This is a genomic window from Borrelia persica No12 (assembly GCF_000500045.1).
GTDB classification, from domain to species: Bacteria; Spirochaetota; Spirochaetia; order Borreliales; family Borreliaceae; genus Borrelia; species Borrelia persica.
This window is the reverse complement of sequence record NZ_AYOT01000187.1, coordinates 115,343-158,399: the sequence shown is the minus strand read 5'-3', so window position 1 is coordinate 158,399 and position 43,057 is coordinate 115,343. Positions and strand designations below refer to the sequence as shown.

General features: G+C 27.1%; 39 protein-coding genes and 1 pseudogene (1 of these 40 only partly in view). 21 read left to right on the top strand and 19 right to left on the bottom strand.

Annotated elements, in window-relative coordinates:
• Window positions 1-88 precede the first annotated feature (88 nt).
• The 6 genes from U881_RS0106990 (at window position 89) to U881_RS0106965 (ending at window position 8,075) form a co-directional block, all read left to right on the top strand.
• The gene (locus tag U881_RS0106990; RefSeq protein ID WP_024653765.1) at window positions 89-1,147 is read left to right on the top strand and encodes a hypothetical protein; all 1,059 of its coding nucleotides are present in this window, start codon (window positions 89-91) and stop codon (window positions 1,145-1,147) included.
• Between the two features lie 360 nt (window positions 1,148-1,507).
• Window positions 1,508-2,494 (top strand): hypothetical protein, encoded by a 987-nt coding sequence (locus U881_RS0106985; protein WP_024653766.1) that lies wholly within the window; start codon window positions 1,508-1,510, stop codon window positions 2,492-2,494.
• A gap of 317 nt (window positions 2,495-2,811) precedes the next feature.
• Complete coding sequence (locus U881_RS0106980; RefSeq protein ID WP_235048151.1) at window positions 2,812-3,606, top strand: hypothetical protein; 795 nt, start codon at window positions 2,812-2,814, stop codon at window positions 3,604-3,606.
• Window positions 3,607-3,925: 319 nt separating this feature from the next.
• Window positions 3,926-4,750, top strand: coding sequence for an FAD-dependent thymidylate synthase (gene thyX, locus U881_RS0106975; protein ID WP_024653768.1), 825 nt, complete (start codon window positions 3,926-3,928; stop codon window positions 4,748-4,750).
• Window positions 4,751-5,757: 1,007 nt separating this feature from the next.
• Window positions 5,758-6,723, top strand: coding sequence for a hypothetical protein (locus U881_RS0106970; protein WP_024653769.1), 966 nt, complete (start codon window positions 5,758-5,760; stop codon window positions 6,721-6,723).
• A gap of 365 nt (window positions 6,724-7,088) precedes the next feature.
• On the top strand, window positions 7,089-8,075 hold the full coding sequence (locus U881_RS0106965) for a hypothetical protein (protein WP_024653770.1): 987 nt from the start codon (window positions 7,089-7,091) through the stop codon (window positions 8,073-8,075).
• Window positions 8,076-8,866: 791 nt separating this feature from the next.
• On the opposite strand, the gene U881_RS0106955 is transcribed toward U881_RS0106965, so the two are convergent.
• The 15 genes from U881_RS0106955 to U881_RS13350 all read right to left on the bottom strand — a co-directional run bounded on the left by U881_RS0106955 (window position 8,867) and on the right by U881_RS13350 (window position 23,143).
• Window positions 8,867-9,730, bottom strand: coding sequence for a complement regulator-acquiring protein (locus tag U881_RS0106955; RefSeq protein ID WP_024653772.1), 864 nt, complete (start codon window positions 9,728-9,730; stop codon window positions 8,867-8,869).
• A gap of 223 nt (window positions 9,731-9,953) precedes the next feature.
• On the bottom strand, window positions 9,954-10,802 hold the full coding sequence (locus tag U881_RS0106950; protein WP_024653773.1) for a complement regulator-acquiring protein: 849 nt from the start codon (window positions 10,800-10,802) through the stop codon (window positions 9,954-9,956).
• Between the two features lie 334 nt (window positions 10,803-11,136).
• The gene (locus U881_RS0106945; RefSeq protein WP_024653774.1) at window positions 11,137-11,874 is read right to left on the bottom strand and encodes a complement regulator-acquiring protein; all 738 of its coding nucleotides are present in this window, start codon (window positions 11,872-11,874) and stop codon (window positions 11,137-11,139) included.
• Window positions 11,875-12,097: 223 nt separating this feature from the next.
• Window positions 12,098-12,946 carry a complement regulator-acquiring protein gene (locus U881_RS0106940; RefSeq protein ID WP_024653775.1) on the bottom strand — a complete coding sequence of 283 codons (849 nt, stop codon included), beginning with the start codon at window positions 12,944-12,946 and terminating at the stop codon, window positions 12,098-12,100.
• A gap of 129 nt (window positions 12,947-13,075) precedes the next feature.
• Window positions 13,076-13,936 carry a virulence associated lipoprotein gene (locus U881_RS0106935; RefSeq protein WP_024653776.1) on the bottom strand — a complete coding sequence of 287 codons (861 nt, stop codon included), beginning with the start codon at window positions 13,934-13,936 and terminating at the stop codon, window positions 13,076-13,078.
• 114 nt (window positions 13,937-14,050) lie between these two features.
• Window positions 14,051-15,106, bottom strand: a complete 1,056-nt coding sequence (locus tag U881_RS0106930; protein WP_024653777.1) for a CRASP family complement regulator-acquiring lipoprotein — start codon at window positions 15,104-15,106, stop codon at window positions 14,051-14,053.
• 115 nt (window positions 15,107-15,221) lie between these two features.
• Window positions 15,222-16,277 carry a CRASP family complement regulator-acquiring lipoprotein gene (locus U881_RS0106925; RefSeq protein ID WP_024653778.1) on the bottom strand — a complete coding sequence of 352 codons (1,056 nt, stop codon included), beginning with the start codon at window positions 16,275-16,277 and terminating at the stop codon, window positions 15,222-15,224.
• Window positions 16,278-16,483: 206 nt separating this feature from the next.
• Entirely contained in the window at window positions 16,484-16,768 is a 285-nt protein-coding gene (locus U881_RS11020) for a hypothetical protein (protein ID WP_024653779.1), read from the bottom strand.
• A gap of 295 nt (window positions 16,769-17,063) precedes the next feature.
• Window positions 17,064-17,876: a CRASP family complement regulator-acquiring lipoprotein gene (locus tag U881_RS11615; RefSeq protein ID WP_024653780.1), complete on the bottom strand. Its 813-nt coding sequence runs from the start codon at window positions 17,874-17,876 to the stop codon at window positions 17,064-17,066.
• Window positions 17,877-18,124: 248 nt separating this feature from the next.
• A complete protein-coding gene (locus U881_RS0106905) occupies window positions 18,125-18,916 on the bottom strand; it encodes a CRASP family complement regulator-acquiring lipoprotein (RefSeq protein WP_024653781.1) in 792 nt (263 codons plus the stop codon).
• Window positions 18,917-19,309: 393 nt separating this feature from the next.
• Window positions 19,310-20,173, bottom strand: a complete 864-nt coding sequence (locus U881_RS11010) for a virulence associated lipoprotein (RefSeq protein WP_051374056.1) — start codon at window positions 20,171-20,173, stop codon at window positions 19,310-19,312.
• Between the two features lie 152 nt (window positions 20,174-20,325).
• Window positions 20,326-21,105: a complement regulator-acquiring protein gene (locus U881_RS0106895; protein WP_024653783.1), complete on the bottom strand. Its 780-nt coding sequence runs from the start codon at window positions 21,103-21,105 to the stop codon at window positions 20,326-20,328.
• 219 nt (window positions 21,106-21,324) lie between these two features.
• Window positions 21,325-22,128: a complement regulator-acquiring protein gene (locus U881_RS0106890; RefSeq protein ID WP_024653784.1), complete on the bottom strand. Its 804-nt coding sequence runs from the start codon at window positions 22,126-22,128 to the stop codon at window positions 21,325-21,327.
• A 230-nt stretch (window positions 22,129-22,358) separates the two neighbouring features.
• Window positions 22,359-22,871: a hypothetical protein gene (locus U881_RS11005; RefSeq protein ID WP_235048152.1), complete on the bottom strand. Its 513-nt coding sequence runs from the start codon at window positions 22,869-22,871 to the stop codon at window positions 22,359-22,361.
• 38 nt (window positions 22,872-22,909) lie between these two features.
• Window positions 22,910-23,143, bottom strand: a complete 234-nt coding sequence (locus U881_RS13350) for a hypothetical protein (protein ID WP_235048153.1) — start codon at window positions 23,141-23,143, stop codon at window positions 22,910-22,912.
• 664 nt (window positions 23,144-23,807) lie between these two features.
• On the opposite strand from U881_RS13350, the gene U881_RS0106880 reads away from it, so the two are divergent.
• The 4 genes and pseudogenes from U881_RS0106880 to U881_RS0106865 all read left to right on the top strand — a co-directional run bounded on the left by U881_RS0106880 (window position 23,808) and on the right by U881_RS0106865 (window position 28,167).
• Window positions 23,808-24,758: a P12 family lipoprotein gene (locus U881_RS0106880; protein ID WP_024653785.1), complete on the top strand. Its 951-nt coding sequence runs from the start codon at window positions 23,808-23,810 to the stop codon at window positions 24,756-24,758.
• 183 nt (window positions 24,759-24,941) lie between these two features.
• Window positions 24,942-25,485: pseudogene (locus tag U881_RS11610) on the top strand (variable large family protein); the annotation flags it as partial.
• Window positions 25,486-26,014: 529 nt separating this feature from the next.
• Complete coding sequence (locus U881_RS0106870) at window positions 26,015-26,671, top strand: hypothetical protein (protein ID WP_152520701.1); 657 nt, start codon at window positions 26,015-26,017, stop codon at window positions 26,669-26,671.
• 482 nt (window positions 26,672-27,153) lie between these two features.
• Window positions 27,154-28,167: a variable large family protein gene (locus U881_RS0106865; protein ID WP_024653787.1), complete on the top strand. Its 1,014-nt coding sequence runs from the start codon at window positions 27,154-27,156 to the stop codon at window positions 28,165-28,167.
• A gap of 264 nt (window positions 28,168-28,431) precedes the next feature.
• On the opposite strand, the gene U881_RS0106860 is transcribed toward U881_RS0106865, so the two are convergent.
• The 4 genes from U881_RS0106860 to U881_RS0106845 form a co-directional block, all read right to left on the bottom strand.
• Window positions 28,432-29,445, bottom strand: coding sequence for a variable large family protein (locus U881_RS0106860; RefSeq protein ID WP_024653787.1), 1,014 nt, complete (start codon window positions 29,443-29,445; stop codon window positions 28,432-28,434).
• 482 nt (window positions 29,446-29,927) lie between these two features.
• Entirely contained in the window at window positions 29,928-30,584 is a 657-nt protein-coding gene (locus U881_RS0106855) for a hypothetical protein (protein WP_152520701.1), read from the bottom strand.
• 529 nt (window positions 30,585-31,113) lie between these two features.
• Entirely contained in the window at window positions 31,114-31,443 is a 330-nt protein-coding gene (locus U881_RS13865) for a variable large family protein (protein WP_051374057.1), read from the bottom strand.
• Window positions 31,444-31,840: 397 nt separating this feature from the next.
• A complete protein-coding gene (locus U881_RS0106845; protein ID WP_024653785.1) occupies window positions 31,841-32,791 on the bottom strand; it encodes a P12 family lipoprotein in 951 nt (316 codons plus the stop codon).
• A 664-nt stretch (window positions 32,792-33,455) separates the two neighbouring features.
• On the opposite strand from U881_RS0106845, the gene U881_RS13345 reads away from it, so the two are divergent.
• The 11 genes from U881_RS13345 to U881_RS0106790 form a co-directional block, all read left to right on the top strand.
• Window positions 33,456-33,689, top strand: a complete 234-nt coding sequence (locus U881_RS13345) for a hypothetical protein (RefSeq protein WP_235048153.1) — start codon at window positions 33,456-33,458, stop codon at window positions 33,687-33,689.
• Between the two features lie 38 nt (window positions 33,690-33,727).
• A complete protein-coding gene (locus U881_RS10990; protein ID WP_235048152.1) occupies window positions 33,728-34,240 on the top strand; it encodes a hypothetical protein in 513 nt (170 codons plus the stop codon).
• Window positions 34,241-34,470: 230 nt separating this feature from the next.
• Window positions 34,471-35,274, top strand: a complete 804-nt coding sequence (locus U881_RS0106835; RefSeq protein WP_024653784.1) for a complement regulator-acquiring protein — start codon at window positions 34,471-34,473, stop codon at window positions 35,272-35,274.
• A 219-nt stretch (window positions 35,275-35,493) separates the two neighbouring features.
• Window positions 35,494-36,273, top strand: coding sequence for a complement regulator-acquiring protein (locus tag U881_RS0106830; protein WP_024653783.1), 780 nt, complete (start codon window positions 35,494-35,496; stop codon window positions 36,271-36,273).
• Window positions 36,274-36,425: 152 nt separating this feature from the next.
• Window positions 36,426-37,289 (top strand): virulence associated lipoprotein, encoded by an 864-nt coding sequence (locus tag U881_RS10985; RefSeq protein ID WP_051374056.1) that lies wholly within the window; start codon window positions 36,426-36,428, stop codon window positions 37,287-37,289.
• 393 nt (window positions 37,290-37,682) lie between these two features.
• On the top strand, window positions 37,683-38,474 hold the full coding sequence (locus U881_RS0106820) for a CRASP family complement regulator-acquiring lipoprotein (protein WP_024653781.1): 792 nt from the start codon (window positions 37,683-37,685) through the stop codon (window positions 38,472-38,474).
• A 248-nt stretch (window positions 38,475-38,722) separates the two neighbouring features.
• Window positions 38,723-39,535: a CRASP family complement regulator-acquiring lipoprotein gene (locus U881_RS11600; RefSeq protein ID WP_024653780.1), complete on the top strand. Its 813-nt coding sequence runs from the start codon at window positions 38,723-38,725 to the stop codon at window positions 39,533-39,535.
• A gap of 295 nt (window positions 39,536-39,830) precedes the next feature.
• The gene (locus U881_RS10975; protein WP_024653779.1) at window positions 39,831-40,115 is read left to right on the top strand and encodes a hypothetical protein; all 285 of its coding nucleotides are present in this window, start codon (window positions 39,831-39,833) and stop codon (window positions 40,113-40,115) included.
• 206 nt (window positions 40,116-40,321) lie between these two features.
• Window positions 40,322-41,377, top strand: a complete 1,056-nt coding sequence (locus U881_RS0106800) for a CRASP family complement regulator-acquiring lipoprotein (RefSeq protein ID WP_024653778.1) — start codon at window positions 40,322-40,324, stop codon at window positions 41,375-41,377.
• Window positions 41,378-41,492: 115 nt separating this feature from the next.
• The gene (locus U881_RS0106795; RefSeq protein ID WP_024653777.1) at window positions 41,493-42,548 is read left to right on the top strand and encodes a CRASP family complement regulator-acquiring lipoprotein; all 1,056 of its coding nucleotides are present in this window, start codon (window positions 41,493-41,495) and stop codon (window positions 42,546-42,548) included.
• 114 nt (window positions 42,549-42,662) lie between these two features.
• Window positions 42,663-43,057, top strand: the 5' portion of a protein-coding gene (locus U881_RS0106790) for a virulence associated lipoprotein (RefSeq protein ID WP_024653776.1). The gene runs 466 nt beyond the window's last position; the window shows 395 of its 861 coding nt (coding positions 1-395); its start codon is at window positions 42,663-42,665; its stop codon lies beyond the right edge, outside the window.

The window sequence follows — 43,057 nt, the reverse complement described above, 5'->3', positions numbered from 1 at the left end:
GGTGTAGAATGTATTTTGTTTTAAGTATCATAAATATATTTTGTGTTGCTTATGTAAAAATTATGATTTGAAAAAAAGGAGGATATTAATGCCGCGAATATTTAGGGTATTATTTATATTTAGTATATTTATATTATGTTGTAAACATGGGGATAGTGATAGAAGTGGTACTAGAGGTTTAAAAAGAATGGCTTGGGAAAGAGATAATCCTAAGTCTGTGTCGTCGGCTGTCAAAAATACCACATCAAGTAAAACAGTTAAGGCAAATTTGGATAATGTAGGAAGGGAAAGGGTGGATTTAGAGATAGAAGTTGGTTTCATGCCAACGGGTAATTTGGGAATAAGTCGATTGAGAAGAATCGATCTAAATGGTCCTGGTGTGGGGGTTGGGTCAGTTGATGGTAATAGAGCTGAAGATGTTGGGGATGCTCAGAGTCATGTACCGGATGAGAGCGTTGGCATAGAAGAGGATTTGCTTGTAGGTGAGAACGGAGAGAGGGTATTTGGAAACATTTATGCCGTATTGCAGGAAAAAATTGAAAAGCTTATAGAGGCCTATTATTATAGGCCTCAAGGATTTGGTCAATATATATTAAATAATATTGAGCATGGGTTACGTGTTAGTTATAGTAAGTTATATAAGGATAATATTTATGCTGTGTTTAAAGGAGATATGGGAATATTAAGTAGATTTGAATCAGTGATAAGGCATTTGATTGAAAAGTGGAGTGATTCTTATGATTATCCTCGTAGTTTACTTAATACTTTGCAATATCTTTCAATGTCTATTATTTTTAGAATTATAGATCCAAATGGTGATGTTTTGGGTGAAGAAAACTTGTTTGTACTTAAGTCCGGTAAAGATATAGAGGGACTTAGTGAACTTGTACATAATGTGCATGTCATATGTGAAAAATGGAATGAGTTGACAAATCTTATTCAAGATAGGATTTTGAAAGCTTCAATGCTTGATGGAAAAGATCAAATTACGGAATGCTTGTCACCGATTGCCAATTTATTTTCTAATTCTGATGCTTATAGACATGATGAGATACATTTACTTAAAAATGAACTTGTAGATTTAAGAGAACAAGTTAAGGATAAAGTTTATAAATTAAAGCTGGAGGAGGGCAATTCATTATCATAATATAGTTATGATTATCATTTATTTAATGAAAATACAAAAGATACTCCATCTAGAGTTTAATTGCAAGTCTTTTTAACTTGGGTGGAGATAAATTTTTATATATGATTAGCCTAATAAATCCAATGTAATAATAAAGAGATATTGAGTACTGTGTAATTGCTTGTTTTGGTGATATATGAAAAAAATTAGTAGGAGTAGCAAGAAGTTAATTATCTTAATTAATAAATATTAATTAAGATAATTAATATTTGTGTGTTATTTTGGGATATGGGTGTAGAATGTATTTTGTTAAAAATATAAAAATATTTTGTAATTTATTGAAAATAATAGTTTAAGTATATAAAAGGAGGATATTGATTTATGCAGCGAATGTATATTATGATATTTTCACTTTGTGTGTTGATATCGTGTTGTAAGCAATATGAAGGTAAAGTTAGTGATGCTGGTAAAAATTCAAAAGATGTAGCTAGAGATATCTCTAGACGGTCGATTTCATCAGTTGTACCGGATATTCCAATAAAGAAAGCAAAAAGTCCATTAGTAGTTGGTGCATTGGATAATCATATACAAAATAATCAAGATGATGTAGTTAACTTAAGAGAAGATGTGCCAGGCATTCAAGAGAATGTACCAGGTGCTTCTCAGCAAAGTGTAATTGTGGAGACTGATAAAAAGAAAACAAAGACACTAGAAGAGGAATCTTATGATGAATTTAAGGCAAGCTTAAGTAAGCTTAAAGCTTTGTATTATTATAGGCCTGAGGGATTTAATGATTATATGCTTAGTGGCATTGAAAGTGAATTTAATTTTGAATATGATCCAGTCTTTAAAGAAAAATTTTATGCTATTTTAAAGGGAGATGTTAAAACTTTGCGTAATTTGCAGAAAATAGTAGTTATTAGCCATCCAGATAGGGAATTGAAGGAGTATTTATCTGGAGATGAATTTAGGGTTTTATTTTCAAAATTAAAAGATATTGCAGAGAGTACTATTTGTAGAGTTATCAATGAACATTGGGGTGTCTTTAGTACTTCTAATTTAACTAAACTTGCAATGAGTAAAGATGTCGCAGGTTTTGATTCTCTTAAAGCTGGTCTAGATGAGTTTTGTACAAAATGGAAAGAGATGACAATATTAGTACAAAATGTGATTGATGATGTGGCAAAATCACGAGATAGAAATAATATTTTACAAAGAGTGCAGACAGTTACTAATTTAATACCTTTAAATTCTAATCAACAATGTAATACTCAAATTTGTGAGGTTAAAAATGGCTTGAATTTATTGCGAGTCAAACTTGCTCATAAGGTTGATCAATTGATACGGGAGATATATTTATGGTTGTAATTTGATATTTTTTAATCAGATTGCATTTGAATCATAAATGCAGTAATTAGTAATAGTTGGTTTATTAATTAATATAAGCTTATAACATATGTTGTAAGCTTAATCTTGTTTTAATAATTGTTTAGTGTTAAATCTGTAGAATATAAACCTATCAACATTATAATTTTTACTTTAAAATAAAACTTATATTTTATTAATATTATATTAAAATGATATTATATTATTATAAGTATAAAGATATATTAAATTAAATAATGTAATTATGCTTAGTGTGTATGGTGTTAATTGTAATTCAAAAGTTTAAAGGGGGAATGTTAATGAAGTTGAAATATTGTATATTGATTATAGTCTTGGTGATTAGTATTTTGATTGTGAAGTGTCCATTGGGAAGGGGAGGTTCATCTAATGCTGATGATTCTTCACAATATGTTGATTTAAAAGTATTGAGCGAGCTTGATAAAAAAAGCAGTTCTACTGCTTTAGAGGCTTATTCTGCATTACGTAAAAGTTTGACTGATCTTAAGGATTCTTATGGTTATACACCTCAAGGATTTGATGAGACTCAGTTTGATAGCATATTTCCATGGGAGTCAACTACTGAGAAGGTTAAATATGGAATTTATTCTATTTTAAATCGGGATATTAAGACTTTAAATAATTTAAAGGTGATCGTAGCAAATTTATTGAAATCTCCCGATCAAAATATACAGTCAGTTGCTTCAAATTTGTTTGTAGCATTGTGGGATATTTCAGGTAGTATTTATAGTGTTGTAGATAGAAGAGGTCGTATTTTAAATGATGCTAATTTGGTGAAAATTAAGAATAGTGATGATATAAAAGGTCTTGATGGTATTAGATTTGCATTGGAGGATATGCTTAAGTATAAAGAAGAGCTTGTAATATTGCTTAAAGATATAATAAACTCAGCGGCAAATTTTGGTATTGATTCTTTAGAGCATATTGCAAATAGATTGATACCAATTACCATCTTAACTTTGGATTTTGAACAGCATAAATGTAATGCCGGTCGAATTTGTGTGATTAATAATGAGCTTAAAAATTTAGTGATTCAAATTGATAATAGTGTGAGTGAATTAAAGAAAGTTAAGTAATTTATTGTTATGCTTTTCATAAATGAGCTACTTTGTCGTGCATAAAATGTAAAAATTGTAATGATATTAAGATTTGATTAGTGCATCATTGTCTGATTTGCGTGGTAAAATTGCAGATAAAGTTAGTAATTTAATGAAAAATATTTAATAATATGATTCTTGTATTGATCTTATTCTTAAAGGCAGTTTAATTATTTAAATTTTAGATTATATTTTAAAGTAAGCCTACAATATTTTGTAGGCTTTAAGTATGTTAATACATTAATATAGATAATTAGTTGATTAGATGGTAAATACTTAAAATTTATGGAGTTGTATTTTGAACTTTAAAATTGAAAAAGAAAATTTATTAAACATAGAACATAAGATTTTGGATAAAGGTTTTGTAAAGCTTGTCGATTTTATGGGTAGTGATGAGAGAATAATTCAAGCTGCAAGAATTTCATATAGAGGTGAGAGTATTAAGAGAGAAGATAATGAGCTTATTGATTATTTGATAAGAAATGAACATACAAGTCCACTTGAACAAGTGGTTTTTACATTTTATGTTAAAGCTCCAATATTTATTGCAAGACAGTGGATGAGACATAGAACGGCAAGAATTAATGAAGTTTCAGGTTCTTATAGCTCAATTAGAGAAGAGTTTTATGTGCCTTTAGAAGAGAATATGCAAGGTATTGCAGATATTGAAGACAATGGGAGAGCTTTTTGTACTTTTGAGGATATTTTAAATGATTTAAAAGAAAATCAGAGATCTTCTTTTAAGTTATATCAAAATATGATAAGTTGTAATGTTTCAAAGGAAGTCTCTAGAATTGTCTTGCCTTTAAGTTTGTATACCGAATGGTATTGGCAGATTGATTTGAACAATCTCTTTCACTTTATAAAATTAAGGTTGGCTTTAAATAATTCAAGAGAGGTTGCTGAGCGTTCATCTAAGGAGATGCGTAAATATGCCAAAGTATTGCTTGATATTGTTGCAGAAATTGTTCCTATTGCTACTGCAAGTTTTAAAAATCATATCTTAAGAGGTTGTAGGTTGTCTTATGAAGAGATAGTTGCAATTTCTGCTGCTTTAGACATAAGTAAGCTTAAATTGGATGATAATGCATTAAAGAGATTGCAAGACAAACTTAATATTTAAAAGTAAATTATTTTATTTTAAAAAAATGTAAACTCCTTGAATGAATACAATATAATAAGGTTGGTATACATTAATATTGAGTTGTTGTGTATTAATGTATATTGGCTTGTAATTTACAATTATTTGAGTTTAATTTTTATATTTTTAATTGAATATTATTTGAGATCAAGTTGCATATTTTATATTATTTAAGTATAATAAATATCACAGGTTGAGCCACCACCTGATCCAGCTTGCGTATTTTAAATCTTGATTTAAAGGCGTAGGCTGGCTTTTTTTATTAGCCTATTTTTAAAACTTATTTTAATTATATTGAGTTAATTGCGGTATTAGATATTTATTTAAATCGAAATATTAATTTATGTATAAATAAATTTATAAATTATAAGTGTTTTATATTGTTTTTTTTAAATAATGGTATATGTTTTAACTTGATTGATAGTTAAATTTATTCTAAGAAAAGGATTTTGAAGTTTTGTCAATCAGTTTTATTATTGATTAAAGTGATGGCTTAACAGTAATTTGTATATAATAATAATTATCAATATGTATTGTGTCTTATATGGTATAAATATAGCGTATTAAGTGTTATAATATATTATATTTTGTTGAGTTTAATTAGAATATACAAGATAAATACCGGTCTATATCTCTCAAAAGGATAGAGCTGGGTCAGGTGGTGGCTTGACTGTTATAGATTAATTTATAATTTGTTTATTAAAAATTTGTAAAATGTATACTTAATGAGTTTTATAAAAATATCTTGAAATAAGTTGAATTTTATTGTTTTATTTTTGTTATTTTTTTATTATATTTAGTTATAAATATAAAATATCGATATTAATATTTCTCATATAGGTATAATTATATTTAGAAAATTAAATAACGATATACCATATATAGGTAAGTCATTTCATTATTTTTTCATCATAGTAATTCAGCGTTTGTAATTCATCATTGTATATTTGTGTATATTTGTTATCTAAAAAAGGAGGTTATTTAATAATATGCAAGTGTTTAGATTGTTGTTTGTTTTAGGTGTTTTAAATTTATTTATTGGGTGCTCAACAGAACCAGGGTCAGGGGGAAGAGTGCAAAAAGATTCTGCAACTTCAACAGAAGGCTACTTGGGGGATGTGTTTCCAGATTTATCGGGTTATGATTCGTATTTACCAACAACATCATTTAATTTTGATGAATCAGATTTTGTGAGATATGAGGTATATAGTGGACATATTGATTTGCATTCTCTTTTGGAAAAAAATTCAAAAAGTTTGGTTATAGTACGTATAGATACTGCGAATCATATTCATAATAAATTGTTAGGAATGATAAAAGATTTTGTTTCAAATTTGGATGAAGAGCGTTATGAATTTTTAGGCAGTAGAAGTAAATATTTTAACTATGGTAATAATTTGTTAAATAAGCTTTACTTGGCTTCTGGAGTTATGGTAAAGCATATTCATGTTGATGGTATAGAACGTGATATTATTGATAGTTCATTGGATTTGCTCTATTTGGCATTGGGTTATAATAAGGTTCCTGTTTCTAATTTTCATAGGATACTAATTAACTTATTCGGTGATGTTTCCGATGCAGATTTGGTGCTTAATGAGAGTACTGCTGTAATTCGGGATTTAATTGTGAAGTTGTTAGAGGGTGGTGATACTATTTCTAAATTATTAAATGGTTCTTTTAGTGCAGAAGCCATAAATAAATTTAGTAAGGAAAGTGAGTTTCTTAAGCTTGATATTGCTAAAGGTGAATTGACTAAGTTTAATGACTTCAAGGAAAATTATGTTAAGCAATTAGAAGTTCTGGATTCGGATTTGCGTGAAATACTTATATTATTGATTGCTTCAAAGCGTGAGCCAGTATATTATTATGATAGTAAAGTTAAAGCACTATCAATGTTGAAAAATTTAATCAGGAAAGAGCAAATGTTTATAAATGCAATTAAGTTATGGATGTAAAATGATCATTCATAAATGTAAATGATATAAATTTGAGTATGGCATACTAGAGTTTATGACGATTGATTTGATAATGTAACAATATAAGCTTATAATTTTTATTATTGGTAATTTATTAAACGGTTTATTTATTTGTATTTTTGATTGTTTGATATTGATATATTAATCCAATTAATATATTATTATTTGTAATAAATGGTTAGTTAATATATAATTCATTACTTATAATTAATTATTGCCAATATAAATATATAAATATATAAATATATAAATTTTAAGTGATAAGTGTATAACAGTGATAAGATGTTTATTCTTATATTCATCATTATATATTTGTCATCTAAAAAAGGAGGTTATTTAATAATATGCAAGTGTTTAAATTGTTGTTTGTTTTAGGTGTTTTAAATTTATTTATTGGATGTTCAACAGAACCAGGGTCAGGGGGAAGAGGGCAAAAAGATTCTGCAATTCCAGCAGGAGATGAGGCACGAGATGATAAATTTGATTGGTTAAAGACACCATTTGGGTTTAAAGAGTCAGATTTTGTGAAATATGATGTATATAGTGGACATACTGATTTGCATTCTCTTTTGGAAGAAAATGCAAAAAATTTAACTTTAGCAGGAAGAGATACGTATGATGTTTTTTACTATAAATTGGTACATGAGTTATTGGATTTTTGTCATGAGAGACATAGGAATCGTGATGATTTGAAGAATTCTTTTGATGATAATACAATGAAAGTTCATGAGATTTATGATGCTTTAATAGCTAAATTTAATAATTTAGGTTCTTCTCTTCCTCATGAATCGGACCTTTCTGTTTTTGCTCTTAATAGTAAATTTGATCGATTTTATTTTATGTTAGATTATGATAAAGATGCTTTGCATAATTTGTATTATGTGGTAGACAGATTAACAAATATGAATAAAGAAGCTAGTGATGAGTTAAAATATATGGCTTGGCATACTGCTCGTGGTATAGTTAAAGATATGTTATTTTATGGAGAGCGTATTTGTTACTTTTTGCGTTATGCCTTTAGTAAAGAGACTATTGAGGATCTTGGACGTGTAGTGGAATTTGACAGGCTATATGTATGTAAAGCAAAATATGGTGAATTTGTAAAGATTAGGGATGCTTATATTAAGTGTTCATCTGAGTTAAAGAAAATATTCAGGGATATGGTGGCATACATTAATACTAGGATCGGAAGATTCTTTAAAAAGGAGGGACAGGAAGAGCTTGAAGGTAATCCCCATATGACAATATTTGTACCTACATATTTGCATCGTTTCAGTAGTGATGTTGTTACTACTCTCATAGAGATGTTTAATGTTTTATCACCAACATAAATAAGGTAAGCTGTATATGGTGCAATATAGACCTTGATATTGAAAATTACAGTATAAATTATTAGCCAGTTTATATTTGAGGTATATAAGCTGGCATGATTTTTTTCTTTATTGTTGATGTTTTTTATTATTATTATGTAAGTTTAGTTTGGATATTGATTTTTATTTTAGGCCAAAAAGTGTTTATGTCATATCTATATTGATATGTTTTTTTGTATTAGATTATGATTTTAATGATTTGCATTATATATTAACTAAATTAACAGATGTATTTATGGTGAAAGAAGAAGAGTATATGAGAAGAGTTGGGTTAGGTTTATATTTATTTTCTTTTATAACTATATTTAAATAACATAAATGTTAGTTGCAAAAGCATGTAGCTGATGAGGAAAGATTAATTGAGGAGATTAAAAATTGTTAGAGCTGGGATAGGCGAGGTCTGAATATGAAGTTGTGGTCAATTGCTTTTGTTGGGATTTGGGAACTTAAGTATAATTTATTGTTTGATTCTTAATATTTTTGTATATTGTTATAAAAAAAAGGTTAAGCCACCTATCAGCTTAGTTTTTTAAGCCGATAGTGAATTGTTTGTTTTGAATGGACGACGCACTAATTTTAAAACCATTAAGTATTTATTATAATATATAATAAGTATTATAATGTACTATGTATTATATAGTATTAATTATTATTTGTATAGTAGAAAAGCATAAAAAAAGCAAAATTTATAAAAAAATATCATATTTTTTAGTGAATAATAGAGGGAGGGAAGTAATTTCCTCCCTGATGTTTTAGTTATTTATAAAGTTTAATTTTAATATAGTTTGAATATTTTGTACTGAGTCTTTAATATTCCGAAGTTCGTCTTGGAATATTGTTTTATATAGAGAATTTACATGGTCTTTTAGTGTTGTTCCATTTTGTTGTATGTTATTAGTATTAGAATCATATTCAGAAATAATTTTGTCAATAGTGTCTGTCCATTTTTTTCTTAAATCATCAATTGTATTGAGGCTTTCTTTAATTTGTTGTAGTTCTTCTAGATTGAGACTATCTAGATTGTTAATTGTATCATTAATATTGGTTATCAGATCTTCAAATTTTCCTTGAATAAATTCTATTCCTGTTTCTAGTATTGTTTTTGCTAGTTTTGTTGTCCCAGCTTGTTCGTTTTTTTCTATTTTATTGAGTATTGTTCCCAATTTTCTAATTTTATCTTCTTGCCATTTTAAAGATGCATAAAGTTTTTTTCTCTTGTATGCATATTGCGGGGATTGTATGTTGATTTCTTGGTTTTTTTCGTCTCTGTATATTATAAATTTAAATACTCCCGATTTCATTCCATATTGTTCAGAATCTTCGGTTTTGGTATCATATTGATTTAGCAAATCAATTTCATTTTTAACTTTTGTTTTGATAAACTCTATAAGTTTCCTTTTTTCTCCATCGTCTTCTTGTTGTTGTTCTATTAAATTGCCGTGTTCTTTTTTTTGATCTGTTTGCAGTCCTTGTTGTTTTGAGTTTGCAGTATCTTGTTTTCCCTTTTTACCAAAGTTGAATGTTTGCTCTAGATCACTAGGTTTGCATCCAACTAGCGTAAATGCTATTGAAAATGCAATTAAATTAAAAATATTGTTTAGACTTTTTTTTCTCATAAAATATTCTCCTCTCTTGTTATTATATCATAATATTAAATTTTAATATTTATTATTATATTATAATATATACTATTTTAATGTCAAAAATAATATTATGATATAATGATATTATTTTTTGTGTAATTGATTTTAAGTTTTTTTATAAATAAAAAAAAAGAGAAGATATTCTTCTCTTTTTTGATTTTTAAATCTTATGTTGAAAATATTTATTTAAAAATATTTATTTTGCTTGATCTGTTATTGTTTTAATCTTTTGACCTGTTGTTGCGATGGTTTCATTAAGTTTAAGTTTTGGTATAACGTCTGTATATTTTGTTTTTAGGTAATTATCTACTAAAGTTTCAACGTTGTCGATACCATCTTTTTTGCTTGTATGATCTGCAACTAGTGTCTTTACAAAATCTGTCCAAGTCTTTTTTGTATCTTCAATTGTTTTAACTTTGTCTTTAAGTTCTTTTAATTGTTCAAGGCTTAGGGTATTGAGTTTTTCTTTTTTGTCATCTATGAACTTCAATGCCTTTTGAACTTCATCTTGGATCTTTTCTCCTAAGGTTACAAAATCTTTAATCCAAGTGCCTTTCTTAGCTGCATTATTTTCTATTTTAGCAAGTATTTTACCAAATTCTTTAATTGTGTTTTCATTCCAATTTAGAGATCCATAGAATTTTTTTCTTTTCTCTTCATTTTGAGCATCGTCATATTTTTTGCCTCCAGCACCATCTATTTTATCAAATACTCCGGTTTTCATGCCATATTGAGTGTCTCCCTCTTTTTTACCCTTTTCTTTGTCGTTTTCGGTTGTAAATTTTGCTTGTAGTTCTTTTATTATAGCTTCTATTGCTGCTTTATTTTGATCAGCACCATCACCACCAGCACCATCAGCACCAGCCAAACCACTATCAACAATAGATGGGTTTGTTATTGCTTTTGCGGTGTTTGGATCATCGTGTTGATCACCTTGTTTGGTTGGTTTGCCATTTGGATCAAGATTTTCTTGTGCACAACCGATAAGCATAAATGCTGTTAAAGCAGATATAGTAATTATATTTTTAAAGATATTATTTTGCATAAACGTTCTCCTTTTTTATTCTTAAATAAGAATCATTATTAAGTAGTATTATTACATTATTTGATTTAAATGTCAAGTTTATTAAAGAATTTTTTTTGTATAAATGATAAAATTTGGCTTAAAATGTTTACTGAGTATGTTTGATAGCTTTGCTTAAATGTTTTTTAGAAAATAAAAAGAATAATTGTATATGTTTATATTGATTTTGATTTTATATTTATTGTGTGTAATTTATTGTAGGTTTTTTTATAAATAAGTAAAAAAAAGAAGAGAAGAATATCTTCTCTTCTTTGCTTGTTAAAGCTCATGTTAAAAATCTTTATTTTAAAGATATTTATTTTATTGCATTTGTTATTGTTTCAATAGCTTGACGTGCTTGTTCACTGTTTTGACCAAGTGTTGGAAGAGGGTTTTTGTATTCTCGTTGTAGGTATGTTGCTAGATTTTGCGTATTATTTTTGATTGTATCTTTATCGTTTTCATGATCGTTAACCAGTGTATTTACAAAAGTTATCCAAGTTTTTTTTGCGTTTTCAAGTGTGTTAACGTGGCCTTGAAGTGTCTTTAATTTGTCAAGGCTTAGGGTATTGAGTTTGTCTTTTTTGTCATCTATTAACTTCAATGCCTTTTGAACTTCATCTTGAATTTTTTCTCCTGCTCCTAAAAGATCTTTAGCCCAATTAGCTTTATGAGCTGAGCCTTCTAGGTCACCAAGTATTTTACCAAATTTTTTGATTGTATCCACATTCCAATCTATAGATCCATATATGTTTTTTCTTTGCTCTATGTTGTCAGCATGGCTATATTTTTGGTTTTTAGCACCGTCTACTTTGTCAAATAAATTGTTTTTTAGGGTATATTGATCACTTCCCTCATCTTTACCATTTGCTTTTTGGTTTTCGGTTGCAAATTTTGCTTGTAGTTCTTTTACTATAGCTTCTATTTTTGCAGCATCGCTACCCTGTCTTGTAGTATCTTGCTCTTCTGGAAGATTGTTTTGTGCACAACCAATAAACATGGATGCTGTTAAAGCAGATATAGTAATTATATTTTTTAAGATGTTATTTTGCATAAATATTCTCCTTTTTTTATTATCAAATAATAATCATTATTAGATAATAAAAATATTATATACTATTTGGTCTAAATGTCAAGTTTGTTAAAGAGTGTATTAAAGAATTTTCTTTAGTATGAATGATGAAAATTTTGGGCATGATGTTTGCTTGAGTATATTTTAAGTCTGCTTAAGTGTTGTTATTGGAATTAGTAGGTGTAAGTGATTTTGTAATATTATCTCACATTTTATTTTTCATTGGTGATTGTTTTCTAACATAGTAATGGTGTTTTGTTGTCTTTAAAATTTTTTTTATTCTGTGAGCTATGTCTTTAATACTATTGATTTTACTTTTTATTTTTTGATATCTAGTGGCTATGTGTTCTATCAATTTAATATTATTATTTTGTATATCCGTGTTCATTCTATAATCTTCAATAATGATATCCACAAATTTTATCCATATCATTCTTAAATTTTCAATTATGTTTAAGTTTTCTATAATTTCTTTTAGTTTTTCACTTTTTAAAAGAATAATTTTATTTTGTTCTTTGTGTATTTGATGGATAATTTCTTCGAATGGCTTTTGATTATATTCTCTTCCTGTTTCTATAATTGCATTATAAAGTTCATTACCTTGCTTTGTATTGTCCTTTTGTATTTGGAGAAGTATTTCACCCAACCATTTTAATCTTGTTATTTTATAATTTAGAGATGCATAAGATAATTTGATTTTATTTTTGTTTACGGTATATTTCTTTTCTTTGTTGTTTATTATTGTGTCGTAATAAATTTCATCAAAAATTGTACACTGTATTCCAAGTTGTTTTTCAGATTTTTGTGTAAGATCTTTTGTGTGTTGTTCCATTAAGGTGCGGGCAGTTTGAGTTATTTTTTTTATATGCTTTGTTAAAATCCTTTTTATAGCTGGGGTATCTGATGTTATATTTTTTATTATAAATAAGTCTCTTTGGGTATTGTTATCTAATTTTGTATCTTTTGATTTAGTATTTACATTGCAGGCAATTAGAATCATTGTAATAGATAGTGATAAGCTTTTAATAGACTTAATAAACAAGATTTTTTTCAAAATATTCCCCTTACTTTTATAGCTGCAATCAATTTAATTAGTGATTTATTTTTGCAGATTAAATTTATTTTATTTTTTATATTTATACACCATTATAAGTTGTCTTTTTATTCTTTGTATAATTTTACTTTAATTTAGTTTTAATTTCAAAATTTGACTAATTTGGTATGCTATCTCTTCAGTTTTGTTTGCCAATTCTTTGAGTTTATATTCATAATGCATTTTGTTTATATGGTTTTTTAAGTAAGTGGCATCACCATCTCTGATATTGTCTTTATTATTTTGAAAATCATTATAAATTGTCATTGCATATGTTTTACCCGTATCTCTAATTTTTTGAATTTCATCAAATTTGTCTTTAAGTTCTTGCAGATTATTTAAACTTAAGAAATGAAGATCATTTTGCTTTTGAGATAGGGGTATTAATGCGACTTCAAAGTAATTGTGAGCATATTTTTTAATTGCAGATAAGATATTTTCTAATAATATATTATATTCTGTATTAATATCATATTCCTTTTGTCTATAAGTAATGTTGGTATTTGCTTTTTGTGCTAATTTGTTTAGGATTGTCTGAAAATTGATGATGGCAAATCGTCGGTATTCAAGTGCTAGGTAGATTAGTTTTCTTACACTTTTATTATTCTTACTTGCATAAACCTCATCATTTTTATGATCTTTTGCCACTTGAAATACTGTTTGATTATTAACCCTATATAAAATATTATCTTCTATCCAATCGTCATTATCGTTGTACATGTTTAGTATGTATTTATCCCTTATAATTTTGCTTTTTAGTTTGGCTATTATAATTTTTTTTTCTCTCATTTGTTCTGTGTGTGTATTTTTTATATACTTTTCTAGGTTGTTTTTTATGCTTTCTGCTTCTTGTAGTTCTTGTTCTAATTTTCCAAATATTTTAACATTTTCTTTGCAAGCTAGAGTAGCTATAACAATTACGCTGAGGATGATAGACGATCTATTTTTCAAAATATTCTCCTTATTTGTATCAAAGCTATACTTATTGTGATTTGGCTACCTTGTTAGGCATTATACATCTATTGAAGTTTAATATCAAGATTGTTAAATTTTTGTGTTTTATTTTTATTTTATAATGTTTTTAATTTGGGTAATTAGCTTTTCGAGTTTTTTAAATTGATTTGTAAATTTTGTATTATATTCATTATTTTTTATATAGTCTATTAATTTTTCAATGTCACCAGTTTTGATCATGCCTTCATCATTTTGAAAATCGTTATAAATCTTGCTTGCATACTCTTTGCAAGTATTGCCGATTGTTTTTCGTTCATCAAATATATTGTTTAGTGTTTGTATGTCATTGATTGTTAAGGAATTAAGTTTCTTTTGGTTTTCTTCTGATATATTAAATGCATTATTGAAATATAAATTGAAATACTCATTGATGTTATGTATTATATTCTGTATTATTTTTTGAATTCGTTCATCCTTTGAAGAAGTTTGTAATTTTGTATTGGGTTTTAATGTGTGCTTTATAAAAGTGTCTTTTGTAATTTTGTTAAGAATTTTACCGAGAGATTCAATATGAGTATTATTATACTCAAATATTAGGTAAATTTTATTTCTATTTTTTTTATTTTGTGGATGAGAGTATGGCAAATTTTGGGTTTCAATCACATCAAATGCTTTATTGAGATTATTTTTATTATAATGTTCATTATCATGCATTCCAAATTGATTGATAGGTTCATTATAATAATTATTTTTGTGTATTATTAGTAACTTTTGAATATCTTGAATTTTTTGCTTTAGAGCAATTTTTGCTTGATCTAATTCAATCTTGGATTGTGTTTGTTGAGATTGTTCTTCGTCTTGTTTTGTTATATCTTCTATTTCTTTTTTTAAATCTTGTTCTTTTTGGATTAGGTCTTGTGTTTGTTGTTTTTTTTCTTTTATTGATGATTGAATTTTATTTAGGAGTGTTGCTGTTGTTTGATTTGCTATCTTTTCTTGTATTGCCATTCTTATGGTTTCTGTTTGACTTTCTTGTGTTTGTTTTACTGTTGCCAATTCTATTTCTTTTAATTTTTGTTCTAATGTTGCAAGTTTTGCAACATTTACTTTGCAAGTTAGAGTAATAATGGCAAAAAAAGTAAGTATGATAAGCAATCTATATCTCAAAATATTCTCCTTGTCTTTTAAAACATATTAGTTGTCGTTGTTTGATAGTGCTCGTTTAGGCATTATACTTTGATTGAGGTTTAATATCAAGATTTTGATAATTTTATGTGAATATTTATTGTATTTCATCTAAAATTGTTTTTAAGTTTTGAGCAATATTGTTGATATTATCATTGATATTGGACAATTGATTAGCTTTATCAATTGTATTTAGTATGTACTGTTGTGATAAAATTTGAGATTGAGCTTTCTGTTTAGAATATTCATCAACGATTTGTATCAGATAATTGTCAAAATTTTGCTTTTGTTGTTCAAGTTCTTTGAATGCTGTTTGAAGTTTATATAGTTGTTCAATATGTAATATATGAAGCTTGTCTTGTTTGTCATTCAGTGTTGTTATTGCAGTGTCATAGTAGTACTTACAGTGTCTAATTATGGCATAGATGATGTCTTGAGCAGTATTTTTTTTACCAATAAGCTTTAATTCATGCAAGATATCACCATATTGTTGAATGGTTTTTGTATCGTACTTGAGAATTAAGTAAATTCTTCTTCTGTTTGGAGCATTGTGATGATTTGCAAGCCTTATATTAATGTATGGGAGATGTGAGATATCTTTTTTGTTAAAATTATCGTATAAGATATTTTCTTTGCTATAGCCAATATAATTAAATGGTCGACTTTTGTTTAATCGATCTGTCATTCCAAAATGATCATAAGGTTCAGGCCAATTGGGATCTGTGTGTATGTTTATTAATGTTTGTCTATCTAATATTGTTAATTTTATCTGATTAATGATGTCTTGTCTTATTATTGCTATTTTTTCTTGTGTCATTTTGTTTTTTTGTGTTTGTATTTTGTGTTTTATTTCTTCTTGTTTGTTTTTTATATTTGCTTCTCTTAATTCGATAAATTCTTGAGTTATTTGTTCTTCTGCTGCTTCTTCTTCTTTGACGATTTTTTGTGCTTCTAGTTCTGCTTCTGTTTCTATTGTTTGTATTAGAGCGCCTAATTCTGTATTTGCTTTTATTGCTTGTGTTTCTAATACTATTTGTTTAGCGTTTTGTATTGTTTTTAGTGCTTGTGTTAATTCTTTAATATTATCAAGATTTGTTTTACAAGTGAGAGTAATGATAGCTAGTGTAAAGATAATAGGTAATTGATTCTTCAAAACATTTTCCTTTTATAAAAAACCTAATTATTATTATTTGGTTTGCTTTACTATGTACCATATTATATATGTTATTAAATATTAATAGCAAGATGAATAGCAAGTAAAGTGTGGGGTTTTATTAATAATAAATGGTTAATGAATTTGCGTGTTTTTTTATTATTCATTGAGTTTTTATATATATTTTATATTCTTTGAATAGTTTTTTATTTTATTGTTCCTATTTTTTTTCTTGCTTTTTCTTCTTTTGCTTTTTCTTCTTTCAATATTTTTTTTATTAGTTCTTCTTGCCTTGATTGTCTCTCTAATATTGTCTTTTCATCTTCTGGTGTTATTGTTAGTGCTTTTTGTATTATTATTTTTGCTTTTGCTTTTTCTTCTTCTTCTTTTTTTGTGAGTTCTTCTTGTACTTGTAGTGCTCTTCGTTTTATTTCTTCATAGTCTTCATTTGCCTTGCAGTTGCTTAAACTTATTAAGATTGATATAACCAAAAGGTCGTATTTCAGAATATTCTCCTTATTTTTTATGATAAATCAATGTTGATGTTTAATTATTGATCATCATTAATTGATATTATATGTTTTTTGGGTTTGTATGTCAAGATAGGATTTAAGAGGACATTTTAATGATAATTCTTAATAATTTTTGTTTTTTTAAAGGTTATATGTTTAAGCATATGTTTTTTAGAAGTGTTTTATAAATTTTATGGATAGAAAAATAAAGAGAAGATAAAAAGTTCTTCCCTTTATTTATGTGTGTAATAATGGTTTGTATATATTATTTTTCTTATGTGGTTTTATTTAAGATGTGTATCACTGTGGGCGCTGTTTTTTTTATTTTAGAAAAATTGTCTTCAAGTGAAATTCGGTTGCAGTAGAGGTAGTCTGCCAGTTCCATAAAGTTGGCTTGACTTTTGATTGCCTTATCTTTGTTAACACCAATTTTGATATCATTGTTGTAATCATTTTTAATTACAGTTACTATATCTTGTATATTTGCCATTGCTTGTGTAACTTCATTAAGATTTGTTTGTAGATTGATTAAATCGGTTGGAGATAAATCTTTGATTTTATCCCTTTTATTTTTTAGTGATTGAAATATGTCTATGTAACAGGTTTGAGCATATTCTGTTATTTGAGCAAGAGTTCCCGAATATGATTCTTTGACCTTGTCGTCATAGAGTGCTATGTTTCCTGCTGCTTGCATTCTGTTAGTAAACGCTTCGAAAGCTTTGAGGTATTCTGTATTATATTCAAATGCAAGATACACTTTTCTTCTCCTTTCTTTAGATGTTTTATCTGCTGCATTGTATTGTGTCTCTTGATTGCCATTCTTGATGTACGTAGCTATGTCAAAGATTTGATTTTGTCCTTTGAGATTGTATTCTTGTCCATCTTCATTCCAATTTGCATCTTCATGTTTTTTTAGTGCCTGTTCTATTGCTGGAGTGAGTTTGCTGAGTATGTTTTCAAGTAGGAGTATTTCTTGTGGATTTTGTTGAGTTCCGTTTGTTACCCTTTGATTATTATATTGATTACAAGCTAGTAGAAATAAGCTTGTTAAAATTGAAGTCAATATAACAAAAATTTTGTGTTTCAAAATATTCTCCTTATTTCTAAAATTAGATATAAAATTAGACATAAATAATATTGTTAAAAATATGAATTAATGATAATTATTAAGTGATATTATATGTTTATTGGGTATATATGTCAAGGTAAATCTAACATTATATCATTTAAAAATAAAAAAATTTACATTTTAATACGGATATTATTTATATATTTAATCTTGGAAAATATATCTTTTTTAAGTGTTATGCTTCAACTTAAGGAAAAAATTTTTTCTTAAGTTGAAATTTGTGTTTGTATTTTACCTAATATAGTTGTAATTTCGGTAGTTGCATTGTTAATTATGTCTAGGCTAGGTATTATATTTTTGCATGGACATTGTAGGTATTTGAATGTGTTTTTATGATCATAATAGCTCTTAATTCCCTGTTGCCAGATGCTAATTAGTCTGTCATTATCATAATCTTCTTTGATTTGTACCTTTATGCTTTTGATTTTATTATATGCATTTGTAATATCATTAAATTTTGCTTGTAATTGTTGTAAGTCATTTGAAGATAGTTTTTTAAGATTATCTTTTTTATCTCTTAGTGTTTTGAATATTTTTAAGTAGTAATTGTCAGCAGATTCTCTTATCTTTGATAAGAAATCTTCTATTATAATTTTGTACTTATGATTATTATTGTGTTGTAATTGACTTGAGAATTGTTTAGTAATTGCTTTAAAAGTTGTAATGTAATTTATATCATATTCAAATGCAAGGTATATTTCTCTTCTTGTTGCTTTAGAGTCTGGATCCCCTGTATTGTATTTTATTTCTTTGTTGTCCTTTTTGTATGTAACCCTGTCAAATAGTTGGTCATGGTTTAATAGACTACCATATCCTTGTTTATTCTCATCCCAATTTTCGTCTTCATGTGTTATTATTGTCTGTTCTATTTCTGGAGTAAGTTTACTGAGTATATCTTCAATTGGTGATACTGCGAATCTGTTTATATCTTGATTACAAGTTAGTAGGAATAAGCTTGTGAAAATTGAGATAAATGCAATACAAATTTTGTGTTTCAAAATATTCTCCTCGTTTTTAGATATAAGTAATTTTATTTAAAAATGTGAATTAATAATAGTTATTAAGTGATATTATATGTTTTGTTGGGTATGTATGTCAAGGTAAATTTATATTATATCGTTTAAAAATAAATTTTTATATTTTTATACGGGATATTATTTATATATTTAATCTTGTAAAGTAGATCTTGTAAGTGTCGTTTTTTTTAACTTAAGAGAAATTTTTTCTTTAAGTTTATATTTGTATTTTGTTTGTATATTTTAAGGAGTTTTAGTTTGTTATCAGAGTTTATGTAATAAAACGGGTAGTTTATTATCAACTATATAACACCTAGGGAGAAGATAATTTCTCCTTACTTAGGGTGTAAATTATATATATATCTTATTATTTTGTTATTTTATCTTATTTAAGATTTGCGCAATACTTCTAGCTTTGTTGCTTACTTGCTGAGCGGCATTTATAATATTAGTTTTCTTTGTGTTTGGTTTTAAGTATGCTACTATTTCTGCGTCAGTAGCAGTTGCCCAGTTTTTTGCTGGTGTTTGATTAGTACCAGGAGCACCACCAACAGCAGGAGCACCAGGAACAGCAGCAACAACTTCTCCGTTTGTAGTGTAGCTGTCTATAGTTGGTTTTATTTGGCTTATAAATGCGATTTTTTTGTCTTCAAGTTCCTGTAAACAATGATTTAAACTTTCAAGTTCTTGTAGAGTTAGTGTTTTAAGCTTGTCTTTTTTGTTTTGTAAATTTTGATATACATCTATATAATAGCTTTTAGCTTGATCTCTTACGGCATCAATAATTTCTTCGAAATCTGTTTTATTGGGATTGTTGTTCATTTTTGCTAATCTATTTGCAATTGTTGCAAAACTTTGTAGCGATGCTTTATTGTACCCAAAAGCTAAGTACAATTCTAGTCTTGCTTGTCTATCTTCCTCGGTGTCCGGATTAGCAGCAGCATTATTTACATATTTTCGTTTGGTATTATTGGCATTCGTATATTGAATTGTGGCAAATAATTGATTATTTCCGTTAAGATTGAATGTTGCTGCGTTTTCATCCCAATTTGTATCGAGTGCAGTAGTGTGTGCACCTATTATTGATGTTATATCTGCAGTGAGTCGAGCATTGATTTGTGAAATTTCTTGTGTTTTTTGTTCTTGATCTTTGTCTGTGGGCTTTTCTGGTGCTTTAGGATCTTGTCCACAGGCCAATAAACTTGCTAAAATAAATGTGATAAAAACTTTTCGTTTCAAAATATTCTCCTTATTGTTAAAACTAAATAACCTTATTAACACTTTTTCTATATATTAGTTAATAATTGTTATTATCACATAGTATATATTAAATTGGTTTTTATATCAATATATTCTTGTTAGTTTTTTGTATAATTTTTTTTGAGCATTTTTTAAATTCTTGTTAAGATGTCTTTAATGTCATTACTAAGATTTTTGATCGTATTGATTGCAGTAAAATGCGATTTATAGTATTGATTTATATGTGTTATTATTTTGGTTTTATCGGTTTGAATATTGTTTCTGTTATTAGTATAATCTTTAATAATATTGTTTACAGTTTGATTCCAATTTATTCTGAACATTGCTAATTGATCAAATTTGTCTTTTAGGGATTGTAAAATCTCAAGATCTAAAGATTGAAGTTCTTTACTCCTACTGAGGAGTGATTGGAATTCATTTGCAAAGTAATATGAAGCGTATCTTATTGCCGTATTTGTAATATCTTGAAGTAAATTTTTGCTTTCAGTATTAATGGTTTCTATTATTTTGTTAAGAACCATTCCAAAAGTTTTAATTTTTGCTTTATCATATTCTAAAGATAAATATAATCTTCTTCTAAGAGGTAGATTTCTTGCGTCATCTACTTGATACTTGTTTAATTTATTGTCAAGCATATTAAATGTTTTACCATTGCCTTTCATGCCAAATTGCGTGCTATCTTCAATCCAGTTTTTGTTGTTGTGTATCTCTAGTACTGTTTTAATATGATAAGCTTTTTGTGCAATTTGAAGTATTAAACTATTTTTATGTTTTTTTGTTGGATCTAAATTATCTAAAAAATTTCTTAAGCCTACAATTCCTGTTTTTGGGAAAAAACGTTTGACATCTGAATTGCAATTAATTAAAGTGAAAATTATTATGAAATTGATGATAAGGAAATATTTTTTCAAAATATGCTCCTTGATTTTTATATCTGAGAAATTTTAATTTGTGATTATAAATTAATTAAATTATATACATATATTTATATAATTATCCATAATTATTATTATATTTTTTTTAAACTATTTAAAAATTATTGTTTGTTGACAGTATAAAAAATAACAAAAGAGAAAGAATCTTTCCTTTTGTATTTATGAATTATTTTTTATTATTTTTTATATAAATTTTTAATTTAGTGTTTTTAAAATTTTATTTATATCGCCAATTATTATGCCAATTGTTGGAATTTTATTTTTAAGTATGTTGCCATATTGTTCTCTTATATGTTCAATGAGTTTTTGACTATCAGTTTGAATTCCCATTTTATTATCTTCATAATCTTTGATAATATTGTCCACAGTATTTTGCCATAGTAATCTTAATTGTTTAATTGTGTCAAATTTTACCTTTATTGTTATTAAATCTTGAAAATTTAATAAATCTAATTTATCTTGATACTCTTTGAGTTTATCGACTGCTCTTTCAAATAAAAATTGAGAGTAAGCTCTTCCTGCATTTGTGATATCTATATGCAATTGTCCTCTATGAATATCATCAGATGTTATTTTATTGAGTATAATGCCAAGTTGGCTAATTTTATTTTCGTTGTAATCTAGAGATGAATAAAATTGTCTTCTGTTGCCTTGACTTTTGGGGTCGTTGTAAGCTTTTTGGCTAGGATTGCCTATAATGATTTTAAAAGCTCCATTTTTCATTCCAAATTGATCTGCAGGTTCGTTTTCTTGAATATTGTTTTTGTCTTGTTCGATTAAATCAGTAACATTTTGAATCTCTTCTTTTAAAGATTTTATTATCGTTTGTTTTTCTTTTGTTTTGGTTTCTTTTGGATATTCATTTTGTATTTGTACTTGTTGGGATGTTATGTAATCTTTTTGCATTGATTGTGTATTCGTTTGTTCATTAAGGTCTGATTTACAAGCATTTAGATTAAAAATGACTAAAAAAGACATTATAAAAAAATAAGTTTTCAATATATTCTCCTTGTCTTTAAAATTTAGTAAATGTTACTTAAATAATTAACATTTTATCAATCGATATTAGTTCTTATTTGATAAAATGTATTATATGATATTATATAATATATAAGCTAATATAGCAAAGTATTTATATTCTAAATAATTATTTTGGATAATAATTTATGGTGTTATTGAAATAGATGCATTACTTTAATATGATTATTAATCAAAATTAATTGGCAATTCTAATTTGAAAAGCATACTTCAATTATTCCTGTTGCAGTGCTTAGAGAATTAGCAGCATCTTTTAATGATGTCAAAGCTTCTTTAAGTTTATTTGGAGCTTTGTCTAAATTGTCGTGTAATTCTTTATATACACCATTAAAAAAATATTTACTTGCGTTTCTCATAATTATATTTATATATGTTTTCATATTATCTTTATCTTTCGATTCTTGAAAATATATTCTTATGTCTGGGTAAGATGTGTTGAATTCTTTTATTGTATTTTGTATTTCTAATTCCTTGTTATGTTGCATTTCTTTTGTTGCTATATTCAACAATTGATCTAGTAAAGATATTATTTTTACTCCACTATCTATATTGCTATTTATTGCATTTGCTGTAAGGCCGTTGTATCCTGCATTTAATAATGTTTGAAATGCTATTGCTATTTTTTCTGCAGATTTTTTAATTGTTTTAATAAAGTTTGGGATATCATTTACTTCTAATTTTGCTTTACCTTGAATTTTGCGCAACTTATTGATGTTATTTTTTGAATCTTCAGAAGTTGTTTTTACCTCGTTGGCAATTTGGCAAGCTCTTCTGTACTTAAGGCTTTAATTTCAGTTGTTTCTAATCCTGTAAGTTTGCTTACTTGTCCTGCAATAGAGTCTACTACGGATTTGGCATTTTCTTTTGCTAATTTGGTTTCACTTTCTGCTTTTAATTTATTATTATTTAATTTACAATTGATTGTAATTATTAATACCATAATGCTTATTATGTATATTATTTTCATATATTTCATACAATATCTCCTTTTATAATAAATATACTTCATAAATTTGATAGTACTGCGGGTTAATTTGTTTTGATATCCGTTCTAAATGGCGTATAGCGGTAGTTTGCGTGTTGTGATTGGGATAATTTTAGGAGATAAATATAAAAAATCCCCTAACACAAAGGGGATTTAAATAATGTATAAAAACATTGTGAGTAAACAATCTTCCTTTTGAAAAATTAAAGTGTTTGGTAATTAATTATTAGTGCAAAAATTACTTATTTTCAAATTTTATTTCAATTTTTTTGAAAAAAATCATTTTTTTATTTTTTATAGCTTTTTATAAAAGCTTTTTTTGTATTATGTATTAAATTATTTGATAAGGTGGAGCATAAATAAGTGTTGTAAACATGTAATTTATTATTTTTTATGGAATATATACATGCTTTATTTTTAAAATGTGTGTTGATTGTTCAAGATCTATGATGTATATTTTTGTTGCTTCCTTAGAACATTGGTCTTAATTTTTACCATTAGGATCAAATTTATTAGGTTGTTATGTGATCTTTTTGATTTAATTATTAATGAAATTATCTGAAATTAGGATTAAATGATATATACTTACTGAAAAATACTTTGTCGTCTGTTAATATTTAAGATTTGGATGGTTTTATTAATCAGGAGAAGAATTATGAAAAAAGATATTCGAATAGTATTTATGTTTATGTTATTGTTATTGTTGTCTTGTGATGCTGATATTTTGAATGACTTTATAGCTAGAACTAAAATAAAACCTACAGATAAGAATCAAAATATAGAAGATTTGCGCTATATGCAAACAGATCAAGAAGGTGGTGTTATAGGGCTTGAAGAGAGTGAGGAAGGTGTTGGAATTAAAAGTGTTGAAAAAAAATTAGAACCACAAATTATTCAGAGGCCTGTAATAGTTCCTTCTAAGCCTGTTAATGAAGTTTTTGAACCTGTTAGTAACCACCTGTATTTTTCTCAAAAAGCTATAGTAGTAGAAGAAAAGGACATAATTCCAACTACTAAGGAAGAAAAGGACGCAGAGAGTAAAATTGAAGATGTAAAAAAGGCGCTTAAAGACACTAGTTTTTCACAATTATTTGAAAATGCAAGTAAGCTTAAAAGTAGAGCTGAACAGGTAAGAGTTGATCTTTCTGCTCTCATTAAGGAAGTTGAGGCTAAAAGGTCTTTATTGAAATCGAAGTATGATAATCTTGAAAGGAATGTGCGGCCTAGACGTGTAGGAACGTTGTCTCAGAGTGTTAAAATCTTGCGTGAATTGAGTACCCAGTTAAAGGTGGTTTATGATCTTGAGGATATTATCAATCGCATTAGTGAGGGGATAGATGGGATAAAAAGTGCAGAATTTTTCTTTAAGAGGGCTAATGATCTTTTAAGCGAGTCTATTATTAAGAGATTGCAAAATAAGCGTTTAATTTGGAGCAGGAGAGATAGGAATGTAGTATGGTTATCCAGGAATGCACAGCGGGATGCAGAAACTTCTTTATCTAACCTTACATATTCTGTTATGAATATAGGAGAGGCAACGGGAAGACTAAACGAAATTAAAGTTCTTATTGATGATGCAAAGTTGCAATTAGTGAAAATTAAATAAAAGTTGCAAAAAAGTATAAATAGTTTTTACTCTTTATTGTTGATAAAAGGAGAGACATTCTTAACAGGGTGTCTTTCTTAGATTTTATTTTATTTAGATAAATTTTTGAGGTATGTGATTCTAACAAGGTAGTTTAGGTATCCTTTCAACAAGACGGAGCATCAGAAAAACACAGAAGAATGAAAGGAAGCATATAAAGGCTTGAAAGGGATAGTAGAAGTAGCCAAGGAGAGTAGGAGTTGATGAATGGAAAGAGAGTAGTGTGACATTTAGATTCAAATGTAATAGGAGTAACTGATGAAAAAAAAGGAGCTAAGGTATTAGCAGTGGATGTTAATGCAGGAGAAGCAGTGGGAAAAAATCAGCATTAATAGTGTCATCAGTGAGAGGAGAGGAAATGATAGCAGCGATAGTGAAATCAACAGAAGATAAAGTTAAAAAAATAGAAGCTCATGCAACTGCAAGTACAAGTCTATTGGAATTTGCAGTAGGAGGGACAGCAGTTAATGTAGCTAATGAGAGTGCAAAGGTAGCAACAGTAGGAGGAGGTATAGTGATGAGAGGGATAGTAAAAGGAGGGAAGTTAGCAGCTGCACATAATTCAAATGATGATGACAAAGTAATACAATTAACAGGGATAACAGCAGTGAATAAATTGTTGAAAGCAATAGAGGATATAGTGAAGAAGACAGTCAATAATGTTCTTAAAGAAGCAAAAGTAAAATAGATGACGCAAGGGGGTTCAAAAGCAATAGTTTTAGACACAAGTAAGAAGTAATAAATAAGGCAGATATTTTAGATTATTGTGGAAAGATAGTAGAAGGCAAGTTTAGAGATAATTCTAAATACTTTATACATATCTTACCCCTCCCAAGCTATTTATACAACTCAACTGTTGAGTCTCAATATCTCAAAATAAAATAATTACTATTAAATTATTTCAATATTAAATAAATTCCCAAAAATATTTCTAATTATTGACTTAATTTATTTAATATTGAATGTTATTTTTGTAATCTTAAATTTATTTATCTCTATACAGAAAACTTTTTTTGCTTCACTTGTACTTACTAGAAACGATTTATATTGTAAAAATTGTAATAAAAATCATCCAAAATTTTAGGCTGATACTTGTAATTAATCTTAAAAGATATATACTTTCAAAAAAAGGAATAAAAATGATTAAAACACTGATACTAAGTCTGATTTTTTCTATATTTATATCTTGCGATTTAATAAATAAAAAGAACGATTCAATGAATAAGAAAGTTGATGATGCAGTTATTGGTTTATTAAATCCAATTATCAGGGTTGATACTGATGGTGTTATTGGTAGTGATGTTCATACAGATGAAGTTCAAGAAAGTTTGTATGACGATATGGCTGTTGATGTAGCTATGAATAAAGTTGAGACAGCTTTTAAAAGAGCTTGTGAGGCAAAATATAAAGTTAATGAAATTTATACTAAGTCTTATTTTGATGAGAAAAAGGCTAAGCGTGTTAAACAGGATTCTTATGAATCTTGGCAAAAAGCTTATAATGCAATGAAAGCGGCTGAAGCGACTCTTAAGATTGATTTAGAGAAAGCAAGAGATGATTATGATGTTGCTTTTAAGAATGATAAAGATAAGGCTTTAGAAAATTGGATTGTTGCTAAGGATCGTGCTATTAAATCTTTGGAAGAATTTTATGTAGCTGAGAATAATGCACTTGAAGTTTATGTATATGCTGAATCAGTTTATGCTAAAGCTTATAGAGATGGGGAAAAAGTTTTGAAAAAAGCTGTTGAGGAGTTGCAGAAGGCTGAAAGAGAGGCTTATGAAATTGCAGATAATATCATTAAGACTTGGGGTAAATTTGATAGAGTGAAAGAATCTATTGAAAATTGGAAGAAGATGTATGAAGATATTTGAATTTATACAAATAAAATTTTTTATAAATCATTGTTTTTTTAAACACTTAATTTTGGTATAAAGACTAATGTAGTGTTATTACTTTTCTAGTAAATTAAATCATAAAGAAAAAATAGTCAATATTAAGTAATAGATGTAGTGATATCTTCACAATTTTAAATCTTAAATTCATAGGCCTTCACATAGATAAAAAAATTCATTATAAATGATATGATTAAACAAAAGGAATTAGATAAAAAATTAGAACACTAAATTTAAACTTATTGGTTTATGTATTTTATTACATTTTCTTTTAGTTTTAAGATTTTAATCAATATAAAATATAAATCAGTTATTGAATAATTTTATAAATATTTTATCTTAATATTTTCTAATACATGCAATAATTTTTATTATATTTAATGTTGGTGGGATTTTTTTTTAAGATATGTGATCTATATTATATAATGTTGTAAAAATATAAGTTAAGATAGGGAGGTTTAATGAAAAAATTATTAGGTTTATTAATTGTTGTGACTTTATTTGTCGGATGTGATATTAGTATTCTTGGTTCTAAGAAATTGGGAATTAATAATCAGAATTCTTTGTTAAATGAAGCAATCAAGATAGGACAAGAAATAAGAGAGGATTTGCGGGATAAGTTTGGCTCTATTGGTGAGATTATTAGTCATGTGTCAGGGTGGTTTGTTGATATTAATGCTAATGATAATAGAAGTAAAATAAAAGATCATTTTCACAAATTAGAAAAAGGATTAGAAGCTATTAAAAGAAAATTAGAAGATGAAGTTAATGAAGATGAAAGTGTGATTGTAGGAGTTAATAAAGTTATTGACGAAATAACAGTTGCTGTAAAAAAGTTAGCTGAGTCTACTGGTGATAATATTGGTATTGGGGAAATTAATAATAGCAGCGGTACTAAAGCTTCTACTATTTCTAATAAAGAAAGTGTTGCTGCTATGATTTCAGGGATTAAAGATATAGTTGAAATTGCAGAAAAGTCTCATGTAGAGATTAAAAGGGTAAATGATGGTTCTGCTGTTGTTGGTACTGCTGGTAAAGATGGTGCAACATATGCCCTTAATGGTGGTCAAGGTGGTGCTGATAAAGGAGCTGGTTCTAAGCTTGTTGAAGAAGTATCTAAAGCTGATGCATGGGCAATGATTAATAAAATTAAAAATGCTACAACTACAAGTGAAAATATTAGTGACAAAAATGATAATGATGCTGGAAAGCTAATTACTGGTACTACTAGTCAGGGTAAGAGTGCTGCGGCTCTAACTAATGCAGATTTTGCAGCAGCTGTTGCATTGAAGGCAATGAGTAAGAATGGTAAATTTGCTGCTTGCGAGATTGCTGATGACAATAATGATGAGTATAGTAAGAAAATCAAAGAGGCTGCAGCTAATGCTGTTAACAAGGTATTAGGTGTTCTTGACGTAATTATTATGCAAACATTACAAATGGAACTTAGTAAAATAAAGCATAAGATTAAGTAAATAAGATTTTTAAAATTAAAAGATTATTTGAGAAGTGCTTATTTAAGTATAAGTGCTTCTTTAGAATGTTATTATTAAGAAAGTTAAAAAAAAGAGATAATAGATTAGATTTATACTAATAGCAAATTAACTAGTTAATTTGCTATTAGTATAAATCTAATCTATTATCTCTTTTTTTTAACTTTCTTAATAATAACATTCTAAAGAAGCACTTATACTTAAATAAGCACTTCTCAAATAATCTTTTAATTTTAAAAATCTTATTTACTTAATCTTATGCTTTATTTTACTAAGTTCCATTTGTAATGTTTGCATAATAATTACGTCAAGAACACCTAATACCTTGTTAACAGCATTAGCTGCAGCCTCTTTGATTTTCTTACTATACTCATCATTATTGTCATCAGCAATCTCGCAAGCAGCAAATTTACCATTCTTACTCATTGCCTTCAATGCAACAGCTGCTGCAAAATCTGCATTAGTTAGAGCCGCAGCACTCTTACCCTGACTAGTAGTACCAGTAATTAGCTTTCCAGCATCATTATCATTTTTGTCACTAATATTTTCACTTGTAGTTGTAGCATTTTTAATTTTATTAATCATTGCCCATGCATCAGCTTTAGATACTTCTTCAACAAGCTTAGAACCAGCTCCTTTATCAGCACCACCTTGACCACCATTAAGGGCATATGTTGCACCATCTTTACCAGCAGTACCAACAACAGCAGAACCATCATTTACCCTTTTAATCTCTACATGAGACTTTTCTGCAATTTCAACTATATCTTTAATCCCTGAAATCATAGCAGCAACACTTTCTTTATTAGAAATAGTAGAAGCTTTAGTACCGCTGCTATTATTAATTTCCCCAATACCAATATTATCACCAGTAGACTCAGCTAACTTTTTTACAGCAACTGTTATTTCGTCAATAACTTTATTAACTCCTACAATCACACTTTCATCTTCATTAACTTCATCTTCTAATTTTCTTTTAATAGCTTCTAATCCTTTTTCTAATTTGTGAAAATGATCTTTTATTTTACTTCTATTATCATTAGCATTAATATCAACAAACCACCCTGACACATGACTAATAATCTCACCAATAGAGCCAAACTTATCCCGCAAATCCTCTCTTATTTCTTGTCCTATCTTGATTGCTTCATTTAACAAAGAATTCTGATTATTAATTCCCAATTTCTTAGAACCAAGAATACTAATATCACATCCGACAAATAAAGTCACAACAATTAATAAACCTAATAATTTTTTCATTAAACCTCCCTATCTTAACTTATATTTTTACAACATTATATAATATAGATCACATATCTTAAAAAAAAATCCCACCAACATTAAATATAATAAAAATTATTGCATGTATTAGAAAATATTAAGATAAAATATTTATAAAATTATTCAATAACTGATTTATATTTTATATTGATTAAAATCTTAAAACTAAAAGAAAATGTAATAAAATACATAAACCAATAAGTTTAAATTTAGTGTTCTAATTTTTTATCTAATTCCTTTTGTTTAATCATATCATTTATAATGAATTTTTTTATCTATGTGAAGGCCTATGAATTTAAGATTTAAAATTGTGAAGATATCACTACATCTATTACTTAATATTGACTATTTTTTCTTTATGATTTAATTTACTAGAAAAGTAATAACACTACATTAGTCTTTATACCAAAATTAAGTGTTTAAAAAAACAATGATTTATAAAAAATTTTATTTGTATAAATTCAAATATCTTCATACATCTTCTTCCAATTTTCAATAGATTCTTTCACTCTATCAAATTTACCCCAAGTCTTAATGATATTATCTGCAATTTCATAAGCCTCTCTTTCAGCCTTCTGCAACTCCTCAACAGCTTTTTTCAAAACTTTTTCCCCATCTCTATAAGCTTTAGCATAAACTGATTCAGCATATACATAAACTTCAAGTGCATTATTCTCAGCTACATAAAATTCTTCCAAAGATTTAATAGCACGATCCTTAGCAACAATCCAATTTTCTAAAGCCTTATCTTTATCATTCTTAAAAGCAACATCATAATCATCTCTTGCTTTCTCTAAATCAATCTTAAGAGTCGCTTCAGCCGCTTTCATTGCATTATAAGCTTTTTGCCAAGATTCATAAGAATCCTGTTTAACACGCTTAGCCTTTTTCTCATCAAAATAAGACTTAGTATAAATTTCATTAACTTTATATTTTGCCTCACAAGCTCTTTTAAAAGCTGTCTCAACTTTATTCATAGCTACATCAACAGCCATATCGTCATACAAACTTTCTTGAACTTCATCTGTATGAACATCACTACCAATAACACCATCAGTATCAACCCTGATAATTGGATTTAATAAACCAATAACTGCATCATCAACTTTCTTATTCATTGAATCGTTCTTTTTATTTATTAAATCGCAAGATATAAATATAGAAAAAATCAGACTTAGTATCAGTGTTTTAATCATTTTTATTCCTTTTTTTGAAAGTATATATCTTTTAAGATTAATTACAAGTATCAGCCTAAAATTTTGGATGATTTTTATTACAATTTTTACAATATAAATCGTTTCTAGTAAGTACAAGTGAAGCAAAAAAAGTTTTCTGTATAGAGATAAATAAATTTAAGATTACAAAAATAACATTCAATATTAAATAAATTAAGTCAATAATTAGAAATATTTTTGGGAATTTATTTAATATTGAAATAATTTAATAGTAATTATTTTATTTTGAGATATTGAGACTCAACAGTTGAGTTGTATAAATAGCTTGGGAGGGGTAAGATATGTATAAAGTATTTAGAATTATCTCTAAACTTGCCTTCTACTATCTTTCCACAATAATCTAAAATATCTGCCTTATTTATTACTTCTTACTTGTGTCTAAAACTATTGCTTTTGAACCCCCTTGCGTCATCTATTTTACTTTTGCTTCTTTAAGAACATTATTGACTGTCTTCTTCACTATATCCTCTATTGCTTTCAACAATTTATTCACTGCTGTTATCCCTGTTAATTGTATTACTTTGTCATCATCATTTGAATTATGTGCAGCTGCTAACTTCCCTCCTTTTACTATCCCTCTCATCACTATACCTCCTCCTACTGTTGCTACCTTTGCACTCTCATTAGCTACATTAACTGCTGTCCCTCCTACTGCAAATTCCAATAGACTTGTACTTGCAGTTGCATGAGCTTCTATTTTTTTAACTTTATCTTCTGTTGATTTCACTATCGCTGCTATCATTTCCTCTCCTCTCACTGATGACACTATTAATGCTGATTTTTTCCCACTGCTTCTCCTGCATTAACATCCACTGCTAATACCTTAGCTCCTTTTTTTTCATCAGTTACTCCTATTACATTTGAATCTAAATGTCACACTACTCTCTTTCCATTCATCAACTCCTACTCTCCTTGGCTACTTCTACTATCCCTTTCAAGCCTTTATATGCTTCCTTTCATTCTTCTGTGTTTTTCTGATGCTCCGTCTTGTTGAAAGGATACCTAAACTACCTTGTTAGAATCACATACCTCAAAAATTTATCTAAATAAAATAAAATCTAAGAAAGACACCCTGTTAAGAATGTCTCTCCTTTTATCAACAATAAAGAGTAAAAACTATTTATACTTTTTTGCAACTTTTATTTAATTTTCACTAATTGCAACTTTGCATCATCAATAAGAACTTTAATTTCGTTTAGTCTTCCCGTTGCCTCTCCTATATTCATAACAGAATATGTAAGGTTAGATAAAGAAGTTTCTGCATCCCGCTGTGCATTCCTGGATAACCATACTACATTCCTATCTCTCCTGCTCCAAATTAAACGCTTATTTTGCAATCTCTTAATAATAGACTCGCTTAAAAGATCATTAGCCCTCTTAAAGAAAAATTCTGCACTTTTTATCCCATCTATCCCCTCACTAATGCGATTGATAATATCCTCAAGATCATAAACCACCTTTAACTGGGTACTCAATTCACGCAAGATTTTAACACTCTGAGACAACGTTCCTACACGTCTAGGCCGCACATTCCTTTCAAGATTATCATACTTCGATTTCAATAAAGACCTTTTAGCCTCAACTTCCTTAATGAGAGCAGAAAGATCAACTCTTACCTGTTCAGCTCTACTTTTAAGCTTACTTGCATTTTCAAATAATTGTGAAAAACTAGTGTCTTTAAGCGCCTTTTTTACATCTTCAATTTTACTCTCTGCGTCCTTTTCTTCCTTAGTAGTTGGAATTATGTCCTTTTCTTCTACTACTATAGCTTTTTGAGAAAAATACAGGTGGTTACTAACAGGTTCAAAAACTTCATTAACAGGCTTAGAAGGAACTATTACAGGCCTCTGAATAATTTGTGGTTCTAATTTTTTTTCAACACTTTTAATTCCAACACCTTCCTCACTCTCTTCAAGCCCTATAACACCACCTTCTTGATCTGTTTGCATATAGCGCAAATCTTCTATATTTTGATTCTTATCTGTAGGTTTTATTTTAGTTCTAGCTATAAAGTCATTCAAAATATCAGCATCACAAGACAACAATAACAATAACATAAACATAAATACTATTCGAATATCTTTTTTCATAATTCTTCTCCTGATTAATAAAACCATCCAAATCTTAAATATTAACAGACGACAAAGTATTTTTCAGTAAGTATATATCATTTAATCCTAATTTCAGATAATTTCATTAATAATTAAATCAAAAAGATCACATAACAACCTAATAAATTTGATCCTAATGGTAAAAATTAAGACCAATGTTCTAAGGAAGCAACAAAAATATACATCATAGATCTTGAACAATCAACACACATTTTAAAAATAAAGCATGTATATATTCCATAAAAAATAATAAATTACATGTTTACAACACTTATTTATGCTCCACCTTATCAAATAATTTAATACATAATACAAAAAAAGCTTTTATAAAAAGCTATAAAAAATAAAAAAATGATTTTTTTCAAAAAAATTGAAATAAAATTTGAAAATAAGTAATTTTTGCACTAATAATTAATTACCAAACACTTTAATTTTTCAAAAGGAAGATTGTTTACTCACAATGTTTTTATACATTATTTAAATCCCCTTTGTGTTAGGGGATTTTTTATATTTATCTCCTAAAATTATCCCAATCACAACACGCAAACTACCGCTATACGCCATTTAGAACGGATATCAAAACAAATTAACCCGCAGTACTATCAAATTTATGAAGTATATTTATTATAAAAGGAGATATTGTATGAAATATATGAAAATAATATACATAATAAGCATTATGGTATTAATAATTACAATCAATTGTAAATTAAATAATAATAAATTAAAAGCAGAAAGTGAAACCAAATTAGCAAAAGAAAATGCCAAATCCGTAGTAGACTCTATTGCAGGACAAGTAAGCAAACTTACAGGATTAGAAACAACTGAAATTAAAGCCTTAAGTACAGAAGAGCTTGCCAAATTGCCAACGAGGTAAAAACAACTTCTGAAGATTCAAAAAATAACATCAATAAGTTGCGCAAAATTCAAGGTAAAGCAAAATTAGAAGTAAATGATATCCCAAACTTTATTAAAACAATTAAAAAATCTGCAGAAAAAATAGCAATAGCATTTCAAACATTATTAAATGCAGGATACAACGGCCTTACAGCAAATGCAATAAATAGCAATATAGATAGTGGAGTAAAAATAATATCTTTACTAGATCAATTGTTGAATATAGCAACAAAAGAAATGCAACATAACAAGGAATTAGAAATACAAAATACAATAAAAGAATTCAACACATCTTACCCAGACATAAGAATATATTTTCAAGAATCGAAAGATAAAGATAATATGAAAACATATATAAATATAATTATGAGAAACGCAAGTAAATATTTTTTTAATGGTGTATATAAAGAATTACACGACAATTTAGACAAAGCTCCAAATAAACTTAAAGAAGCTTTGACATCATTAAAAGATGCTGCTAATTCTCTAAGCACTGCAACAGGAATAATTGAAGTATGCTTTTCAAATTAGAATTGCCAATTAATTTTGATTAATAATCATATTAAAGTAATGCATCTATTTCAATAACACCATAAATTATTATCCAAAATAATTATTTAGAATATAAATACTTTGCTATATTAGCTTATATATTATATAATATCATATAATACATTTTATCAAATAAGAACTAATATCGATTGATAAAATGTTAATTATTTAAGTAACATTTACTAAATTTTAAAGACAAGGAGAATATATTGAAAACTTATTTTTTTATAATGTCTTTTTTAGTCATTTTTAATCTAAATGCTTGTAAATCAGACCTTAATGAACAAACGAATACACAATCAATGCAAAAAGATTACATAACATCCCAACAAGTACAAATACAAAATGAATATCCAAAAGAAACCAAAACAAAAGAAAAACAAACGATAATAAAATCTTTAAAAGAAGAGATTCAAAATGTTACTGATTTAATCGAACAAGACAAAAACAATATTCAAGAAAACGAACCTGCAGATCAATTTGGAATGAAAAATGGAGCTTTTAAAATCATTATAGGCAATCCTAGCCAAAAAGCTTACAACGACCCCAAAAGTCAAGGCAACAGAAGACAATTTTATTCATCTCTAGATTACAACGAAAATAAAATTAGCCAACTTGGCATTATACTCAATAAAATAACATCTGATGATATTCATAGAGGACAATTGCATATAGATATCACAAATGCAGGAAGAGCTTACTCTCAATTTTTATTTGAAAGAGCAGTCGATAAACTCAAAGAGTATCAAGATAAATTAGATTTATTAAATTTTCAAGATTTAATAACAATAAAGGTAAAATTTGACACAATTAAACAATTAAGATTACTATGGCAAAATACTGTGGACAATATTATCAAAGATTATGAAGATAATAAAATGGGAATTCAAACTGATAGTCAAAAACTCATTGAACATATAAGAGAACAATATGGCAACATACTTAAAAATAAAATTCCAACAATTGGCATAATAATTGGCGATATAAATAAAATTTTAAAAACACTAAATTAAAAATTTATATAAAAAATAATAAAAAATAATTCATAAATACAAAAGGAAAGATTCTTTCTCTTTTGTTATTTTTTATACTGTCAACAAACAATAATTTTTAAATAGTTTAAAAAAAATATAATAATAATTATGGATAATTATATAAATATATGTATATAATTTAATTAATTTATAATCACAAATTAAAATTTCTCAGATATAAAAATCAAGGAGCATATTTTGAAAAAATATTTCCTTATCATCAATTTCATAATAATTTTCACTTTAATTAATTGCAATTCAGATGTCAAACGTTTTTTCCCAAAAACAGGAATTGTAGGCTTAAGAAATTTTTTAGATAATTTAGATCCAACAAAAAAACATAAAAATAGTTTAATACTTCAAATTGCACAAAAAGCTTATCATATTAAAACAGTACTAGAGATACACAACAACAAAAACTGGATTGAAGATAGCACGCAATTTGGCATGAAAGGCAATGGTAAAACATTTAATATGCTTGACAATAAATTAAACAAGTATCAAGTAGATGACGCAAGAAATCTACCTCTTAGAAGAAGATTATATTTATCTTTAGAATATGATAAAGCAAAAATTAAAACTTTTGGAATGGTTCTTAACAAAATAATAGAAACCATTAATACTGAAAGCAAAAATTTACTTCAAGATATTACAAATACGGCAATAAGATACGCTTCATATTACTTTGCAAATGAATTCCAATCACTCCTCAGTAGGAGTAAAGAACTTCAATCTTTAGATCTTGAGATTTTACAATCCCTAAAAGACAAATTTGATCAATTAGCAATGTTCAGAATAAATTGGAATCAAACTGTAAACAATATTATTAAAGATTATACTAATAACAGAAACAATATTCAAACCGATAAAACCAAAATAATAACACATATAAATCAATACTATAAATCGCATTTTACTGCAATCAATACGATCAAAAATCTTAGTAATGACATTAAAGACATCTTAACAAGAATTTAAAAAATGCTCAAAAAAAATTATACAAAAAACTAACAAGAATATATTGATATAAAAACCAATTTAATATATACTATGTGATAATAACAATTATTAACTAATATATAGAAAAAGTGTTAATAAGGTTATTTAGTTTTAACAATAAGGAGAATATTTTGAAACGAAAAGTTTTTATCACATTTATTTTAGCAAGTTTATTGGCCTGTGGACAAGATCCTAAAGCACCAGAAAAGCCCACAGACAAAGATCAAGAACAAAAAACACAAGAAATTTCACAAATCAATGCTCGACTCACTGCAGATATAACATCAATAATAGGTGCACACACTACTGCACTCGATACAAATTGGGATGAAAACGCAGCAACATTCAATCTTAACGGAAATAATCAATTATTTGCCACAATTCAATATACGAATGCCAATAATACCAAACGAAAATATGTAAATAATGCTGCTGCTAATCCGGACACCGAGGAAGATAGACAAGCAAGACTAGAATTGTACTTAGCTTTTGGGTACAATAAAGCATCGCTACAAAGTTTTGCAACAATTGCAAATAGATTAGCAAAAATGAACAACAATCCCAATAAAACAGATTTCGAAGAAATTATTGATGCCGTAAGAGATCAAGCTAAAAGCTATTATATAGATGTATATCAAAATTTACAAAACAAAAAAGACAAGCTTAAAACACTAACTCTACAAGAACTTGAAAGTTTAAATCATTGTTTACAGGAACTTGAAGACAAAAAAATCGCATTTATAAGCCAAATAAAACCAACTATAGACAGCTACACTACAAACGGAGAAGTTGTTGCTGCTGTTCCTGGTGCTCCTGCTGTTGGTGGTGCTCCTGGTACTAATCAAACACCAGCAAAAAACTGGGCAACTGCTACTGACGCAGAAATAGTAGCATACTTAAAACCAAACACAAAGAAAACTAATATTATAAATGCCGCTCAGCAAGTAAGCAACAAAGCTAGAAGTATTGCGCAAATCTTAAATAAGATAAAATAACAAAATAATAAGATATATATATAATTTACACCCTAAGTAAGGAGAAATTATCTTCTCCCTAGGTGTTATATAGTTGATAATAAACTACCCGTTTTATTACATAAACTCTGATAACAAACTAAAACTCCTTAAAATATACAAACAAAATACAAATATAAACTTAAAGAAAAAATTTCTCTTAAGTTAAAAAAAACGACACTTACAAGATCTACTTTACAAGATTAAATATATAAATAATATCCCGTATAAAAATATAAAAATTTATTTTTAAACGATATAATATAAATTTACCTTGACATACATACCCAACAAAACATATAATATCACTTAATAACTATTATTAATTCACATTTTTAAATAAAATTACTTATATCTAAAAACGAGGAGAATATTTTGAAACACAAAATTTGTATTGCATTTATCTCAATTTTCACAAGCTTATTCCTACTAACTTGTAATCAAGATATAAACAGATTCGCAGTATCACCAATTGAAGATATACTCAGTAAACTTACTCCAGAAATAGAACAGACAATAATAACACATGAAGACGAAAATTGGGATGAGAATAAACAAGGATATGGTAGTCTATTAAACCATGACCAACTATTTGACAGGGTTACATACAAAAAGGACAACAAAGAAATAAAATACAATACAGGGGATCCAGACTCTAAAGCAACAAGAAGAGAAATATACCTTGCATTTGAATATGATATAAATTACATTACAACTTTTAAAGCAATTACTAAACAATTCTCAAGTCAATTACAACACAATAATAATCATAAGTACAAAATTATAATAGAAGATTTCTTATCAAAGATAAGAGAATCTGCTGACAATTACTACTTAAAAATATTCAAAACACTAAGAGATAAAAAAGATAATCTTAAAAAACTATCTTCAAATGACTTACAACAATTACAAGCAAAATTTAATGATATTACAAATGCATATAATAAAATCAAAAGCATAAAGGTACAAATCAAAGAAGATTATGATAATGACAGACTAATTAGCATCTGGCAACAGGGAATTAAGAGCTATTATGATCATAAAAACACATTCAAATACCTACAATGTCCATGCAAAAATATAATACCTAGCCTAGACATAATTAACAATGCAACTACCGAAATTACAACTATATTAGGTAAAATACAAACACAAATTTCAACTTAAGAAAAAATTTTTTCCTTAAGTTGAAGCATAACACTTAAAAAAGATATATTTTCCAAGATTAAATATATAAATAATATCCGTATTAAAATGTAAATTTTTTTATTTTTAAATGATATAATGTTAGATTTACCTTGACATATATACCCAATAAACATATAATATCACTTAATAATTATCATTAATTCATATTTTTAACAATATTATTTATGTCTAATTTTATATCTAATTTTAGAAATAAGGAGAATATTTTGAAACACAAAATTTTTGTTATATTGACTTCAATTTTAACAAGCTTATTTCTACTAGCTTGTAATCAATATAATAATCAAAGGGTAACAAACGGAACTCAACAAAATCCACAAGAAATACTCCTACTTGAAAACATACTCAGCAAACTCACTCCAGCAATAGAACAGGCACTAAAAAAACATGAAGATGCAAATTGGAATGAAGATGGACAAGAATACAATCTCAAAGGACAAAATCAAATCTTTGACATAGCTACGTACATCAAGAATGGCAATCAAGAGACACAATACAATGCAGCAGATAAAACATCTAAAGAAAGGAGAAGAAAAGTGTATCTTGCATTTGAATATAATACAGAATACCTCAAAGCTTTCGAAGCGTTTACTAACAGAATGCAAGCAGCAGGAAACATAGCACTCTATGACGACAAGGTCAAAGAATCATATTCGGGAACTCTTGCTCAAATAACAGAATATGCTCAAACCTGTTACATAGACATATTTCAATCACTAAAAAATAAAAGGGATAAAATCAAAGATTTATCTCCAACCGATTTAATCAATCTACAAACAAATCTTAATGAAGTTACACAAGCAATGGCAAATATACAAGATATAGTAACTGTAATTAAAAATGATTACAACAATGATATCAAAATTGGTGTTAACAAAGATAAGGCAATCAAAAGTCAAGCCAACTTTATGGAACTGGCAGACTACCTCTACTGCAACCGAATTTCACTTGAAGACAATTTTTCTAAAATAAAAAAAACAGCGCCCACAGTGATACACATCTTAAATAAAACCACATAAGAAAAATAATATATACAAACCATTATTACACACATAAATAAAGGGAAGAACTTTTTATCTTCTCTTTATTTTTCTATCCATAAAATTTATAAAACACTTCTAAAAAACATATGCTTAAACATATAACCTTTAAAAAAACAAAAATTATTAAGAATTATCATTAAAATGTCCTCTTAAATCCTATCTTGACATACAAACCCAAAAAACATATAATATCAATTAATGATGATCAATAATTAAACATCAACATTGATTTATCATAAAAAATAAGGAGAATATTCTGAAATACGACCTTTTGGTTATATCAATCTTAATAAGTTTAAGCAACTGCAAGGCAAATGAAGACTATGAAGAAATAAAACGAAGAGCACTACAAGTACAAGAAGAACTCACAAAAAAAGAAGAAGAAGAAAAAGCAAAAGCAAAAATAATAATACAAAAAGCACTAACAATAACACCAGAAGATGAAAAGACAATATTAGAGAGACAATCAAGGCAAGAAGAACTAATAAAAAAAATATTGAAAGAAGAAAAAGCAAAAGAAGAAAAAGCAAGAAAAAAAATAGGAACAATAAAATAAAAAACTATTCAAAGAATATAAAATATATATAAAAACTCAATGAATAATAAAAAAACACGCAAATTCATTAACCATTTATTATTAATAAAACCCCACACTTTACTTGCTATTCATCTTGCTATTAATATTTAATAACATATATAATATGGTACATAGTAAAGCAAACCAAATAATAATAATTAGGTTTTTTATAAAAGGAAAATGTTTTGAAGAATCAATTACCTATTATCTTTACACTAGCTATCATTACTCTCACTTGTAAAACAAATCTTGATAATATTAAAGAATTAACACAAGCACTAAAAACAATACAAAACGCTAAACAAATAGTATTAGAAACACAAGCAATAAAAGCAAATACAGAATTAGGCGCTCTAATACAAACAATAGAAACAGAAGCAGAACTAGAAGCACAAAAAATCGTCAAAGAAGAAGAAGCAGCAGAAGAACAAATAACTCAAGAATTTATCGAATTAAGAGAAGCAAATATAAAAAACAAACAAGAAGAAATAAAACACAAAATACAAACACAAAAAAACAAAATGACACAAGAAAAAATAGCAATAATAAGACAAGACATCATTAATCAGATAAAATTAACAATATTAGATAGACAAACATTAATAAACATACACACAGATCCCAATTGGCCTGAACCTTATGATCATTTTGGAATGACAGATCGATTAAACAAAAGTCGACCATTTAATTATATTGGCTATAGCAAAGAAAATATCTTATACGATAATTTTAACAAAAAAGATATCTCACATCTCCCATACATTAATATAAGGCTTGCAAATCATCACAATGCTCCAAACAGAAGAAGAATTTACTTAATTCTCAAGTACGATACAAAAACCATTCAACAATATGGTGATATCTTGCATGAATTAAAGCTTATTGGTAAAAAAAATACTGCTCAAGACATCATCTATGCCATAATTAGACACTGTAAGTACTACTATGACACTGCAATAACAACACTGAATGACAAACAAGACAAGCTTCATATATTACATATTGAACAACTATATAAACTTCAAACAGCATTCAAAGAACTTGAACAACAAAAGCAAAATTTTGACAATTATCTGATACAAATCGTTGATGAATATTCTAAACAGAAAGCTCAATCTCAAATTTTATCACAACAGTACATACTAAATACAATTGATAAAGCTAATCAATTGTCCAATATCAATGATAATATCAACAATATTGCTCAAAACTTAAAAACAATTTTAGATGAAATACAATAAATATTCACATAAAATTATCAAAATCTTGATATTAAACCTCAATCAAAGTATAATGCCTAAACGAGCACTATCAAACAACGACAACTAATATGTTTTAAAAGACAAGGAGAATATTTTGAGATATAGATTGCTTATCATACTTACTTTTTTTGCCATTATTACTCTAACTTGCAAAGTAAATGTTGCAAAACTTGCAACATTAGAACAAAAATTAAAAGAAATAGAATTGGCAACAGTAAAACAAACACAAGAAAGTCAAACAGAAACCATAAGAATGGCAATACAAGAAAAGATAGCAAATCAAACAACAGCAACACTCCTAAATAAAATTCAATCATCAATAAAAGAAAAAAAACAACAAACACAAGACCTAATCCAAAAAGAACAAGATTTAAAAAAAGAAATAGAAGATATAACAAAACAAGACGAAGAACAATCTCAACAAACACAATCCAAGATTGAATTAGATCAAGCAAAAATTGCTCTAAAGCAAAAAATTCAAGATATTCAAAAGTTACTAATAATACACAAAAATAATTATTATAATGAACCTATCAATCAATTTGGAATGCATGATAATGAACATTATAATAAAAATAATCTCAATAAAGCATTTGATGTGATTGAAACCCAAAATTTGCCATACTCTCATCCACAAAATAAAAAAAATAGAAATAAAATTTACCTAATATTTGAGTATAATAATACTCATATTGAATCTCTCGGTAAAATTCTTAACAAAATTACAAAAGACACTTTTATAAAGCACACATTAAAACCCAATACAAAATTACAAACTTCTTCAAAGGATGAACGAATTCAAAAAATAATACAGAATATAATACATAACATCAATGAGTATTTCAATTTATATTTCAATAATGCATTTAATATATCAGAAGAAAACCAAAAGAAACTTAATTCCTTAACAATCAATGACATACAAACACTAAACAATATATTTGATGAACGAAAAACAATCGGCAATACTTGCAAAGAGTATGCAAGCAAGATTTATAACGATTTTCAAAATGATGAAGGCATGATCAAAACTGGTGACATTGAAAAATTAATAGACTATATAAAAAATAATGAATATAATACAAAATTTACAAATCAATTTAAAAAACTCGAAAAGCTAATTACCCAAATTAAAAACATTATAAAATAAAAATAAAACACAAAAATTTAACAATCTTGATATTAAACTTCAATAGATGTATAATGCCTAACAAGGTAGCCAAATCACAATAAGTATAGCTTTGATACAAATAAGGAGAATATTTTGAAAAATAGATCGTCTATCATCCTCAGCGTAATTGTTATAGCTACTCTAGCTTGCAAAGAAAATGTTAAAATATTTGGAAAATTAGAACAAGAACTACAAGAAGCAGAAAGCATAAAAAACAACCTAGAAAAGTATATAAAAAATACACACACAGAACAAATGAGAGAAAAAAAAATTATAATAGCCAAACTAAAAAGCAAAATTATAAGGGATAAATACATACTAAACATGTACAACGATAATGACGATTGGATAGAAGATAATATTTTATATAGGGTTAATAATCAAACAGTATTTCAAGTGGCAAAAGATCATAAAAATGATGAGGTTTATGCAAGTAAGAATAATAAAAGTGTAAGAAAACTAATCTACCTAGCACTTGAATACCGACG

Excerpts from the sequence above, each read along its gene's own strand:
- U881_RS0106990 (WP_024653765.1), top strand. The coding sequence starts at position 89 with ATGCCGCGAATATTTAGGGTATTATTTATATTTAGTATATTTATATTA.
- U881_RS0106985 (WP_024653766.1), top strand. The coding sequence starts at position 1,508 with ATGCAGCGAATGTATATTATGATATTTTCACTTTGTGTGTTGATATCG.
- U881_RS0106980 (WP_235048151.1), top strand. The coding sequence starts at position 2,812 with ATGAAGTTGAAATATTGTATATTGATTATAGTCTTGGTGATTAGTATT.
- U881_RS0106970 (WP_024653769.1), top strand. The coding sequence starts at position 5,758 with ATGCAAGTGTTTAGATTGTTGTTTGTTTTAGGTGTTTTAAATTTATTT.
- U881_RS0106965 (WP_024653770.1), top strand. The coding sequence starts at position 7,089 with ATGCAAGTGTTTAAATTGTTGTTTGTTTTAGGTGTTTTAAATTTATTT.
- U881_RS0106955 (WP_024653772.1), bottom strand. The coding sequence starts at position 9,730 with ATGAGAAAAAAAAGTCTAAACAATATTTTTAATTTAATTGCATTTTCA.
- U881_RS0106950 (WP_024653773.1), bottom strand. The coding sequence starts at position 10,802 with ATGCAAAATAATATCTTTAAAAATATAATTACTATATCTGCTTTAACA.
- U881_RS0106945 (WP_024653774.1), bottom strand. The coding sequence starts at position 11,874 with ATGCAAAATAACATCTTAAAAAATATAATTACTATATCTGCTTTAACA.
- U881_RS13350 (WP_235048153.1), bottom strand. The coding sequence starts at position 23,143 with ATGAAATATATGAAAATAATATACATAATAAGCATTATGGTATTAATA.
- U881_RS0106880 (WP_024653785.1), top strand. The coding sequence starts at position 23,808 with ATGAAAAAAGATATTCGAATAGTATTTATGTTTATGTTATTGTTATTG.
- U881_RS0106870 (WP_152520701.1), top strand. The coding sequence starts at position 26,015 with ATGAATAAGAAAGTTGATGATGCAGTTATTGGTTTATTAAATCCAATT.
- U881_RS0106865 (WP_024653787.1), top strand. The coding sequence starts at position 27,154 with ATGAAAAAATTATTAGGTTTATTAATTGTTGTGACTTTATTTGTCGGA.
- U881_RS0106860 (WP_024653787.1), bottom strand. The coding sequence starts at position 29,445 with ATGAAAAAATTATTAGGTTTATTAATTGTTGTGACTTTATTTGTCGGA.
- U881_RS0106855 (WP_152520701.1), bottom strand. The coding sequence starts at position 30,584 with ATGAATAAGAAAGTTGATGATGCAGTTATTGGTTTATTAAATCCAATT.
- U881_RS13865 (WP_051374057.1), bottom strand. The coding sequence starts at position 31,443 with ATGATAGCAGCGATAGTGAAATCAACAGAAGATAAAGTTAAAAAAATA.
- U881_RS0106845 (WP_024653785.1), bottom strand. The coding sequence starts at position 32,791 with ATGAAAAAAGATATTCGAATAGTATTTATGTTTATGTTATTGTTATTG.
- U881_RS13345 (WP_235048153.1), top strand. The coding sequence starts at position 33,456 with ATGAAATATATGAAAATAATATACATAATAAGCATTATGGTATTAATA.